The sequence below is a fragment of the Thalassospira sp. A40-3 genome, assembly GCF_015871485.1.
Classification (GTDB): Bacteria; Pseudomonadota; Alphaproteobacteria; order Rhodospirillales; family Thalassospiraceae; genus Thalassospira; species Thalassospira tepidiphila.
Genome location: NZ_CP065428.1, coordinates 701,544 through 759,214 on the forward strand (window position 1 = coordinate 701,544; position 57,671 = coordinate 759,214).

Below are 57,671 nucleotides of genomic sequence, written 5' to 3' on the forward strand. Positions count from 1 at the left end.
GTTCAACAGAAGTCGTCATGTTCATCACATTCCTGTGGTTTGAGGTGTCGGGAAAGCATACCCGGCAGTGTGGAGGTAATCGGGATGAAACATGGCAAATTCAAGGTCGTATCAATTGCTTTTTATGCATGGAGGCGCAGCGTTAATGCCACTGGTGGTCTGCCAATTTCCTTGACCGTGTTTTTGGTTTAATCTAACCGTGACGTGTCGGTATCCGAATATCGGATAAAGGGAATTCGAGATGGGCCGAATATGGGCTCATTAACCGAAGCTGCCCCCGCAACTGTAGGCGGCGAGCATTTTTCTGACCAATGCCACTGGGATCAACCCGGGAAGGCCAGGGAAAATGCGTTGACCCGTAAGCCAGGAGACCTGCCGACACGAAGACGACGGACCGGGCGGGGTGCCCCGGAGAATGTCGGTACGTGTCTTGGCCCAACAGTTTAGCCCAGGTTTTCTAAGCTTTAAGGCCGACATCTTCCGCCATCTCCTGACACTTTTGCCAGTCCATTGACAGCAGTAAAAGTGATGTTATGTTATAACATAACATTTGACGGTGCGTTGAAACTGGATCATCCAAAACGGTCCCGGATCAGCGCATCAGCAAGAGGGAACTAAAAGTGATCAATCACGATAAACGTGTACTGGCGGTCGGGGTGTTTGCCGCTGGTCTTATTTCATCTGTTTCACTTGCCTCGCCGACCGAATATCCGCTCAGTATCGAGAACTGCGGCACTGTGTTGCAATTTGACGCGGCCCCCGATCGCGTGGTGTCGCTGGGCCAAAGCACGACCGAAATTCTTTATTCGCTGGGCCTGGCCGATAAGGTCAAGGGTACGGGTGTCTGGTTCGGTCCGGTGATGGATGAATTCAAGGACGTCAACGCATCTGTGCCGCGTCTGGCCGACAATGATCCGGGTTTCGAGACCGTTGTCGCGCAAAAGCCGCAACTGGTTGCCACCCAGTATCAGTGGCATGTCGGGCCCAAGGGCACCGTTGGCACCACCGAACAGTTCAACGAACTGTCCATTCCGGTCTACACCGCACCCGCTGATTGTGTGGGCAAGGACAATGCCGGTGGCGGTGACGGGGTGCGTCACGAAGGCTTCACTATGGATCTGATTTATCGCGAGATTTCCGATCTTGCGCAAATCTTTGATGTCGAAGATCGCGGCGACGCACTGATTGCCAGCTTGAAGGAACGTCAGGAAAGCTCATTGGCGCGTGTGACGGCAAGCGGCCATGACAACGTATCCGCTGTCTTCTGGTTTTCCAGTCCCGAAATCAACAGTGATCCCTATGTGGCCGGCAAAAACGGTGCAGCGGGCTATATCGCCGGTAAACTTGGTGTTCGCAACATCATCGACAGCAATGAAGAATGGCCAACAGTTGGCTGGGAAACCATCGCGCGCGCCAATCCTGATATCATTGTGATTGGCAAAATGGGCCGTCGGCGTTTTCCGGCCGATGACTGGCAGGTCAAGATGGACTTCCTGAAAACCGATCCGGTCGCAAGTCAGATGAAGGCGGTGCGCAATGGCAATATCGTGGTGATGGACGCCCAGTCGATGGATCCGACCATCCGCCTGATCAATGGTATTGAAACACTTGCCGAAGCCGTCGAAAGACTGAGCGCTTCGAACTGACCTGCACTGCCAAAGGCGCATGATATGCCCGGAGAATTCAATGTTTGAAACAACGCCAGTGCAGCAGCCGGTTCAGCCACCTCGGCAATCGCTGGCGGGTCGGGCATATCTTGCGCGGGCTGGTGTCAGTCTTGGTGCTTTGGTTTTGCTTGTTGGCGTCATCGCAATGGCCGCGGCCAAGGGGGAAACACACATTCCCCTTGGTACCGTCTTTCAGACCATTGCCAATCATCTTTGGCAGGCGGGCTATGACGTTGATCCGATTGATGCCGGGATCATCTGGAATTACCGGATATCGCGCGCCATGGTGGCGGCGGCCTGCGGGGCGTCCCTTGCGCTGTCCGGCGCAGTGTTGCAGGCACTTTTGCGCAATAGCCTTGCTGATCCTTATTTGCTGGGGATTTCGGCCGGGGCATCGACCGGTGCAGTCAGCGTTGCCATTCTGGGGTTTGGCGCGGGCATGGTTTCCCTGTCACTTGGCGCCTTTGTCGGCGCGCTGGTGGCATTCGGGTTTGTTGCCCTTTTGGCCATTCCGGCCGGGCGCGGGGCCGGTGCGATCATTCTTGCCGGGGTAGCCGGATCACAACTGTTTAACGCGTTAACGTCCTTCATCGTGACCAAGGCCGCCACGGCGGACGAGGCACGCGGGGTAATGTTCTGGCTGCTTGGTAATCTAAGTGGCGTGCGATGGCCTGATGTCTATCTTGCGCTGCCGGTTGCCGTTATCGGCTTGCTGGTTTGCCTTTGGTATTCCCGTGCGCTTGATGCCTTTACCTTTGGTGTGGAGTCGGCAGCATCCCTTGGTGTGCCGGTGCGCCGGGTTTATGTGGTGTTGATTGCCATTGCTGCCTCGATGACCGCAGTGATGGTCAGTATCGTCGGGTCCATCGGCTTTGTCGGGTTGGTCATTCCCCATGCCGCGCGGTTCTTTGTTGGAACACGGCACGGATTTCTGTTGCCGGCATCGGCCCTGATCGGGGCGGTGTTTCTTGTGGCGGCCGATATTGTATCGCGCATCATCCTTGATGGTCAGGTCCTGCCCATCGGGGTTATCACGGCGCTGATCGGTGCACCGGCCTTTGCGATCATCCTGTGTCATGGGCGGGTGTTGCGATGAGCCTTGAATTACGCAATGTCGGCTGGAATGCCGGATTTAAAAAGATCATCAGCGACGTGTCGCTTCACGTGACACGGGGCGAGTTCCTGGGTGTGATTGGGCCAAACGGATCAGGCAAAACCAGCATGATGTCGGTTCTGGGCGGCATTCGTGCGCCGTCGACCGGGCAGGCATTGCTGGGGGACCAACCGATGAAGAAAATCGGTCGGCGCAACCTTGCCCGTCATATCGGCTTTGTCGAACAACAGGCCGATACCATCGACCGCATTACCGTGCGCGATGCCGTCGCCCTTGGCAGAACGCCTTATCTCAGTTTGCTGACACCATGGTCAGGGCACGACGACGCCATCGTGTGCGAAGCCCTTGCCAGTGTTGAAATGGGGCCGTTTGCGGACCGGATGTGGCATACGCTTTCGGGGGGTGAAAAGCAGCGCGTTCACATCGCCCGTGCCTTGGCGCAGCAGCCTGACTTCCTGTTGCTTGATGAACCGACCAACCATCTTGATATCCATCATCAACTGGGCCTGCTGGAACTGGTGCGTGCGCTGCCTGTCACCGTGGTGGCAGCACTCCATGACCTGAACCATGCGGCGATGTTTTGTGACCGGATTGCGATGATGGATGGCGGCAAGCTGATTGCGCTTGGCACGCCCGAACAGATTTTGACATCGCAAAACCTGCGTGATGTTTTCGGGGTTGCCGCCGATATCGAGATTGATGATCAGGGCCGCTGCCATATCCGTTATCACGTCGGAAACCAGAAATCTTCGGCCATTAAAAAAGACCGGGTTGCGTAACCCGGTCTTTTGATTTCGGTAGCTTGGTCTGCTTGCGGCTTAGCCCTGTTCGCGGGCAACCGCGCGCCAGCCGATATCGCGGCGGCAAAAACCACCATCCCAATCAATTGCATCAACCGCCTCATAGGCACGTTTCTGGGTTTCGGTCACCGTCGCACCGCGCGCGGTCACACCAAGGACGCGGCCACCGGTCGCAACCAGTTTGTCACCATCCATCTTGGTGCCGGCATGCAGGACCTTGACCTTGTCCATGGCGTCCGCCGCCGGAACGTTTTTGATCTCGGTCCCTTTTTCGTAGGATCCCGGATACCCCTTCGCCGCCATAACAACGACCATCGCGGTTTCATCGTGCCATTCCGGTTTGACGTTATCGAGCGTGCCGGTGGCTGCCCCGTCCAGGATATCAAGCACGTCTGATTTCAAACGTGTCATCAGGACCTGACATTCCGGATCACCAAACCGAATGTTGTATTCGATCAGTTTCGGATTGCCCGCATCATCAATCATCAAGCCAGCAAACAAAACACCCTTGAACGGGTGGCCTTCGTTGGCCATGCCCTTGACGGTCGGGATGATGATCTGATCCATGACCTTGGCTTCGACCGCATCGGTAAAGACCGGGGCCGGGGAATAAGCCCCCATGCCGCCCGTGTTCGGGCCGGTGTCGCCTTCGCCAACCGCCTTGTGATCCTGGGCTGCAACCAGCGGAATGACGTTTTCGCCATCACACACGGCAAAAAATGAGGCTTCCTCACCTTTGAGGAATTCCTCGATCACGATTTCCGCACCGGCATCGCCAAACTTGCCGCCGACCATGCATTCTTCAATCGCGGCAAAGGCTTCTTCATTTGTCATACAAATGGTCACACCCTTGCCCGCGGCCAGACCATCGGTCTTAACCACAATCGGTGCGCCCTGTTTTTCGACAAACGCCTTGGCGTCCTTGGGATCGGTAAAACGGCCATAGGCGGCGGTCGGGACACCGAACTTTGCCACCATGTCCTTCATGAAGCCCTTGGAACCTTCAAGCTGGGCGGCTGCCTTGGAACAGCCGAATGATTTGATGCCTTGGGCATCCAGCGCATCAACAAGGCCCGCCACCAGCGGGGCTTCGGGGCCGACAACGACCAGATCAACCGCGTTGTCCTTGGCAAATTTTACCAGACCATCAATGTCGCCATCGGAAATCGCAACGCATTCGGCCGAATCCGCGATACCGGCATTGCCCGGTGCACACCACAGTTTGGAAACGCGCGGGCTGCGCGCAATTGCCCAGCACAATGCGTGTTCACGTCCGCCGCCGCCAACGACCAGAACCTTCATGACTTTATCCTTCGACTTGTCCGATTGCTTGATGGTCCATGCGCGATGAACTAGGCTAGACCCAATTGCCACCCCGCAAAATTATTAGGCGGGCTTTTAGCATAAAGTACCCTTGATGACGCAAGATTTGTTCGACCCTTACGCCCCGGTTCCCGAAACGCCTGTAAAATCGGGGAATGCGCCCGAATTTTCGGTTTCCGACCTGTCAAACGCGCTGAAGCGGACCGTGGAGGATGCGTTTTCGTTCGTGCGGGTGCGCGGCGAAATTTCCGGGTTCAAGCGCGCCAGCAGCGGGCATATGTACCTTGCGCTGAAAGACGACAAGGCGGTGATTGATGGCGTGTGCTGGCGCGGGCAGGCGGCCAAGCTTGGCCTTGTCCCCGAAGACGGCATGGAAGTCATCGTTACGGGGCGTCTGACGACATTCCCGGGCCGATCAAAATACCAGATCGTGATCGAGACGATGGAGGTCGCGGGCGAAGGCGCCCTTTTAAAGCTTCTGGAAGAACGCAAAAAGAAACTCGCCGCCGAAGGGCTTTTTGATCCCGAACGCAAAAAGCCGATCCCGTTCCTGCCCGATGTCATTGGCATTGTCACATCACCCACGGGTGCCGTGATCCGCGATATCATGCATCGCCTGCGTGATCGTTTCCCGCGCCGGGTTTTGTTGTGGCCAGTACTCGTGCAGGGGCAGGGGGCGGCTGATCAGGTGGCCGAAGCCGTGCGCGGTTTTAACGATCTTTTGCCCTATGGCCAGATCCCGCGCCCGGATGTGCTGATTGTGGCGCGCGGTGGTGGATCGCTTGAAGATCTTTGGTCGTTTAACGAGGAAGTCGTCGCCCGCGCGGTGGCCGAGTCTGATATTCCGGTAATTTCGGCCGTCGGCCATGAAACCGATACCACCCTGATCGATTTTGTTTCGGACCTGCGTGCACCGACGCCCACCGGGGCGGCGGAAAAGGCTGTGCCGGTCCGCGTCGAACTGATTGGTCAGGTCGAGGAAGATGGCCTGCGTCTGGCGCAAGCCGTGCGGCGTTTGGGCGTTGAAAAGAAAACGGCGCTTGAAAGTCTGGCCCGTGGTTTGGGCGATCCCAAACGCATGCTTGAGGAACGCAGCCAGACCCTTGATAACTGGACTGATCGTTTGCCGCGCGCAGCCGTCAATGTCACGCAACAAGCCCGCGCACGATTGAACGAGGCCAGTGCCCGATTGGTCAGCCCGCGTGAACAGCTTTCGGAAAAGCGCGGGCGTCTGGAAAATGCGGCATTGCGTTTGGATGGCGCGATGAAATCCGCCCTTCAGATGCAGCAATCGCGCCTTGATCGTGCGGTGGCTGGCCTTCGGCCCAGTGACGCCAAACGCGACATTGCCCGTGCCGACAAACAGATCATTGATCTTGGCACGCGTTTGCAGGGGGCGGTTCGCAATACGCTGACCCGCGAGGCAGAGGGACTTGCCCGCTATGACAGGCTTTTGGAAAGTTATTCCTATCGCAATGTGCTGAAACGCGGGTTCGCGGTGGTGCGCGACGGGGACGGCAACCTTGTTGGTAAATCGTCCGATCTTGTCACAGGTCAGACCTATGATCTTGAGATGGGCGATGGCATTACCCCGGTGACGGCGGGCGAAGGGGTGGCGACCTCAAAGCCTGTGCCGGGCAGGGATGATAGCGCTACCATAGCAGATCAAAATGCAGCCGTATCTACGCCCGAAAAAACCGCCAAACCCAAACCGGCGAAGAAGAAAAATCCAAGTCCCAAAGACGATGACAGACAAGGGAGCCTACTGTAATGCGTATGACCATTTCTGGCATGCTGGCCGCAGCGGGCCTTTTGGCGGTTAGTCTTTCTGCACAGGCGGCCGAGCCGATCTATCAGGGGCGGTTTGTTCAGGGCGGGATTGTGTTCGGGCAAACCGATGCCGGATCGGAAGTGCTGCTGGATGACGAGGCGATTGATACCATTGCGCCCGATGGCCGGTTTGTTTTGGGGTTCCCGCGTGATTACGAAGGCCCGGCACGGGTCAGCATCCGGCATGCCGATGGCAGTGTCGAGGCGTTCAGTTACGAGATCGGTGATCGCGAATTTAATGTTCAGCGCATAGACGGACTGGCACCCAAAATGGTGACGCCCGATCCGGAAGTTATCAGCCGCATTCAGGATGATTCACGCCAGGCCCGCGAAGCACGCACCGAACGGTTTACCGAGAATTTCCTGGAAAACGGCTTTATCTGGCCAGCCGTTGGCCCGATAAGCGGTGTTTATGGATCGCAACGCATTCTGAATGGCGAACCGCGCGCACCGCATTGGGGTGTTGATATTGCCCTTCCGACCGGAAGCCCGGTTGTGGCGCCGGCGGATGGCATTGTGACGCTGGCCCATCCCGATATGTATTTTTCCGGTGCGACACTGTTTATCGATCATGGGCTTGGCGTGGTGTCGGCGTTTTTGCATCTGTCTGAAATTGATGTGCAAGTCGGCGACGTCGTCAAACAGGGCGATTTGATCGGCAAAATCGGTGAATCAGGTCGTGCGACCGGGCCGCATCTGGATTGGCGGGTCAATGTCGGTGCGGCACGGGTTGATGCACAGTTGCTGGTGCCACCAATGGAAGAAGCACAAAAGACCGCAAACGCCGGTCAGTAACGGGAAACATAAGCCATGAAAACCCACGGGGCCGTTGCCGCAGGACATGACGTTACCGCAGATGCGGCGGCCCGTGTGCTTGACGAGGGTGGCAATGCCTTTGACGCGGTGATTGCCGCGATGTGGGCGGCCTGTGTGGCAGAGCCGGTCCTAGCATCGCTTGGTGGCGGCGGGTTTGTCATGGCGCGCCCTTCCGGGCAAACGCCACGGCTGTATGATTTCTTCGTTGAAACCCCGCTTGAAAAACGATCGCGTGAAAACCTTGAGTTTGAAAGCCGCCTTGCGACCTTTGCCGGTGGCGTAACCCAGGAATTCCATGGTGGCTATGGTTCCGTGGCAACACCTGGTGTGGTGGCGGGGCTCTTTGCCGTCCATGACGATCTTGCCAAACTGCCGATGGCAAAACTGGCTGAACCGGCGATCCGTGCGGCGCGCGATGGCGTCGAACTTGATGCCTTTCAACGCTATGTCATGGGGATTGTCGAGCCGCTTTTGGGCTTTTGTGCCGAAAGCCGGAAGGTGTTTGGCAAGGTTGGCAAAACCGGTGCCGATGAGTTCGAACTGCTTGATGCCGGTGTGCTTCATCGGCAACCCGATATGGCAGACAGCATCCACTATCTGGTCGAGAACGGGGCAGAGGGATTTTATCAAGGTGACCTTGGTGCCGCCCTTGTGCGCGGATGTGCCGAACACGGTGGCTATCTGACGGCACAGGATCTGGCGGGCTATCGGGTGCTTCTGCGTGATCCGTTGCTGGTGTCCGGACGCAAGGGGCGGTTTGTCCTGAACCCGCCACCGGCATCGGGTGGGGTTCTGGTTGGTTTTGGTCTTAAGCTTGCGCGGGAAATGGCGTTGGGGGCCTTTGGCTCGGAACGTCATCTTGAGGCGGTGTCGCGGATTATTCATGCCACCGGTCTGGCGCGCGGGGAATATGGTGCACGCCCGGCAATCCTGGCGGATGAGCTTTGCGAACGTTATCGTCTGATGATTGGTGAACGCCCGCTTAGTCAGAATGGCACTACCCATATTTCGGTGGTTGATCAGCATGGTAATCTTGCCGCGGCGACGATTTCAAACGGCTCAACATCGGGGCGGGTTGTTCCCGGCACCGGGATCATGATGAACAACATGCTGGGGGAAGCCGATCTGTCGCCGGATGGTTTCCATAACTGGCCGTGTGGTGTTCGTATGACATCGATGATGACCCCGTCGCTTTATCTTGGGCAGGACGGGGCGTCGGTTGCGCTGGGCTCTGGCGGTTCAAACCGGATCCGTTCGACCATGCTTCAGGTGTTGCTTAATATCGATGCGTTTGACATGACCCTGCACGGCGCGATTTCAGCACCCCGCATGCATGTCGAAGATGAACTGTTATCGGTCGAGCCCGGATTTGATGACGCCTTGCTTGATGGGCTCAGCCTTGGCAATCAACAGCGCTGGGATTGCGAGGACATGTTCTTTGGCGGGGTGCATGCCGCCAAGGTCAATCAAGCGGGCGATATGCTTTCGGCGACCGGGGATGGGCGACGCAATGGTCATCAGATCATCGTTTGATTTATCTGAAACGCTGAATAACGGCGAAAATCAGTGAAAAGATCGCGATCAGAATGATGGCAACCGTTGCGATCAGAAGCGCCTGTTTGGTGCGCAGTTCATAGGCCTGCTTGCGTTCGACAAAGACAATCACATCACGGCGCAACTGGTCCATTTCCGGTGCAACATCAAGACTGTTGAGGTAAAGCCTTGCTCCTGCGCGTGCCAGAAGATCATTGGTTTTGTTCATCTCGCGGGTGAAAAGGGCAAACCGTTCTTCGGTGTCGGCCAGATCATCAAGAAGGTTTTTATCATCCTTCCCGGACGAGGCGATTGTGATGGTTGTTCGCGTCAGATCGCGCGCATCTTCTTCGATACATTGCGACAACGACTTTCGGGGTTGATCAGAGGTGCATTCGACTTGCCGACTGCCGAATTCCTCAAGGGCACGCTTCAGATGTTCCTTGAGCTGCTGATCAAGCTCGGAAATCCGCAAGCGGATATCGCGTGCTGTTTCACGAATGGTCGTGTCGTCCTGATCAAGCGCCATTGTCGGCCAGACGACAAAGATCGAGCCGGCCAGAATAAGACAGAAAATGATCAGCAAGCGGCGCAAAAAGGCGGGCTCCGAAGACGCGTTCGACAGCGGACGAAATGCCAGTCTGCGCCAACAGGGTTCCTATTCGGTTAATGCCTGATCAAAACGCCAGTCGGATTTACTTCGGCCAGCGGCGATGCAGCCAAAGCCATTGTTCGGGACGTTCGCGGATCCAGTGTTCCATGGTGGCATTCACATTGGTCATGATTGCCAGAGTATCGGCGCGGCGGTCACCGGTTTTGGTGACTTCAAGTGGCGGATAGAACGTGACGCGGAAATGCGCACCATTCAGGCGTTCTGAACGAACGGGAATGATTGGTGCATCGTATTTAAGGGCAAACTGTGCCAGTGCCGGGGCTGTCATCGCATCCCGGCCAAAAAACGGCACGGCGATACCATCGGTCATCTTTTGATCGACCAGCATGCAGGCATGACCGCCATCTTTTAGATAGCGCGTGAGCTTGCGTGCACCTTCCGGGCCTTTTTTGACCAGTTTCCCCTTAAAGGTTTTGCGGGCCCGCATGAACAGGCCTTCTACCCACGGATTATCCGGCGCGCGATAGACACTCATCATGTCCATATCAAGCACCTCGGCGATACACATGGTCGCTTCCCAGTTGCCGATGTGACCGGAAAAGAACAGGCCGGGCTTGTCGTCGGTCTTGGTGGCAAGGCCATTTTCAATGCCAACGATTTCAATGCGGGGTCCACCCGGGCGCATCTTATGCAGATGGGGAATTTCGGCAGCCGAACGACCAAGATTGTCCCACATGCCAACAATGATCTGCTCGATCTCTTCGGGGGATTTTTCCGGGAACGCCGCAACCAGATTGTTGCGTGCCTTTTTCGTCTGACCGACTTTGGGGCCCAAGGTGCGCATAAGCCAACCGCCAACCGCCGATGCCATGTCCACGGGCATCAGCGCAAACATCCAGTAGACCAGATACGCCCCGAAACCCTGAAGCGGGTGGGAGATGTATTTCTGGCGCATTTTGTAAAGTTGGCTGTTCTTATCCATCGGCAAGTACTGATGTCACAATCTTTGCGAGCTGATCTGGTGCCTCGAACACCAGACGAATGTCGAGACTGCTTATGCCGTCCCGGTCCGTTAATGGCAAGCGCATCAGATCCTTTTGGGTCGTGACAAGTCTGGCATCAAGCCGTGCCGCATCGGCACGCAGATCGCCAAGCTCTTGCGCCGTAAAGGGGTGGTGATCTGAAAAATCACGTGTCTGGATGATTTGCGCGCCAGCCTTTCGGAGGCTGTCATAAAATTTCGATGGTTGGCCAATGCCGGCAAAGGCGAGAACGCGGGATTTATTGAAATCACCCGCGTTGATCGCCTCGATCGATGCGCGCAAAACCGGAACGGAAGCCGGAAGGCGCGTGATGAAGTCGGGTGTCTTGTCGCCGATCAGAATGATGGCACGCACTTTTTCGAGCCCGCTGATCAGCGGTTCGCGCATGGGTCCTGCGGGCATGACGCGGCCATTGCCAATGCCATAGTTGCTGTCGATCACAGCGAAACTGCAATCCTTGATCAGGGTTGGATTTTGCAATCCGTCATCAAGAATGATCGCATTGGCACCGGCATCAACTGCCATTTCGGCGCCAAGGGCACGGTTGCGTGAAATCCACGCCGGGCCATGCTGGGCGAGCAAAAGTGGTTCGTCGCCGACTTTGTCGGCCGTATCAACGCCCGGATTGACGCGGTGCGGACCTTCAAGGGATCCGCCATAGCCGCGACTGACGAAATGCGGCGTGCGGCCAAGGTTCGTCAGAAGATTGTAAAGTGCGACCGCAGTCGGGGTTTTGCCCGCACCCCCGACGGTGAAGTTGCCGACGCAGAAAACCGGGCAGCCGGGATGGCGCGGTGTGGTTGTCAGTTTGCGAAAGCAGGTGCCCGCCCGCCAGGCTGCGGACAGCGGGCTTAAAAGTTTGGGAATGACCCCGTCATGCTGCCAGAATTCCGGATCACGCATCACGGGCCTCCTTGATGCCCTTTTGCGCTAACAAGGGGCGCAGGGCATCAAGTGTTCGATCCAGTACTTCGGCCTTGGAGTTTGCGTAATCAAGTGCGGCTTTGGCGATTTTCCCTGTGGAGTCAGGATCGCGAAGCAGGGCGGCAACCTGTCTTGCAAGATCATCGGCATCGGTCACCGGGCGGCAGGCACCGTTTGCCAGCATTTCGGCGCTGATGGCGGCAAAGTTGCTCATATCCGGGCCGTGCAAAATGGCGCAGTTCAACCGTGCCGGTTCCAGCGGGTTCTGACCGCCACCCGCAGACAGGGTTTTGCCCATAAAGACGATTGGCGCGATGCGGTAAAACAGGCCAAGTTCACCCATGGTATCGGCAAGATAGACATCCGTACCCGGTGTGATGTCGTGACCAAGGCTTCGGCGCGATACCTGCAGGCCCTGTGCGACCAGATCGGCCTCAATATCATCGGCGCGATCCGGATGACGCGGCACGATGACGGTCAGCACACCACTATGATCGCGGGCGAGTTTTTTGTGAACGTCACCGGCAATATGTTCCTCGCCCTTAAACGTGCTTGAGGCGAGCCAGACCGGACGATGACCAATCTGTTCCTGAAGCTTTGCCAGATCAGCCTCATCGGCGGGCAAAGCCGGGGCAGCAAATTTAAGGTTGCCAACAGCTCGCACCGATGTCGCGCCGAGGCTTTCAAAACGCGTGGTTTCGTCCGTGCTTTGGGTCAGGATCAGATCAAACGCGGAAATAACCGGCCGGATAAAGGACGGATAGCGTGAGTAACCCTTAAAGCTTTTTTCCGAAATGCGCCCATTGAGCAATGCAAGGCTTACACCGGCTTTCTTGGCCTTGGTCAGAAGGTTGGGCCAGAAGTCGCTTTCAAGCCAAAGCGCGACATCAGGTTTCCAGTGATGCAGGAAACGCGCGACACAAACCTGACGGTCGATCGGGACAAACTGGTGAATGACGCCCTTGGGCAGGCGGGCATGCATCATGGTCGCCGATGTGACCGTGCCGGTTGTCACCAAAATGGATGCCGATGGATAAAGCCGACGGATTTCATCAATCACCGGCAAGACTGAGAGGGATTCCCCCACACTGGCCCCGTGGATCCACACCAGATGTCCTTTGGGACGGGCCGCACCCGGATGGCCAAAGCGTTCACCGATCCGGCCTGCGTCTTCCTTGCCGCGGTTTTTGCGACGGTTCAGATAAAGGTTTAGCGCCGGACCAAGCAGGCGGGTTGCCGCGCGATAGGCGTAAAACAGGCTCATGACCCGGTTTCCCCCGCCGCGATGGCAGATCGCTTTTGCTTGGGCAGTTCATCGGGGGCCGCGGGCGGGATCACCGCAAGACCAAGTTCACGATCGGTTTCCTGGGTGAGCCTGGTCAGGGCGTTTTCAAGCTCAATCCGTTTGGCTTCCATGCCTTCGTCATCAAGCTTGCGGTCGACAAAAATCGGATCGCCCCAGTGAAAAACACCGCGTGAAAAGGGCAGTGGCAAAATGAAACGATCCCAGCTTTGAATGACCTTGCGGTTGGAGGCCGAATAGGTCAGCGGGAAAATCGGAACTCCGGCCATGCGGGCGGCCTGAATGATCCCGTCGGATGCCCGCATGCGTGGCCCGCGCGGCCCATCTGGCGTCATGCCGACAACTTCGCCGGCTTTCAGTGCCTTGAGAATCTGGCGCAGGGCCGCGGCACCGCCTTTGCCCTTGCCGGTCGATCCGGCGATGGTTTTGATATCAAAGCGCGCAATCGTCCGAGAAATGATTTCCCCGTCACGATGTGATGAAATCAGCATGTTGAACGGGCGGTCACCACCGACAGATCGCCAAGTATAGGGCATCATCAAAAGACGTTGATGCCAGAAGGCAACGATGAACGGTTTGCCTTCTGTCAGGTAGTGGGCCGGATGGTCACCACCTTTGGTGCGCCAGCGCCCTGTGGCACGCATCAGGCGCACATAAAACGCCGCCAGCCAGCACAGTGTGCTGCGCATTGTATCGCTTTTTATGATCCGTTTATGCCACTGCACGCCCGATATTCCCGAAGTTGTCCGGATCAGTTTCCGTTTTCTTCCGAGAATTGCAAGTTATAGAGGTGCGCATAAGCCCCTCCCAGTGCTAGCAATTCTTCGTGTTTGCCCTGTTCGGTCACGCGACCATTGCTAACCACGCAAATCTTGTCGGCATCGATGATGGTCGACAGACGGTGCGCAATTACAAGGGTCGTCCGGCCTTTCATCAGTTCGGCCAAAGCCCCCTGAATGTGGCGTTCGGATTCCGTATCAAGCGCAGAGGTTGCTTCGTCCAGCAACAGGATCGGCGCATTTTTCAGCATGGCGCGCGCAATCGCAATACGCTGGCGTTGGCCACCCGACAGCTTCACACCATGTTCGCCGACAATCGTGTCATAGCCATGTTGAAGCTGTCCGATAAAGTCGTGGGCGGCGGCCTGACGTGCGGCTTGTTCGATCTCGGCATCCGATGCGCCTGCGCGACCATAGGCGATGTTGGCCCGTACTGTGTCGTCAAACAGGGTGATTTCCTGACTGACAAGCGCGGTTGCCTTGCGCAGGCTTTCAAGCGTCACATTGCGGATATCCTGACCATCAATGGTAATCGCACCGTGATCAATGTCATAGAAACGCGGGATCAGGTTGAGGATGGTCGATTTACCCGCACCCGACGGGCCGACAAGGGCCACGGTTTCGCCCGCCTTGATATCAAGATCAATCTCGCGGAGTGCTGTGATTTCAGGGGTATAGGCAAAGGCAACGTTTTTGAAGTTGATGTTGCCACCCGAAACTGCGAGCTCCTTGGCATCCGGTGCGTCCTTGATTTCAGGTTCGATATCAAGAACCGTGAAGACGCGCTGGGATGCAGCAAGGCCTTGCTGCAAGGTGATGTTAATATTGGCCAGACGTTTGACCGGCTCATAGGCCAGAAGCAAGGCGGTGATAAAGGCAAAGAAGCTTCCGGGGTCACTTGCCCCGTCGATCACGCGGTTGCCGCCATAAATGATGATCGCGGTAATAGCCGCACCACCAAGTGTTTCCATGATGGGGGAGGAACGCGCACTAACCGTCGATGCCTTGAAGCTCAGTTTGAAGACGGTTTCGACCAGCTTGCCCATGCGTGAACATTCATAGGGCTCCATGCCATATGCCTTCACGTGGCGAATGCCCTGGAAGGTTTGTTCAAGCAAGGTGGCGAATTCGCCAATCTGTTGCTGGGTGTTGGCAGACACCTTGCGCATGCGCTTGCCCAGTCGCGCAATCGGATAGATCGCAGCGGGAAATACGGTAAAGGCGATGATTGCAAGCAACCAGTCCTTGTAGAACATCACGCCGACAAGGACGGTTGCGGTCAGAAGGTCTTTGCCAAAACCGGTCAGCGAGTTTGAAACTGCTGCGCGCATCGCGGTGATGTCGTTGGTAAAGCGCGTGATCAGCTTGCCGGTATTCGTGCTATGGAAAAAGCCGATATCAAGGCGAATGACGTGCTCATACAGGCTATTTTGCAGATCGGCCAGAATACGCCCGCCGACATAGCTCATCAAAACCGTCTGCCCATAGTTGGCAAAGCCTTTGAGGGCAAAGGATCCAAGAACTGCCGCCCCGACGGGCACCAGCATGTTTTCCTTCTTGTTGATGAACACATCATTGATGATCGGATCCATCAAAAGCGCATAAAGTCCGGTCGCCCCGGCCATCAGAGCCATGCAGAGAAGCGCAAGCAGTATTTTGCCAAGATAGGGGGCAACCGCATCTCGCACGATACGCTTGACCAGCGGCCAGGTACCCCAGTGTTCTGCAGTATGATCCAACGAATTCTTTGGCAATGATTTGATCCCGGCCTTCTTCGCCATTTCCAGATTGTATCGAATTGATACTATCGTTATGGATACGGCATCATAAAAGTAAAATACTCGCGCTGTTGCTAGCACGCTCGGACAAGGGCGGCAAGCTGCTGAGACGCTTTAACGGACACAAAAATGGTCTGCATAACAGCAGATTGCCAACTGCGACATATAAGACAAATAAATGAACGAGCAACTCCACGCACTTGTCGAACGCACCGTGGCCCAGGGTGTCGGGGCACGGGTTTTCCCGCTGCGCTGGGATAACCGGCGCATTTGGGTCAAACAGGCAGTTCCGGCCAAACACAAAGTCTGGCACAGCGTTCAGCGCTTTGCGGCCAACATTACCGGTATTCCATTACTGCGCCCGACCGTATCGCCCGGCGGGCAAAAGGGCCTTGAAAGCGAGGCCGCGACGTTGCGCAAGCTTGCCGCCCTTGGTGTGTTGGTGCCCGATCTGATTGATGTCGGTGAAAACTGGATTGCCATTGGCGATAATGGCCGCATCCTTAAAACCTGCATCGAAGATGATGTCGACAAGGGCAATGATGATGCCATCCGTCGTCATGTTGTCGACGCCGGTGCGGCCTTGGCAAGATTGCATGGCGAAGGGGTCGCGCATGGTGCGCCGTTGCTTCGTAACATGACACTGCGCGACGATCATCAGATCGGCTTTATCGATTTCGAAGAAGATCCGAACGCCCGCATGCCGGTGATTGATGCCCAGGCGCGCGACATCTTGCTGTTTGTTTTTTCCATCCAGCGTGAATTTAAAAAACGCCCGGAATTGCTGCGCGCCGGTTGGCAGGCTTATGTCGAGGCTGCTGGCGAAACCGCACCGCAATTGGTGCCGCTGCGTAAGGTGATCAGGCTATTGCGCCCGGTCTATCTGATGCTGCGCCCGTTCCGTCGCTGGCTGGGCACGGATGCGCTCAACGGTCTTTGGGCCTATCGCACCTTGCGCAAAAGCCTTTATCGTTGATCAGGCGTGCGACCTATTGGGCAGGTTGCCCAACAGGTGCCTTGCCTGAGGCGGTTTCAGGCGCGTGATCTGATTCCTTGACCTTTGATTTTGCTGCGCTGGTATTTGCCACGTCATCCAGTGAAATGCGGGTTGCCTCAACACCATCAAATCCACCGGAAAACGGTGCCAGATTGTGCAGGAACTGATCTGCCGAGTTGCGCCAGCTATATTGTTCGGCCAACGCGCGGGCATCTTCACTTTTAAGTTCCAACGCGGCCAAGGCGGCCTCACGCAGGTCGGCATCGATGGCGCCGGCTTTGGTGCCACGCACGATATCGGCAGGTCCCTGAACCGGAAAGACGGCAACCGGGGTGCCAGATGCCAAGGCTTCAAGGATCACAAGGCCAAAAGTATCGGTCTTGCTGGGGAAGACAAAAACGTCGGCCGCGGCAAAGGCCGTGGCGAGGTCCTCGCCGATTTTTTTACCAAGAAACTGTGCGTTGGGATATTTGCCCTTGAGCTCATTTAGCTGCGGGCCATCGCCGACAACGAATTTCGTGCCCGGCAGATCAAGATCCAGGAAATGGCCGATATTCTTTTCCACCGCAACCCGGCCAACAAACAGCCAGTGCGGTTTTGGAAAGTCGCCAAAACTGGCGTCTGGTCGGGGGCGGAACAGGTCCAGATCCACACCGCGTGACCAGATTTGCAGGTTGTTAAAGCCCCAGTCGGACAGTTCCTGACGCAGGGTTTCGGTTGCCACCATGACGGATTGCGATTTGCCGTGGAAATGCTTCATGCCGCGATAAAGGATCGAAAGCGGCAGGCGCCAGCGGGCATGAATATATTCCGGGAAGCGCGTGTGATAGGCGGTCGAAAACGGAATGCCACGCTTAAGGCAATAGGCCCGTGCGGCCTGACCCAACGGGCCTTCGGTGGAAATGTGGATGGCGACCGGATGAAGGGCCTCGATCATCTTGGCCATTTTGCGTTTGGCAAAAAGCGCCAGCCGGATTTCCGGGTAAGTCGGGCAGGGGATGGTTTTAAACTGATCGGGCGAGATGACATGAACGTCATGTCCCATCTCGCCCAACTCGCCCCGTACGGTTTCAAGGGTACGGACAACACCGTTGACCTGCGGATACCAGGCATCGGTTACGATCAGTATTTTCATGCAGTCTTTCCAATCGGTGCATCATTGCCCTTTTTCGAAGAGCCCGATGCAGAGTTGCCCGCTTCATGGGCGATACGAAACATGGAAATCAATTTGCCAAGACCAAGCGACGGGGCGCTTGCCGCATCGTGACCGGGACTTGAATGGCTCATCGCCATCTGGCGCATTTCGGCCCAGTGCAGCAGTTCAAGCTTGCCTTCCTTGTCTTCGACAAGGGCAGTACAGCTTTCAACCCAGTCACCATCATTGCAATACAGCACATCGCCGATCTTGCGTTTTTCGGCGTGATGGATATGGCCACAAACCACGCCATCCACCTTGCGTTTGGCGGCTTCGTGGGCGACGGCATTTTCAAAGTTGCAGATGAACTGAACAGCGTTCTTCACCCGGTTCTTAAGATAGGCCGAAAGCGACCAGTATCCGTAACCAAGGCGGCGGCGAACGCCGTTGAAATAGCGGTTGAGCGTAATGGCAAGGTTGTAGGCGGTGTCACCCAGATAGGCCAGCCACTTGGCGTATTTGACGACGCCGTCAAATTCGTCGCCATGGATGACCAAAAGGCGCTTGCCATCGGCGGTGACGTGGATATCGTTCATTTTAACGTCGACATGGCCAAAAGTCATATCGACAAACTCGCGGGCGAATTCATCATGGTTCCCGGGGACGAAGATGACTTTGGCGCCATTCTTTGCCTTTTCCATGATTGTCGTGATCACGGCATGATGACTTTCCGGCCAGTACCAGCTTTTCTTGAGGCGCCAGCCGTCAATAATGTCACCCACCAGATAATAGGTGTCTGCCGTCACTTCATTGAGGAAATCCAATAGAAGGTCTGCCTGACATCCACGTGTCCCCAGATGGACGTCTGAAATCCAGACCGTGCGGTAATGCGGTTGCAGCGTCATCGCTGTCATTGCCGCTCCTCCGTATCCTGCCAAAAGGATGGCTGGAATTCGACAGTTTGTCTTGCCGAATACTGTTCCAAGCCAGTATCGGTTTAAAACAAATCGTTCGATTATATAACCCGTTCACAGAAATTTCGCAGTTCTGTAAAGCAACTGTTACATGTTTTATTTCATATGGTAGGTGCTGTGAAAAATTTATTTCATTTTTATTTCGGAAGTGGGTCCAAATGACCGATGCGGATGTGACTGTCATCTTCAATCCACGTGCCGGTGGCAATAAACAGCGGTTTTTATCCCAGATATTGCAACATGCCGGCATCAAGGTGGAGTTGCTGCAAACCACCCATCCCGGTCATGCCCGCGAACTGGCCCGCAAGGTCCGCGCCCACCAACGGCTGTTTGTTGCCGGGGGCGACGGGTCGCTTAACGAGGCATTAAATGGATTGCTTGATGCCCAGATTGACGGGCACGAGATCCCGCCACTTGGCATCATCCCGCTTGGAACGGCCAATGTGCTCGCGGTCGAGGTCGGGCTTGAAATCCGGGCACGCGCAATTGCCGACTATATCAATAATCCCGGCATGGTCTGGGTCCGTCCCGGACTGGTCAACGGTCGGGCGTTCTTTTTGATGGTCGGCATGGGGGCCGATGCCGATACGGTCGCCAATGTTTCGTTGCGCCTCAAACGCCTGATTGGCAAGGGGGCCTATGTTCTGGAAGGCCTTCGCAACATCTTTTTCCCGCGTCATCGTGATTTTGAAGTCAGTATCGGTCGGGAAAATTATCGGGTGTCGGGCGTGGTTGTAACCCATGCGCAACACTATGGCGGGGCATTTGTCATTTCGCCCGATGCCAGCCTGACCGCCAACAGCCTTGATGTGGTGCTGATGCCGGGCAACGGTATCGGGGCCTTGTCACGTTATGGTCTGGCACTGACACTTAATCGGTTGCATGCCCAAAGCGACGTTTCGGTGGTCCGGGCAGAGCGCATCACGATCACCAGTCATTGCGGCCCGGCGCCGCTTCAGATTGACGGGGAAAGTGCCGGCAAGCTGCCGTGCGAGATCAGCTTGTCCCCCTATCCCGTGCGATTGATGGTGCCGCCGGCTTATGCCGCGTTGTCTTCGATGACCGATCACCCATCACCTGATCTGCTTCGGATCGCTGCAGATTAAAAGAAATCGCTTCCAAACTTCATTCCTCTGGCTGTCGGGTTGTCTCGGTCAAATGCGCGGATTTCTGCGCTTTATTACGCAACTGTGATGAAACGTCAGTGGGTCCTTGAAGTTGAACTTCTTTTTGCCAATTTAATTACAAGGGGATAAGTGCGTGCCCCCTCCCCATTTGAGGATATTCGGCGCGTGGAAAATTCCGCTAGATCGCATCGGTGAGCGTAGATGGATGTCTTCGCCTTGCAAGGAGTTTGACGATGGTTTTGGGGTCCTCTGCTTTGGTTCTCAACTCAGGTGTGTTGGCTAACATGCGAATAAAATCAAAAATTCTGGCTGGTTTTACCGTGGTGCTGGCAATTCTGATTGCCGCACTTGGTTTCGCTTATTTCACCTTCGTTGCGGTGTCACATGATGTGGATGAGTACGCCCATTATGTCGAAGAAGCCGCGCTGATCAGCGAGATTGAGACGCAGTTCCTGCGCTTTAACAATCATGCGCGTGAATTTGCCAATACGGCTCATCCGGAAGACGCCGACGCCGTGTTTACCTATGCCAAGCAGCTTGAACTGATGCTTCAAGACGCGCAGTCGCAATTCATGGTCGAAGAACATCGCAATCGCATCGAACATATTGCGCATGAGCTTGATGTTTACCTTGAAAGTTTCACCGCGGCCAAAAGCCTGAGCGACGAATACCATTCCCTGATCCTGGATCGCCTTGAGCCGGACGGGATCAAGATCGTTGCCGATCTCGACAAGCTTGTTGCCCATGCGCAGAACACCGGCGATCTTGAACTCCTCAAACGTTCAGTCGCGGCACGTGAACATGCGCTTCTGGCAAGGTTGTATGCCAATATCCTGATTGGCCGTCAGGATGACAGCTTTGGCGCGAAGTCCGCCGATGAATTTGCCAAGCTTGAGACCGCACTGGGCAGCATTGGTGATCAACCATTGCCTGGCGAACTTTCCAGTGTTCTGAAGGAAGCCAAGGAACTGTTTGCCGATTATCGTCAGGTCTTTGACAAGGTGCGTGCCGACGAACTGGAAATTGTCGCAACAGTCCACGGGACCATGCGCGAAGCATCCGAGGGCATTATTGCCGATGCCGAGGCCCTGAAACAGGAACTCGCGGTGGCAGAGCACAACATCTTTGAAAAGGTCGTCGCCGAAATCATTCTGGCAGAAAAGGAAATCCTGATCGCATCGATTGGCGGTGCCGTTCTTGGGATGGTTCTGGCCTGGGTCATGGGGGATCGCTTATCGCGTCCGATCACTGCGATTACGACCATCATGCGCAGGCTGGCCAATCATGATCTGGGTGTCGAAATTCCCGGACAGACCCGCAAGGACGAAATCGGCCAGATGGCACAGGCGGTTCAGGTGTTTAAAACCAATGCCATTCGCAATGACGAACTCGAAGCCGAAGCCCGCGCGCAGGAAGAACGATCCAAAGAAGAGCAGCGGCGGTTCATGAACCAGACGGCGGACAGCTTTACGACAAGTGTCGGGACCATTATCGAAGCGGTTGCTGCCGCGGCCGTCGAGTTGCAGGCAACGGCCACTGGCATGTCCCAGATCGCAAATTCGGCGTCAGAGCAAACGACGGCTGTTGCATCGGCCAGTGAAGAGGCAAGTGGCAATGTGGATTCCGTTGCTTCGGCCACTGAGGAGCTCAACAGTTCGATTGAGGAGATCAATCGTCAGGTTGTCTTTTCAAATGAAATCGCCAAGAAGGCGGTTGATCAGGCCCGCGAAACCATGCGCGGTATCAAGGAACTGGTCGAGGCATCCAACAATATCGATCATGTTCTTAAACTGATTACCGATATTTCCGACCAGACCAATATGCTTGCGCTCAATGCAACGATTGAAGCTTCGCGGGCAGGTGATGCGGGCAAGGGATTTGCGGTTGTCGCCAATGAAGTCAAAACCCTTTCGGCGCAAACGGCCAAGGCAACAGAAGAAATCCGCGCCCAGGTCGACAGTGTTCAAAGCCGCACCGGCTTTGCCGCCAACCAGATCGAACTGATAAGCCAAACGATCAGCGAAATGGAAGGCATTGTTGCGACCATTTCCTCGGCGGTGGAGGAACAATCTGCGGCAACCCGTGAAATCGCCTTTAACATAGAACAGGCCGCGACCGGGACAACGGTTGTCAGTTCCAACATTGTTACGGTTTCACAGGCTGTAAACGATGCAGGCACAGCATCAAGCGACGTTTTAACCGCGGTCAGCACTTTGTCCGAAAACTTTGCCACCCTGAAAGGTGCGACGGACAATTTCGTCAATGCCATCCGGTCGGCCTAGACGCACCGGATTTTCAGATACACAAACGCAAAACGCCCGGCCAAAATGGACCGGGCGTTCTTTTTTAATTGGGCAACAGCGAAGGTCGGTTACTGCCCGGCCAGCGTCATGCCGTCAATGCGAAGGGTCGGGGCATTGGTGCCGTATTTGAATGTCAGGTCATTGGCCGGGACAACGGTCTTGAACATGTCTTTGAGGTTGCCCGCCACCGTGATTTCGGACACCGGATAGGCCAGTTCGCCATTTTCAATCCAATACCCCGACGCCCCGCGCGAATAATCGCCCGTCACACCATTCACGCTGCTGCCGATCATCTCGGTGATGTAAAGGCCCGACTTGATGTCCTTGATCATGTCTTCGGGCGAAATGGTGCCCGGTTCCATATAAAGGTTGGTGGTCGACGGCCCAGGCAGGCTTCCGGCCCCGCGCGATGCGTTGCCGGTTGATTTCAGGCCAAGCTGACGGGCCGAACGCAGATCCATGATCCAGGTTTTCAGGACACCGTTTTCGATCAGATGGCGTTTCTGGTTTGCCACACCTTCTGCGTCAAACGGTTTGGACCGCAGGCCGCGTTTGCGATGCGGATCATCAATGATGTTGATATGCGGCGCGAAGATTTCGTTGCCCATGGCATCAAGCAGGAAGCTGGTGCCACGTGCAATGCCGGAACCATTAATCGCCGATGACAGGTGCCCAACGATAGAGGCGGAAACGCGCGGATCAAGGATGACCGGCACCTGCGCGCTTTTGACCTTGCGCGGGTTCAGACGACGCAGGGTTTTCTCGGCGGCCTTCTTGCCGATATCGACCGGATCGCGCAGATCGGTGGAAAACACTGCGCTGTCATAATCATAATCGCGTTCCATGCCTGTGCCGGTGCCCGCCAATACGGAAACCGAGATATGGCTGCCGGACCCGGCATAAGAATTGGCAAAGCCGTTGGTCGCGGCAAGCGTGATCTGATGGCGGCCCCAACCGGCTTCTGATCCTTCGGAATTGGTGATGCCGTCGACCGAACGCGCGGCCTCTTCGCAGGCACTGGCCCATTCGATCAGTTTGTCCTGATCAACTTCGCCCGGCTCGCACAGTTCAAGTGCTTCGACATTGAAGGTTTCGGCAAGTTCACTTGGGTCGGCAATGCCGCAATAGGGATCTTCCGGGGCATTTTTGGCCATCGCAACCGCACGTTCGACCAGCTCGGCAAGGGCCGCGTCGCTGGTATCAGATGACGATACAACTGCCTGTTGCTTGCCAATCAGAACCCGCAGGCCCAGATCAGCCCCCTCGGAACGTTCAAGCTTTTCCATCTTGCCCAGACGTTGGGCAACCGAAAGCGATGTGCCTTCGACATAAACGGCATCGGCATCGTCTGCACCGGCCTTTTTTGCCTGTGCCAAAAGGTCATTGATGCGATCAAGTGTCATGTCGGTCTTGGGCATGGAGGCTCCCTTGTATCGGAATGTGTTTCTTACGTTATAGGGGGCACGAACGTTTTCGCATAGACCCGAAACAAAAAGCTGGTTTTGGTCTAAAATTCCTGCCTTGTTTCAGAGGTGGCAGGACGAGGGCCGAATGGCAAGGCCCGGTCAATGACAGATTTCAAACGGCTTTCTGTTATAGTCAGACAAACAAGTGCTACTGGCGCCAGATAAACGGGAACGCGATGAACAAGCAGAAAATTCTTTCCGGGCTTAGTGTGGCTTGCCTGATCGGATTGGTCAGCCCTGCATTCGCAGATGACAGCAAGACTGTGATGAAAGGCTGGGATGAAAATGGTGTATGGGAGCTGAATGCGAATGGCGAAACCGATCCGGTTTCAAGCGCACAGTTTTATTACGAAATGCGCTGGCAGGGCGGGAAATATGCCCGAAATTATCGTCATCAGATGCTGACCGGTGATTTTACCTGTGACGGCGTGCTCGATCGCATCGCCGGTTGGGTTGACCTTGATAACCCTGACGGTCCGTTTTTCGCACTGTTGTTTGTGACCAACCATGGTGCCAAAAATCACAGTGAAATCCGTTATATTCCGTTCAAACAGTCCGAGCAGTTTGCGCTCTGTGTCTTTGATGAAACGGCACCACCGGTGCTGAGCTGGCAGGAAAACAGCACTGAATACATGGCCGAAGTTATGGGGGATGCGGATATGTGCAATTTCGCCATCCGCGTTGATGATTTCATGTGTGATGCGCCGCAGTTTTTCTATTCCGAGAAGCTGGATGAAAATGGCGATCACTGGATGTTCTTCAGAAATTGAGCTTCGCTTCGTTTGCTGATAAAGTATGCGCATAAATATGCACATGGAACTTGCGTAAATGACCGCAGATGTCAAAGCCAAGCAGCGCAAGCCGACAAATGTCAGTCTTGATGCTGAATTGTTGCAAGAGGCCAAAAAACTCGGGATCAACATTTCGCGCTCGGCTGAGTCGGGTTTGCGCGATGCGATTTCGATGAAACGGGCTGAACTCTGGAAAGAGCAAAACAAGGCAGCCCTTGAAGCCAGCAACAGCTATGTCGCGAAGAACGGCATACCATTGGCCAAACATCGGAAATTCTGATGGCCAAGGGGGATATTTGCCGTTTCGAGGATGGCTATGTCGTCGATGTGCAGTCGGATCTGCTTTCTGATTTGCAGACACGGGTCGTCGTGCCCCTGAAACCAATCGCCGAATATACCATGCCCGCCGACCGGCTTAATCCCGTCATCCAGATTAATGGCGACGAATGGGTTTTGTTGCCGCAGTTTATCGCGACAGTTGGGCTGGCGGAAATTGGTGAGAAAGTTGGTGAGTTCGAAGATAGTTTCGGCCTCACCAACGCTCTCGACATGGTCTTTCACGGCTTTTAGCGATCAGTCCCGCCAAATCTTCTTGCCCGTTCCGGGCAGGCCATAGCGTTCCCATTTCTGATCGACACGGTCGATTATGTCATCATCCATATAGATCTTTTCGCCCCATTCGCGGTTGGTTTCGCCGGGCAGCTTGTTGGTGGCATCAAGGCCAAGCTTGCCACCAAGACCCGAAACCGGGGACGCGAAATCAAGGTAATCAATCGGGGTGTCGGTGACGGTTGTGATATCACGCACCGGGTCCATCCGGGTCGAGATCGCCCACATGACATCTTTCCAGTCGCGGACATCAATATCGTCATCCACGACAATGACGAATTTGGTGTACATGAACTGCCGCAGGAACGACCAGACGCCCATCATCACGCGCTTGGCATGACCGGCATAGGCCTTCTTCATCGAGACAACCGCGATGCGATAGCTGCATCCCTCTGGCGGCAACCAGAAATCTACGATTTCCGGGAATTGCTGCTGCAAAAGCGGCACGAAGACGTCATTCAATGCTTCGCCCAGAACCGATGGTTCATCTGGCGGACGGCCGGTGAAGGTCGACAGATAAATCGGCTTTTTGCGCATGGTGATGGCGGTCACGGTAAAGACCGGGAAATCTTCGACCGAGTTATAATAACCGGTGTGATCGCCATACGGCCCCTCGGGCGCATATTCATCAAGCGATACGTAACCTTCAAGAATGATCTCGGCCGTGGCCGGGACCTTGAGCGGGACGGTTTTGCAATCGACCAGTTCAACCTTTTCACCGCGCAGAAGGCCAGCAAACTGATATTCCGACAGGGTATCGGGGACCGGGGTGACAGCCGCAAGGATCGTACCAGGATCTGCGCCCAGAACGATGGCGGCTGGCAGCGGTTCACGCTTTTCCTGTTTCCAGCGCGCATGATGCTGTGCGCCACCGCGATGTTTCAGCCAGCGCATGATGGTTTTGTTTTTACCCAACACCTGCATGCGATAGATGCCAAGGTTAAACACATCGCGCTTGTCACCGCCCTTGGCGCCAGCACTTGGCCCCTGGGTCACGACCAGCGGCCAGGTGATCAGCGGGCCGGGTTCGCCGGGCCAGCAGGATTGCACCGGAATTTTCGAAAGATCGATATCATCGCCCTGAAGGACCACTTCCTGACACGGGGCTTTCGAAACCGTTTTGGGTTTCATCGCCATCACGGTCTTGGCAAGCGGCAGCAGCGAAAAAGCTTCGCGGATGCTGGCCGGTGGTTCGGGCTGTTTCAGGAACGCCAGCGTTTCGCCGACTTCGCGCAGTTCTTCGGGTTTGCGGTTCATGCCCGCCGCCACACGGTCCACGGTGCCAAACAGGTTGACCAGAACCGGCATGTCGTATTTTTTGCCGTCATCACCGACAACATTTTCAAACAGAACAGCCGGGCCACCTTCGGCGAGAAGGCGGGTCTGGATTTCCGTCATTTCAAGATTGGGGGAGACCGGTTCAGTGACACGGACAAGACGGCCGGTTTTTTCCAGCGCATCCATGAAGTCACGAAGGGATTGATAGGGCATGGCACCTGTCATCTGCAAAGCTTTGAAACCTGATTGTCTTCATACGCCGCGGAGCGAAACGGGACAACCTTACTGTTGTCAAATACGTCATTTGTAACCGCATCGATCCATCCCTACATGATCTGACAATGCTGCGTTGCACGGCGATGCATAATTTTGCGGTTTTGGTCAGCGCATCATTTGGTTATACATTGGCAAGGAAAAGAGTCGCGTGACCCACAGCACGCGACCTGGCAACTCACCAAAAGCATGAAGGACGCACAGATGGCCAAGTACTGGGTTATCGGGGGCACCTATCAGGATACCGGTTTCGATAAGCCGATTGGCGAAGAAACCAAAGTTGGTCCGTTTGGCAGCTTCGAAGACGCCGAAAAGGAATGGTCGAAAATGGCCTGGCAGTCGGTTGATGACGCGAATTCGCGGTATCGTATCGAACGCCTTGAAGAATACTGGGTAGTCGGTGGCGAATATGAAAGCACCGATTTCGAAACCCCGGTTGGCGGTGAAGAAGAACGTCATGGCCCGTTTGCCACGTTTGGCGATGCCGAAAAAGCATGGTCGAAACTGGCATGGCAGCATGTTGACGACTGCAATTATCGCTATCGTGTCGTCGAAGGCTAAGCCGGACGGCCAATATGTTTTCGATATCTGATGCGCATATGATCACGGATCCCGTGTTGCGCGACCAGATCGAACAGCATCCGCGCGCGCAGGATCTCCTGCGCGCGTTTTTGTATCCCTATCCTGCGCCGGATCACGACTTTCTGTTTCGTGGTGGTGACGTAGTTGCGATGGGACCATCAGACGTCGCGACTGCGACAAGGGGCAGGACACCGGTTCTGGCCGTCGGGTCCAATCGTGCGCCGGTACAACTGACCCGAAAATTCACCCATCAGAACCTGTCTGATGAAATCCCGGTGACCCATGGCTGGTTGGCACATCATGATATTGTCTATTCAACGCACATAACCGGATACGGCGCAGTTCCGGCAACGCTGGCGTCCTCACCGGGCACGCGCGTGCGTGTTTCGATAACCTGGCTCACCCCGACACAACTTGCACATATGCATGTCACGGAATCGGTGCCAGCCCATTACAGCTATGTTCAATTTCCGGGTCGCGATCTTGATCTCGATTGCGGGGTCACTTCCGATCACATCGGCATGTACCAATCTGCACGCGGACATGTTTTTGATCAGGGATCGGTGTTTGCCTTGTCTGCGATTGAGGCCAGAGATCGCCGGTTCACATCCCTTGACCAATGGGAAATGATGGCACTTTTCGCCAAGCGTGCCGGCCAGGTCTTTAGCCCCGCATTCGTCCTGCGTGTCATTGATGATCCGGCATTTCGCCGTCTTGTTGTTGAACAGGATTAATCGCGGTCCGGCAAAAGCTGCCAGATACGGGTGAATTTGGTGTCGGTATCTTCGACCGCGACATCGACAGGTACGTCATAGGTTTCAAGTTCATCAATGTTATGCGTCGGCGCATAGGTTCGGCCCGGGTCGGCCAGGATGACCTTGGTGCCAAGGCGGGCCTCGGCCATCAGCCACTGCAAAACGGCATTGGCCATGTCTTGCTGATAGCAGACGTCGCCGGCAAAGATCACATCCCAGCGCTTTTGCAGGGCCGATGTGCCAACCAGATTTTCGGTCGTCGTCGGGATTTCAACACCATTGTGCTTGGCATTCAGCCTAGTGGCGGTGATCGCCACCGGGTCGATGTCATTGGCAAGGATTTCTGCGGCATCAGAACGGACGCAGGCAATCGCCTGCATGCCGCCACCACAGGCAAAATCAAGCACCCGCTTGCCGCGCACAAGTTCCGGATGATCAAGGATATAGCGCGTGATTGCCTGCCCGCCCGGCCAGGCAAAGGCCCAGTAGGGCGGCGGGATATCAAGCACACCCAGGATATCCTCGGTCGCCTGCCAAAGCGGGGTGATGTGGGTCGCCAGATACATCTCGATTTCCGGGGCCAAAGGCACGCGGGCAGGTACGGTGAATGTTTCGATCAGATCGGCAAATTGCGGATCGTCGACATCGGGCACCAGTGCGTCGGCGAAGACATTCTCGCTCATTGGCGGTTTACCTTGAAAAAGGGGTATCGGGTTATGCGTTCGCAATCAGGTGCGAAAGCACGATGGCAGCAAGTACCAGTAATCCGTAATCGCGGTTGGATTTAAACCGCTTCAGGCAATTGGCCGCATCATCAAGCTTGACGGTGGCAACCTGCCAGCCAAGGTGAATGCCCGCCAACCCCAGCAAGACAAAATAGGACCAGTGCAAACCAGCCAGCATGCCCGAAACGCCGAGCAACAAGGTGGTCATGGTATAGAACCCCTTGGCCCATTTCGGTGTTGCATCGCCCAAACGCAGTGCGAGGGATTTCAGGCCGATCTTGGCATCATCATCCTTGTCCTGATGGGCATAGATGGTGTCATAGCCCAGCGTCCAGAAAAAGCCCGCCGCATACATGGCAATGGCGGCCGGTTCCACCGTGCCGGTCACCGCCGCCCAACCGACCAGCGCGCCCCAGTTAAAGGCAAGTCCAAGGCAGGCCTGCGGCCAATAGGTGATCCGCTTCATGAACGGATAGGTGATGATGATCGGGATCGAACAGATGCCGACAATGATCGCCTCGATGCGGAATTGCACCAGAATACCAAGTCCCAGCAACATCATGAAGCCAAGGAACAGCAACGCCTGCCAGACCTTGACCTGACCACTGGGGAGTGGGCGGGTGGTGGTGCGTTCGACCTTGCCATCAAAATTGCGGTCGGCCAGATCATTGATCACGCAACCGGCCCCGCGCATGATCACAGCGCCCACCCCGAACAGCGCCATCATGATGACGATCTGTTTGGTGGTAACGGCATCGGTTAACCCGCCTGCCATGGCGGTGGACCACCAGCAGGGCAAAAGCAAAAGCCAGGTGCCAATCGGACGATCAAGGCGCAGCAGTTTCAGATAGGGCCGCACAGCTTCGGGCATGAAACGATCGATCCAGCCATCCTGTGGCATATCGTTCTTGCTGGTCTGTATTGGCTGGTTGACCTGTGTCATAATTGGCCTATCTGATAAAAAACCATTTCAAGATGCCGTAAAACGGCTTTGGGGACCTTTATGACTGCTGATGCCACGCGCGCCCGCCAACGCCTTTTCGTTCGGGATCCTATCACGGCTGATAGTGAAATCGAACTTGCTCCCGAACAGTCTCATTACCTCGAACATGTCATGCGCCTCAAGCCCGGAACACCGGTAAAGATTTTTAATGGCCTTGACGGGGAGTGGCTGGGCACGATCAGCGAGCTTCGCAAAAAGAAGGGCAGCGTCACCGCGGAACGCCAATTGCGCGCGCAGGGCAATGAAGTTGGTCCGACTCTTGTTTTTGCACCGATCAAAAAGCAACGGCTTGATTTCCTGATTGAAAAGGCGGTTGAGCTTGGGGCTCAAAGTTTGCAACCGGTCATCACCCAACATGGCATCACCGACAAGGTCCGCCTTGATCGTTTGCAGGCACAGGTTGTTGAGGCGGCCGAACAGTGTGAACGCCTGACTGTGCCTGAGGTTTGCGAACCTGTGCGTCTTTTGGACTGGGTCGCAAATCTGCCGGAAAATCACCATCTGCTATTTTGTGATGAAACAGGATCGGGGTCACCAATTGGTGAAGTACTAAGTCAGCTATTGGCAAAGGGCGCTGGCTCGTTTATCGACAATACCAATGTTGTTAACCATGCAATCGTGATTGGACCCGAGGGCGGCTTTAGCGCCGACGAACTTGAACGTATCCGCAAACAGCCTTTTGCAACGCCTGTAAGCCTCGGTCCGCGTATTCTGCGTGCCGAAACGGCCGCAATTGCAGCTTTGACCGTATTTCAGGATCGTATCGGCGATTGGTCGCACCGACCCGTTGCGAGAGATTAGGGGAAGCCCTTATGACTGTCAGCGCCTCCACTGGTGACAGCCCGGTAATTGAAAGCCGGCGCCAGCTTGTCGAATGGTTCGAGTCCGGCTGTACGCCGAAAAAAGACTGGGCCATCGGCACCGAACACGAAAAATTCGCCTTCACCCGCGATGATCTTCGCCCCATCCCCTACGAAGGGGAACGCGGGGTCAAAATGCTGCTCAATGCCCTGGCCGAACATTATGACTGGGAGCCGATCATTGAGAACGGCAATGTCATTGCACTGACCAAGGACAAATGTTCCGTCTCGCTCGAACCGGGTGGACAGATTGAACTTTCCGGTGCGCCGCTTAAAAACATTCACCAAACCTGTGGTGAAGTGCACACCCACCTGCACGAAGTCCGCGAGATTTGCGACGGGCTTGGCATTGATATGCTCGGTGTCGGCCATAATCCGAAATGGAAACGTGAAGACATTCCGTGGATGCCCAAGGGCCGCTACGAGATCATGAAAAATTACATGCCCAAGGTCGGAAACCTTGGTCTGGACATGATGCTGAGAACGTCGACCATTCAGGTCAATCTGGATTTCAGTTCCGAAGCCGACATGGTCAAGAAATTCAGGACGTCTCTGGCACTTCAGCCGGTGGCAACCGCCCTGTTTGCGGCGTCCCCGTTTGTTGATGGCAAGCCAAGCGGTTTCTTGTCCGCACGATCAAACGTCTGGACCGATACCGATCCGGATCGTTGTGGCATGTTGCCATTCGTGTTCGAGGACGGTTTTGGCTTTGAACGCTATGTCGACTACATGCTCGATGTGCCGATGTATTTCGTCTATCGCGACGGCAAATACATTGATGCGGCGGGCAAGTCGTTCCGTGATTTCATGGATGGCAAACTTGATGTTCTGCCGGGTGAACGCCCGACCATGAATGACTGGTCTGATCATATGACCACGGCCTTCCCGGAAGTGCGTCTTAAGAAGTTCCTTGAAATGCGCGGTGCTGATGGTGGCCCGTGGAAACGCATCTGTGCGCTGCCGGCCCTTTGGGTTGGTTTGCTGTATGATGACGCCGCCCTTGATGCCGCATGGGATCTGGTCAAGGGCCTGTCGGTTGCCGAACGTGAAGCCCTTCGCAACGATGTTCCGCGCACCGCCCTTGCCACCCCGTTCAAAAACGGCACGGTTCAGGATCTGTCAAAAGACGTTCTGGCGATTTCCCGTCAGGGCCTTAAAAACCGTGGCCGCATGGACAGCTACGGCGACGATGAAGGCCATTTCCTTGATAGCCTTGATGACGTCGCGCAAAGTGGCCGCACTCTGGCCGAGGAATTCCTTGATAAGTATGAAACCGAATGGAACGGCTCGGTCGATCCGTTGTTCAAGGAATACGCCTACTAAGGCCAACGAATACGCAATAAAAAAAGGGCAGTGATTTCACTGCCCTTTTTTGATGTTTGCAGGTTGCTCTTTTTGAGGGTTACTGCGCAGCCTGATCAAGCCGGGTTTGGGCGGCAAACCATTTTTCGATGGCATCGACCTGATCAGGCTGCATCCCGAGGCCAAGTTTGGTCCGGCGCCACAGAACATCTTCTGCGCGACACGCCCATTCATTGGCCATCAGGTAGTGGAGTTCTGCTTCGTAAAGGTTTGGCGCGACCTCTGTGCCCAGATCACCAAGCGATGTCGCCGTGCCAATGATCTTGCTGATCTCGGTGCCATAGCTTCGCACCAGCCGATACAGCAATGCGCTTGGCAACCAGTCATAGGTTGCCTTGGCCTTGGCAAGGAACGCGTCGAAATCACCGTCGGGCATGTCGCCACCGGGAAGGATGGCGTTTGCCGTCCAGTCCTTGGCATCGTTGCCCAGAACCGGGGCCAGTTTCTGCATCGCATGTTCGGCAAGCTTGCGATAAGTCGTGATCTTGCCGCCATAGATCGACAGGATCGGTGCCGAACGTCCGCTATCGCCGGTATCAAGATCAAACACGTAGTCGCGGGTTACCGCCGACGCATTGTCGTTCTTGTCATCATAAAGCGGCCGCACACCGGAATAGTCCCAAACCACGTCCTTGCGGTTGAGTGGTTTGTCCAGATAGCCATTCACCAGATCCAGCAGATAGTCGGTTTCCTGATCGCTGATTTTGACCTGTGCCGGATCGCCGTTATAGGCGACATCGGTGGTGCCGATCAGGGTGTAGTCCTGCTGATAGGGGATGGCAAAGGCAATGCGCCCGTCGCCATTCTGGAAGATATAGCAATGATCATGGTCATGAATGCGCGCAACCACAATGTGGCTGCCCTTGACCAGTCGAAGACCGGCGGCCTTTTTGCCAAGTCCGGCATTTTCGACCATCTCGGTGACCCACGGCCCCGCGGCATTGACCACGGATTTTGCACTGACCGATTGCGGGGCACCATCAGGCCCGATCAGTTCGGCATTCCAGTGATCGTGATGACGGACCAGTGAGGCACATCTGGTGCGGGTTCGGATGTCAGCCCCACGTGCCTGCGCATCCTGTGCATTGAGGACCACAAGCCTGGCATCATCGACCCAGCAATCGGAATAGGAAAAACCGCCCGCGTAATCGGATTTCAACGGCTGGCCTTCTGGCGTGCCGTTAAACGAAACGGCACGTGATCCGGGCAGGCGTTTGCGTTTTGCCAGATGGTCATAAAGAAACAGTCCGGCACGCAGCATCCATTTCGGACGCAAACCCCGGTGATGGGGCAAAACGAATGTCAAAGGCCAGATGATATGTGGGGCAGCAGCCAACAGAACTTCGCGTTCCTGAAGTGCTTCGCGCACCAGACGGAACTCGTAATGTTCAAGATATCGAAGACCGCCATGGATGAGTTTGGTCGAGGAAGAAGAGGTGGCCGAGGCAAGGTCGCGCTGTTCGACCAAAAGAACAGAAAGCCCGCGACCGGCGGCATCACGGGCAATACCAGCCCCGTTGATGCCGCCGCCAACGACCAGAAGGTCGTAAGTTCCGGTCACGTTAGATCACCTTTTTACGCAGGTAAGCTGAAATGGCTTCGCCAATTATGACCAGACCAATGATTGCCAGAAGGATCGTGGCAACCGTTTGCCATGCAAAGGTATCAATCGCCCCCTGAAGGATGATGCCGATACCACCAGCCCCAACCAGACCCAGAACCGTACTTTCACGCAGGTTGATGTCCCAGCGCAGAATGGACACGGCAAAGAAGGTCGGCATGACTTGCGGAATGACGCCATAGACGAGAATCTTGAAGCGCGATGCGCCCACAGATTCCAGTGCCTCGATCGGGGCACGGTCGATTTCCTCGATTGCTTCGCCCAGCAATTTGCCAAGGAAGCCAAGCGACCGGAAAATGATCGCCAGAATACCGGCCAGAACACCCGGTCCGAACACAGCCACAAACAGCAGCGCCCAGATGATGGTGTTGACCGAACGCGATGACACCAGAATGAACCGGCCAAGCCAAAGCGTGAAACGGTTCGGCGTGGTGTTCTGGGCTGCGATCAGTGCAATTGGCAGGGACAGGAACACGGCAAAGAAGGTCGCAATGGTTGCGATATTGACGGTTTCCAAAAGTGTCCAGCCGATTTCCTGCCAGCCTTCAAGAGACGGCGGGAACATGCGGGCAAACAGATCGCCCATCTGTTCCGGGGCATCCCAAAGCCACGGCCAGATGATGTTGATCGTCGACAAGGACCAGACAACGGCCAGCGCGACCAGTGCGGTCAGGCCATAGCGCCGCCAGCGTTCCTTGGTGGTGTAGCGGGACCATTCGCGGTTGGCGATTGCTTCCGGTCCGGTAGGTTGGGTGGTGGCTACCATAGGTTCCTCCTGATCCGGCCGCTGATGGCCTCGCTGACAAGGATCACACCGATGATGCAAAGGGTAATCGCCAGCGCAAAGTCATAGTCATAACGCCCAAAGGCATTAAGAAGGGTCGATCCGATACCGCCCGCACCAACGATGCCAACAATGGCAGACGCGCGCAGGTTGCTATCAAGCTGATAGATCGAAAGACCGATCTGACGGGGCATGATTTGCGGGATCACGGCATACAGAAGGGTGACGAATGTCGCCCCGCCAGCAGCACGGATCGCCTCGACCTGACCCCAATCGATTTCTTCGATCCGTTCGGCCAGCATTTTTGCAACGAAACCGATGGAATAGACCGTCAGGGTCAGAATGCCTGCCAGCGGGCCAAAGCCGACCGCTTTGACAAACAGGATCGCAACAATGACCGGGTGGAAGGAACGGGCAACGATGATCACGCCACGCCCGATGGTATAAAGCCATTTCGGTGCGATGTTTGACGCCGATGCAAAGGCAATCGGAACGCTCAGTGCCAGACCAAGCAGGGTCGAGACAATGGCGATCTTGATGCTTTCCATAAAGCCGTCAAACAGCAACTCGCCACGGATGAAGCTTGGCGGGAAGGCGCCCTTAAAGATGCGGATCGCACGCGGGACACCGTCCTGGATGCGCTCCCAGTCGAATGGCAGGGTTGTGATGGCCCACCAGACATAGGCAACAACAGCAATCAGAAGTCCCCAGCGCAACATCGGGTTGGCGATAAAGGGGGGCTTCTTCCATGTGCGGCCCGTTTTTTGAACGGTGCTGCTCATCGTGCGGCGACCTCGCGCAGGTGGGTGCTGCTTTCGGCGTCGCCGCGTTCTTCGGCGGGCACACCGGCATAAATATCGTCCATGGCGTCATTGGTCAGATCGACCGGTTCACCATCGAAAATGATGCGGCCAAAGCGCATGCCAACGATCCGCTGGGTATATTCCTTGGCTTCGTTGACGTTATGGATGTTGATCAGAACCGGCAGGTGCAGCTCGGATGCGAGCGCGCGCAGCAGTTCCATGATCTGACGCGATGTTTTCGGATCAAGCGATGCGGTCGGTTCATCGGCCAGCAGGATTTCAGGTTCCTGCATCAGGGCGCGGACCACACCGACACGCTGGCGTTCGCCGCCGGAAAGTTCATCGGCACGTTTGTCGGCATAATGGGCGATCCCGACGCGTTCCATCAAATGAAAGGCGCGATCAATGTCTTCCTGCGGATATTTGCGCGTGACTGCGCGCCACGCCGGAAGATAGCCAAGGCGACCGGACTGGACGTTTTCCATCACCGTCAAACGGTCAATTAGGTTGAAGCCCTGAAACACCATGCCGATGCGACGGCGTGCCAGACGCAGCGCCTTGCCTTCAAGCTTGGTCAGTTCCGTGCCATTGAGTTCAATGGAGCCCGAAGACGGTTCGACAAGGCGGTTGATACAACGCAGAAGGGTACTTTTGCCCGCACCTGATGCGCCGATGATGGAAACAACACTTTCGCCCGGCACTTCAAGGTTCAGGTTCTTCAACACTGCCTTTTCTTCGCCATAGCGTTTTACAAGTTCTTTGATACGCAGCATTGCGTTACCCCGAATGAAATGGGTGGCACAGGGCCTGCCAAGGCAGGCCCTGCAAAGTTCGGATCGATTGGAAAATCAGGAATTACTTCAGGTTGTCCGGGGTGTATTTCACACCGTTGGCGGCCTGAATTTCGCGGATAACCGCCCAGTCTTCCTGATAGGTGATCGGCAGGAACTTCGACACACCCTTGAATTCTTCACCAAGGGCGGTGCCCTTCATGTCAAAGGTAAAGAAGGCTTCCTTGATCTTTTCGACCAGTTCCGGCTTCAGGTTGTAGGCATAGTTGAACGAAGTGGTTGGGAAAGGCTTGCTTTCATAGATGATTTTGACTTCGTTCGGATCATAGAGATCGCGCTGGGCCATACGTTCGACAACTTCGGACGCGACCGGGGCGGCGTCATAGTCACCGGCGACAACGCCCAGGATCGACTGATCGTGCGAACCGGAATAGACAACTTCGTAATCCTGTTCAGGAACGATGCCCTGACCCGGAAGCAGTGCACGCGGTGCAAGGTTGCCCGAGTTCGAAGTCGGCGAGGTATGAGCAACGCGTTTGCCCTTAAGGTCAGCCGGGGTATCAATGCCGCTGTCTACACGGGTGTAGAGCTGAAGCGTGTAACCAAAACGACCATCATCCGCACCCATCAGGGCGAACGGAACCGCGCCGGCAAGGTTGACGGCAAACGGGGTCGGGCCGGTCGAGAAGCCGGCAACGTGCAGGCGGCCTGAACGCATGGCTTCGACTTCTGCCGAGTTCGACTGAACGGCAAAGAAGTGAACGTCCTTGCCAGTTACTTCTTCAAGATGCTGCAGGAATGGGTCCCAGATATCAGCATAAACCGCCGGGTCTTCGACCGGGGTATATGCAAAGACAAGGGTGTCCGGATCAACCTGCTGGTCTGCGGGCGGGGCATCGGCAACAAGGTCGCCGTCCATGTCGCAATACATCGGGTCAAGATCGCCGCGTGCGATGCAGTCATCTGCCGCCGCGGCCGGGGTGGATGCCATGCCGACCATGCCGATTGCGGCAAGGAGGGTGGTGAGCTTTAAACTGTCGGTTTTTTTCGGAATTGAAAACACTGTTTTCGAACCTTTCTTCCCTGTGAATGACGGCTTTCCGCCGTTTTTGAATGTGGTTTTGTTGTTTTTAATGTGGTTTTGTTGTTTTTATTGTTACTTTAATCAACATTATGAATTTGAAAAAGTTGGAAAATCAACACAAAACTGTAACAAAAGGTTTCGCTCAGGGTTGCTAAGATGCGCGCTATTGGCACAAAACCGGCCATAATTGAGGGGGATGTGGCTTTGCGTTTGGGAAAAAAAGAGCGGCAGCGTCGTATTCTGCAAGAGTTACAGGTTCACCCTCATGTGAGAGTTGCCACACTTGCAGAGCGATTCGATGTTGCAACCGAAACCATCCGCCGTGATCTTGACGCGCTGAGTCGTGATGGATTGATCAAACGCGAGTTCGGTGGTGCATCGGCGCGGCCCATGGGCCATCAGCCCGATCTGGCGGAACGCCAGTTATCGGCTGTGGCCGGGTTTGAACGGATTGGCATGCTGGCGGCTGACATGGTGCGGTCCGGCGATGTGGCAATGATTGATGCCGGATCAACCGTGGCCCAGATTGCGCCGTTTCTGGCGGCCCGCACGACAAAACTGCCGCGTACGTTTCTGACCAATTGCTATGCGGTGGTGCATGGCATGGCCGAACTTGCCGATCACGATGATGTTTTGATGTGCCCGGGCCAGTTTGACCGTCGCGAAAACGCGGTCTATGGCAACGATACCGTCGAATATCTGCGCCGTTTTCACGCCAATATTGCCTTTATCGGGGCATCGGGAATTTCGCGGCAGGGCTTTAGTGACGTTAACCGCCGGGCGGTGGCCGTCAAACGCGCGATGATGGAACGGTCGGATGAAACCTGGCTGATGGTTGATCATACGAAGTTTGATCAACGCTATCTGGAAAATGTCGCTCCGCTTGAAGCGCTTACCGGCATCATCACGGATCGCCGACCCGAACCGGAATTCGCATCCCAGCTTGAACGGGCGGGAATACGGCTTTTGGCGTGGTGTGATGAAAAACATGGTCCGGCCTGAACCGACTGGCCTGAACCGATAAATAGATCCGTCAAACCGCAATTTGGTCGCGGTTGAGTTTGCGTTCGTCCTGATTCCAAACCATATTTCCCGGCACAGCGCGTTATTGTGTTGAATGCCGGGTTCCCGCCCCGGTCAGTTTGTTTCTGACACGGAGGATTATGATCGTGACCAATCCAGTGACCACCCGTACCGAACAGGACACCATGGGCGAAATTGATGTGCCTTCTGATCGGTATTGGGGGGCGCAAACCCAGCGATCCAGACAGAATTTCCGCATTGGCGGTGAACGTATGCCAGATGCCCTGATCAAGGCGTTCGGGATCCAAAAACTGGCCGCGGCACGCGCCAATGCCGCCCTTGATAATCTTGATCCGGAACTGGCCAAGGCGATTGAGGCCGCCGCATCCGAAGTGGCCGAAGGCAAGCTTTTGGATCACTTCCCGCTTGTTGTCTGGCAAACCGGATCGGGTACCCAGACCAATATGAACACCAACGAAGTCATCGCCAACCGGGCGTGCGAAATTTTGGGCAAGCCGATGGGCAAGCGCGAACCGGTCCATCCCAATGACCACGTCAATCGTGGCCAGTCATCGAATGACAGTTTCCCGGCCGCCATGCATATCGCCGCCGTGGTCGAGATCGAGGAAAAGCTGAAACCCGCCCTTAAACACCTGCGCTCGACCCTTGACGCCAAGGTCGAAGCATTTGGCGATATCGTCAAAATCGGCCGCACCCACATGCAGGATGCGGTGCCCCTGACCCTGGGGCAGGAATTTTCCGGCTATGCTGCGCAAATCGCACTCGGCCTGGACCGGATCGACGATGCGCTTAAACGCCTGCGCAAACTGGCACAGGGGGGCACCGCCCTTGGTACCGGGCTGAACGCGCCGGATGGCTTTGATGTCGAATTTGCCAAACAGGTTTCAAAGATCACCGGTCTTGAGTTTAAAACGGCGGAAAACAAGTTCGAAGCACTGGCCGCCCATGATGCCTGTGTTGAGATGTCAGGTGTCATGAATGTACTGGCGACGTCCTTGATGAAAATCGGCAATGATATCCGTCTGCTTGGTTCCGGGCCGCGTTGTGGTTTGGGTGAGCTTGTCCTGCCCGCCAATGAACCGGGATCCTCGATCATGCCGGGCAAGGTCAACCCGACCCAGGCCGAGGCATTGACCATGGTGTGCGCGCAGGTGATGGGCAATCATGTTGCGGTCACGGTGGGTGGTTCGAACGGTCATCTGGACCTTAACGTGTTCAAGCCGGTGATCATTTATAACCTTCTGCAATCGATCCGCCTGATTGCCGATGCATCGGTCAGCTTTGCCGATAACTGTATTGCCGGGCTTGAGGCCGATCAGGAAAAGATTGCGCACTATGTCGAACAAAGCCTGATGCTGGTGACCGCCTTGGCACCGCATATTGGCTATGACAATGCGGCGGCCGTGGCCAAGAAGGCGCACAAGGAACGCAGCAGCCTGAAGGAAGCCTGCATCGCGCTTGGTTTCCTTGATGGCGATCGCTTTGATGAGCTGGTTCAGGCCCGCGACATGATCTGATGTGATGTTTTAAAGCATCGAAAAGCAAGGCCGGGCATCGCACCCGGCCTTATGTTTCCGCATGATGAAAAGTATGAAGACGACTGGACAAAACAGACCCCCTGCAATGATCAATGTCATTGCAGGTGTGGTTTAAATCGGGCATATCCAACCCATGATAACGTGCAAACGCCATAACCGCCGTTCGGGCGGAATTTCCCTGCGCCGTGTCGTTCAGACATGGCTGGTGGCGTTTGTTGTCTTGTTTGCGGGTGTCACCCAGTCCGGGCTGGTCCCAGCATTTCTCAGCGGGCAGGCCACCGGCATTGCGACTGCATCCGCGGCGGAAATCGCACCGGGTGGTGATTACGTTCTGATTTGCACCCCGGCTGGCATCAAGCTTGTATCTGCTGATACGCTTGAAGGTGTCGTGGCATCAAATGCGTCCGGTCAAACCGACGAAATGCCGGCCCATGCGTTTTGCCCGCTTTGTGCAAACCATCACGGGGCGATGGCGGCAATTGATTTGCCCTATGTCGCGCCGGTGCCGGTCATTCATGATGTCAGCTATGCCAAGGCGATTGCCTTTGTCGCGGTCAATGACATCCCGCGCGGTCGCCATTCCCGGGCACCCCCGGTTTCCATCTGATTTCAAAGACTGATCAAAACACGATTACTGAAATCGCAGACCTGCGGATGCAGGCTGCTAATTGGATGGAATATCATGAAAAAGCTTTTTGCAATTGTTGCGACCGTGGCGTCGCTGTTTATCGTTACCAACGCCTTTGCCGCCGATATCGAAGTCAAGGATGCCTGGGCCAAGGCATCCAAGGGCATGGTGCGCAATGGTGCGGCCTTCTTTGATGTTGTGAATACCGGGGCTGCCGACCGCATTGTTAGCGTGCGCAGTGATCTTGCGGAACGCACCGAACTTCACACCCACATCATGGAAAACAATGTCATGAAGATGCGCCAAGTTCAGGGTGGTGTTGAGGTGCCAATGCATGGCTCTGTGCAGTTCAAACCGGGCAGCTATCACGTCATGTTCATTGGCCTGAACAAGCCGCTTGAAGAAGGCGAGAAAATCGACATCACACTGGAATTCGAGAAGGCCGGTGATGTGCCTGTGACTATTGATGTTCTCAACACCATGGCGATGGGGCCGAACGGTGGTGCCGGCATGGGGCATGGTCATGGCAAGATGAAAATGAACAGCAACTAAGGTTGCACGGCAGCCGAATATTCAAAGGGGGAAGGTTTGCGCCGACCCCCTTTTTTCGTCATGATGGGGCAACCAAAACGGTCGGTTACAGGGAGCCCACCATGTCTGACGACATCACTATTGACGATCTGATCGCCAAGCTTGGCCTGCAACCCCATCCGGAGGGTGGCTATTACGCCGAGACCTTCAGGGCGTTTGAAACCTGTAATCCCGGCAATCGGTATCTGGGGGTGCGCAGCACGGGAACGGCGATCTATTACCTTCTGACGCGTGATACTTTTTCAGGCATGCATATCCTGACCAGTGACGAGATTTTCCATCACTATATCGGGGATGCCGTCGAACAGCTTCAGCTGTTTGAGGACGGCACGCACAAGCGGGTCGAGATCGGCAAGGATTTGCTGGCCGGGCAGAAACCGCAAATGGTGGTGCCGAAAAATGTCTGGCAGGGGGCGCGGCTTAAGCCCGGCGGCAAGTTTGCGCTTTTGGGCTGCACCGTTGCGCCGGGCTTTGATTTTGCCGATTTCTCTATGGGCAAACGCGCGGCACTGACAGCGAAATGGCCTGCCGCGTCCGAGCTGATTGCGGCATTGACGCGCGACTGATTTTCAGGCGAAAGTACGACGTCACCAACTTGGGGTTGTTTGGCGTGGCCGCCAGCCCCGAAATACAGGAATAGCCCCATGCAGCTCGACACCTGGCTTCTTTTTGCCGGGGCGGCAATCGCGTTGGCGATGGCGCCCGGTCCTAATAATCTTCTCGCGATGTTTAATGGCGCGCGGTATGGCGTATCGTCTGCTGCAGTGGGCGGAATTGGCCGTATTGTTGCCTTTGCCCTGATGATTGTGGTGACTGCGGCCGGGCTTGGTGTGGTGCTTGCTGCGAGTGAAACAGCCTTCCTTGTGATCAAATGGGGTGGCGCGGTTTATCTGGTCTGGCTTGGTCTTAAAAGCTGGTTTGCCAAGGTCAATGACAGTGATGAAACGACTGGCCCGGCCGAGCTTATGGTCAATCCGGGGCCGTTTAATCTGGCAAAGACCGAGTTCCTGACCGCGATTGGCAATCCCAAGGCGATCCTGATCTTTACGGCCTTCTTCCCGCAATTCCTTGATCCGGCTGTGGCATACGGGCCGCAATTCACGGTCATGGGCGTGACATTCATTGCCATGGAAACCAGCGTTTTGCTGGCCTATGGATTGTTGGGCGGGCAGGTCAAGGGCCTGATCAAGTCAGCCCGACATATGCGGATGCTCAACCGTGTTTCGGGCACGCTTCTGGTCGGGGCGGGTGTTTTGCTGGCACTCACCGACCGGTCACGCACGACGGCCTAATTCAGGCAAGATATCCTCAGAAATGCGCAGGGGCGCAGCTTTGTTAAAAGCGCGCCCCCTTGCTCCCTTGTCTACCTGGATAGCTGTTAGGCTTTCCGGGCGATCGCCTGTTGTCAGGCGATTTCTTCGACCCGATGACACGCCACTTCGCGGCCCTCGAAATTGCGCAGTTCCGGGCGAACTTTTGCGCATTCCTCGGTCGCAAACGGGCAGCGTTTATGAAACGCACAGCCCGATGGCGGGTTGATCGGTGATGGCAACTCGCCAGTCAGCGGTTCTGCCTTCACACGTTGTGTCGGATCGATCTTTGGTGCCGACGCCAGAAGCGCCCGTGTATAGGGGTGCAGCGGCTTGGCAAAGATCTCGTCAGTTGGTCCCTTTTCAGCGACGCGACCGAGATACATCACCATGACGTCATCTGCAATATGTCTGACGACAGAAAGATCATGCGAGATGAAAACATAGGCGACATTCATCTCTTCCTGCAGGTCCATCATCAGGTTCAGAACCTGTGCCTGTACCGATACATCAAGGGCCGATACCGGCTCGTCCGCGACGATGACTTTCGGCTCAAGGATCAGGGCACGGGCAATCGCGATACGCTGACGCTGACCACCGGAAAACATATGCGGATAACGCTGATAGAATTCCGGACGCAGGCCAACCTTTGCCATGGTGGCATGAACGCGTTCTTCACGTTCCTTGCGGCCAAGATTATCCATGTTCAAAAGAACCGGCTCGGCCAGGATCTGGCCAACCTTTTTGCGCGGGTTCAGCGATCCATAGGGGTTCTGGAAGATCATCTGAACGGTGCGGCGGAACTGCTTGGCTTCCTTGTCAGACAGATTGCCAACAGCATTACCGTTCAGTTTCAGCGCGCCCGAGGTCGGCTTTTCGATCAGGGTTAACTGACGGCCAAGGGTCGATTTGCCACAACCGGATTCACCGACCACCGCAAGGGTCTTTTGCGATTCAAGCGTAAAGGAAACACCATCAAGCGCCTTGACCATGGCACTGGGTTTGCCAAAGCCACGATTGACCTCGTAGTGACGGACAAGATCATCGGATTCCAGAAGCGGAACACCGGGTTTGGTATCCAGAAAACTCATTACACAGTCTCCCCGGTGGTCGTATCAGCGGTCAGGCCGGTCGGCTGGCCCTGATCGTTTAGCGGATAGAAGCAGCGCACATCGCGGCCATTGAAGTCGGTGACCTCCGGGCGCGATTTCACGCAGTGTTCATTGGCATAACGGCAACGCGGTGCCAGTAGGCATCCCTGCGGGCGGTCGTACTGACCGGGGACCACGCCGGGGATGGTACGAAGACGGTCATGGCCTTCGGAACGTTCCGGCAGCGCTTCGAGCAGTGCCTGCGTATAGGGATGGCGCGGGGCAGCAAAGATGCTGTCAGCCGGGCCACTTTCAAACAGCTGACCGGCATACATCACCTGAATGCGGTTGGCGGCCTCCGACACCAGTGCCAGATCGTGGGTGATCAGGATCAGGCCCATGTCGCTGTCTTCTTGCAGTTTCAGCAACAGATCGATGATCTGGGCCTGAATGGTCACATCAAGGGCCGTGGTCGGCTCGTCGGCAATCAAAAGGCGCGGGTTGCATGCAATCGCCATGGCAATGACGATACGCTGGCTCATGCCGCCTGACAGCTGATGCGGGTAAGCGGTCATGCGCGACTTCGGATCGGGAATGCCGACCTGGTTTAAAAGATCAAGCGTGCGTTCACGGCGTTGCTTCTTGTTGCCGCCTTCATGGACCTTAAGGGCCTCCATGATCTGGGCTTCGACCGTGAAGCACGGGTTCAGTGCCGACATCGGATCCTGAAAGATCATGGCGATGTCTTTGCCGGTGATCTCGCGGCGGCGTTTTGCCGGCATGGTGATCAGGTCCTGACCATCAAAGGTAAGGGCATCCGCCGAAACGCGGCCAGGAAAATCAATCAGACCCATCACGGCAAGCGATGAAACCGATTTACCAGAACCGGATTCCCCGACGATGCCAAGGACTTCGCCGCGATCAACAGAATAGCTTACGGAATCAACAGCACGAAACGGCTTGTCTTCGGAGCCGAACTCGACTGTCAGGTTTTTTACTTCGAGAAGAGCCATGACTTACCGTTTCATCTTGGGATCAAGGGCATCGCGCAGGCCATCACCCATCAGGTTGAAGGCAAGCACGGTGACAAGGATGCAAAGGCCGGGGAAGGTGATTACCCACCAAGCGGAGCCCACAAATTCACGGGCCTCGGACAGCATGGTGCCCCATTCCGGCAGCGGCGGCTGCGCGCCAAGGCCAAGGAAGCCAAGGGCAGCAGCATCAAGGATCGCACTTGAAATACCAAGCGTGCCCTGCACGATCAGCGGTGCCATACAGTTCGGCAGGATGTTGACGAACATCTGGCGGACATGACCGGCACCGGCAATCTGCGATGCGATGACATATTCCTTGTTAAGTTCCGATACGACCGAGGCACGTGTCAGGCGCACATAGTGCGGCAACTGGACGATGGCGATCGCCAGCATCGCGTTTTCAAGCCCCGGGCCGAGGATGGCAACAATCGCAAGTGCCATGATCAGGCTGGGCAGGGCCAGCATGATGTCCATCAGGCGCATGACGCCGACTTCGATCCAGCCGCGGAAGTAACCGGCAACCATGCCAAGCACGATACCGGCAATCATCGACAGGATCACGACGACGACACCGATCGAAACCGACAACTGAGCGCCGTGGATCAGGCGGGAAAGGATGTCACGGCCAACCGCATCGGTGCCAAGGATGTAACGGGGATCGGCACCTTCCATCCAGATCGGCGGTTTCAGAAACGCGGTACGGTCCTGTGCGACCGGATCGAACGGTGCGATCCATTGTGCGGTCACGGCCAGAAACAGAATGATCGCAATGACGATCAGACCGGCAAAGGCACCGCGGTTCTTTTTGAAATAGTCCCAAGTTTCGCGCATCGGGCTCGGCGGTGCGCCGACGGGCTCAACGGCTGCTTCGGCAACGTTTGAGGCCTGTGCTGCGGACGGGGTGGTGTTCTCGCTCATCTCACAGCTCTCCTTAGCGCTTGTAACGGATACGGGGGTTAATAATCCCGTACAGAACGTCAACGATCAGGTTCACGGCCATCACAAGGAAGGCAATCATCAGAATGCCGCCCTGAATGGTCGGATAGTCGCGACGGTTCATGGCTTCGATGATCCATTTGCCGATACCCGGCCAAGAGAAAATCGTCTCCGTCAGGATTGCACCAGCCAGCAGCACGCCGACCTGAAGGCCGATCACCGTGATCACCGGGATCAGGGCATTACGCAGCGCATGAACCATGATTACCCGCATCGGTGCCAAACCTTTGGCGCGTGCAACGCGGATATATTCCTCGCCCAGCACTTCCAGCATCGAGGAGCGCGTCATACGCGCAATCACCGCCATCGGGATTGTGCCGAGCGCAACGGTAGGCAGGATCATATGGCTGAGTGCACTGGTGAAAGCGCCTTTCTCACCGCTCAGGAGGCTGTCGATCAGCATGAAACCGGTCACCGGCTCAAAGAAATACATGACCGATATTCGACCCGAGACCGGCGTCCAGCCCAAGGTGGTTGAGAAGAACATGATCAGAAGCAGCGCCCACCAGAAAATCGGCATCGAATAGCCTGTAAGGGATACAGACATTGTCAGGTGGTCGAGCCACTTCCCGCGATTAATGGCGGCAAGCACCCCCAGCGGAATGCCAAGGATCACAGCAAACAGGATACCCATGACTGCAAGTTCGACCGTCGCCGGGAACAGGGTCAGGAATTCGTCCAGAACAGGTTTCTTGGTGACAAAGGATTTGCCAAGATCCCCTTGGAATACGCCCATCAGATAATCGAAATACTGAACGATCAGTGGCTGGTCGAAACCATACTGAGCCTGAAGCTCTGCATATCGCTCAGCATCGACACCACGTTCACCAGCCATCATCAGGATGGGATCACTGGGAATGAGGCGGATCAGGAAGAATACCAAAAGGGTGACACCGAAGAAGGTCGGGATGATGTCCCCCAAACGGCGAAACAGGAATCCTAGCATGCCATCGGGCCTTTATTGTGTCCGCACACATAAGGATGCAGGCGGACGTCTCTCTCTTTTGCGAAATTGCAAAGAGGCCCGGAAAACCGGGCCTCTTTGATCAGGTTTTGATACGCTTATTCAGCGAGATCTACACCATAGAAGATGTGACCACCGAACGGATCGATTTTGTAGTCAACAACTTCGCTGCGGATCGGTTCGAACACGATCGAGTGTGCGATGGTTGCCCACGGTGCTTCGCGTTTGAAGACCAGCTGAGCTTCTTCGTACAGACGGGTACGCTCGAGAACGTCCGAGGTGGTTTTTGCCTGCTGAATCAGGTTGTCGAACTCTTCGTTGCACCACTGTGCACGGTTCGCACTGCCAACTGCGTCACAGCCAAGAAGAACTGCGAGGAAGTTGTCGGGGTCACCGTTATCACCGGTCCAACCGAGCATGAAGGTACCCTGTTCACCTTTTTTGGTGCGATCAAGGTATTCACCCCATTCGTAGGATACGATCTCGGCGTTCACACCAATTGCAGCCCAGTCAGCCTGAACGAGTTCAGCCATACGGCGTGCGTTCGGGTTGTAAGGACGCTGAACCGGCATCGCCCAGATGTCGGTGGTGAAGCCGTCCGGATAACCAGCTTCTGCCAGCATCGCTTTGGCTGCTTCCGGATCATACGGGTCATCAACGGTGTCGTTGTTGTAAGACCAGATGGTCGGCGGCAGCGGGTTTTTCGCAGCCGAACCGGCACCCTGATAAACACCTTCGATGATGGCGTCTTTGTTGATCGCCATGTTCAGTGCTTTACGGACTTTCGGGTCGGTGAACGGTTCTTTCTGGGTGTTGTAGCCCAGATAGCCAACGTTCAGACCTTCCTGGCTCATCAGGTTGATGTCGGCATCTGCTTCCATCTCTTCCAGATCGGCCGGGTTCGGGAACGGCATGACATGGCATTCGCCGGCTTTCAGCTTCTGGTAGCGAACGGTGCTGTCCGGGGTGATTGCGAAGATCAGGTTATCGATTGCTGCTTTGCCTTCCCAGTATTCCGGGAATGCTTTGTAACGGATAACTGCATCTTTCTGATAGGCAACGAGCTGGAACGGACCGGTGCCGACCGGGTTCAGGTCAACATTTTCCGGGGTGCCTGCTTCCATCATCTTGTCAGCATATTCAGCCGACAGAACAGATGCGAAGTCCATGGCCATGTTGGCGATGAACGGTGCTTCCGGACGGTTCAGCACGAATTTGACGGTTTGATCGTCAACCTTGACGATGTCCTTGACCAGGTCGCCCATCGACATCGAGTTGAAGTACTCGTAACCGCCGCCCGAAACACCATGATACGGGTGCTCGGTGTCAAACTGACGCATGAAGGTGAAGATCACGTCATCAGCATTGAAATCACGGGTCGGGGTGAAGTCTTCGGTGGTGTGGAATTTCACGCCTTCACGCAGGTTGAAGGTATATTCCAGACCATCAGCCGAAACGTCCCAGCTGGTCGCAAGACCCGGAACGATGGTGGTGGTACCGCGCTTGAACTGTACGAGGCGGTTGAAGACCTGACGCGAAGACGCATCGAAGGTCGTACCTGCAGTGTAAAGCTGCGGGTTGAAGCCTTCCGGGCTACCTTCCGAGCAATATACCAGGGTTTTTGCCGAAGCGGCAGTCGGAGCAGCAAGTGCGGTGGCTGCAAGCAGGCCTGCACCAAGTGCCACTTTGACGAAATTCGCTTTCATTAAATGCCTCCCTCAAGGCTGGTCCGAGCAAATCAATGCTGTCCGCGTGACATTTGATCCGGTCACGTTTGACAGCATATTTTGCAACGGACGAGGTTTACCCGATCCAACAGGTATGAATGTTGGCAATCGACGAGGGAAAGTAATCAGGGTTTCTGCGTATCGTCAACGGTTCCTGCGGGATTTTACGTAGTGCGGCCACAGGTTCGAATGATGAATTTAAGTCAAGTATTTGTTATTTTTATGAAATTCACTGTCCGGTTTCATCATTGCAGCAGTGCATTTTTTTCAAGGCTCAGCCGGTGAAATCGCTAAATCACGTGTTTAAAATGTGCTTTTAAACGATTCATATCTTATTGAATCATAATGATTCGTTTGATTTCACCCGGCCTTTTAGCCTCAATTTCTACCCTAGAGTGGTATTGAGTTTGGTGATTTGCACGATATCCGCGTTCCACGCCGCAACAAATCGATAAACATCGGCACCAAGCGATGGCCAGCCGTGGAACATCAGACCGGCATCACGCAGTATTCCGGCAAGATCCGGGGACATTTTGACAAACAGCTCATTGCCCTCTGCCGCATGCGTAAGTGACGCGCCCTGTTTGATCAGGACGTCGGCAAGGGCCTGCGCTGCTGCGTTGGCATGGGCGGCATTTTTCTGCCAGACATCATCCTTGATATAGGCCAGAAGCTGGGTCGCCAGATAGCGGTGCTTGGAATGCAGGTGGCCACTGCGTTTGCGCGCCTGCTCGATCCGGGGTTTCAGGCTGGTGTCAAAAAGAACAATCGCATCAACCGCCATCGCACCATTTTTGGTCGCGCCAAAGCTGAGGGCATCGACGCCGGCCTTCCAGGTGACGTCGGCCGGATGGCATTTGAGATGTGCCATCGCGTTGGCAAAACGCGCCCCGTCCATAAACAGGCGCAGATCATGCTTGCGGCAGACCTCGCCAATCGCCTTGACCTCATCAACCGTGTACACCGCACCAAGTTCAGTCGCCTGTGTGATCGCCACACATTCAGGCGACACCGAATGCACACCGCGATCAACCAGACCGCTGACAAAGCCATCAAGGTCATCTGCTTCAAGCTTTGCCGCAGGGCCATCCATCGGCAAAAGTTTTGCGCCGCCCGTGAAGAAGGCAACGCCCGTGCTTTCATCCTCGTTGATGTGGGCTTCATGGTGGCAAACCACCCCGCCATAAGGCGAAACAAGCGCAGATAAGCTGATACAGTTTGCCGCAGTGCCGGTTGCAACCGGGATGACGGCAACTTCCTTGTCAAACAGCTCGGAAAAGGCAGCATCGAGTTGCTGGCTGAGATCGTCACCGCCATAGGCCGGCGCATTGACAGACGCGTCCTTTGTCAGGGCTTCCAGAATTTCCGGGCAAAAGGGCGATACATTGTCCGAGGCAAAATTCATCTTAAATCTCGTCGTTTTTTGGTGGCATTGGGGCGGTGATATCACATGCAACCGGGCGGCATGGCAAGGCTGTGCTATTGACCAACGGTTTCCGGCAAGGCTTCGATCATCTCGATCGGACTATTCCAGGCACAGACAAACCGATAGGCATCCGGACCAAGTGACGGCCAGGGGCGGAATACAATACCTGCATCGCGGAGCTTTTCGGCCAACACATTGGTCATGAGAATAAACAGCTCGTTCCCCTGGGGAACAAAGGCCGGCTTTGCCCCCATGCTTGAAAGGGATTTGGCGAGTGCCTGTGCGGCTGCGTTGGCGTGACGGGCATTGCGCAGCCACAAATCATCTTCAAGATAAGCCAGAAGCTGTGTGGCAAGATAGCGGTGCTTGGAAAACAGATGGCCTCCGCGCTTGCGGTTCTGTTCCGTTTTGCGCCGGAGTTTCGGATCAAACAGTACGATCGCATCAACAGCCAACGCACCGTTCTTGGTCGCGCCAAAGCTCAGGACGTCAACACCGGCTTTCCAAGTGATTTCAGATGGGGGGCAATCAAGGGCGGCAACCGCATTGGCAAAACGCGCCCCATCCATGAAAAGCCGCATATTGTGTTTTTGGCAAACCGATCCAATCGCCTGAATTTCATCAACGCCATAGACGGTACCGAATTCCGTGCTTTGCGTGATCGCAACACATTCCGGATCAACCGAATGCATGCCGTTTGAAACATGGTTGGTCAAATAGGCATCCAGTGCGTCTGCTTCGATCTTTGCCGAAGGCCCGTCAATCCCCAGCAGCTTCGCCCCGCCGCCGTAAAAGGCGACACCTGTGGATTCCGTGACATTGATATGGGCGTGGTGATGACAGACCACGCCGCCAAACGGCGAAACCAGCCCAGAAAGCCCAATGACGTTGGCCGCCGTTCCGGTTGCAACCGGCACGACGGATACATCACGCCCGAACAATTCTGAAAAAGCAGCATCAAGCTTTTGGCTTTTGTCATCCGCGCCATAGGGCAGGGCGCTGGCATCACTTTCGGCGGCGATAGCCGCAAGGATTTCCGGACAGATCGGGGTGACATTGTCAGATGAAAAGTTCATTGGGGCCTCAAAGGGATGACGTAAAAAGGCGCGCAGTTTGGCAAGGCAATGCTGTTTGGTGGTTGGCCAAGATTGTTTGGATTTTGCGTGCTTGGCAAGTAAGCTATTTGCTGGTGGCGATGAATACGCCATCCCAATCGGCTGGTGGGGGCGTTTCTTTGAACAAAGCGATGCGGCTGGCGTAAAGATCATAAAGGTCGCCAAGCTTCGCAAAATCGCTTGATGCCTGCTGGCATTCTGCGATCAAATTTTCGGCCTCATCCCAGTTTCGGGCGCGATAGGCCGAAAGCATGGCCGCGTGCAAATCGGCGAAGTTTTTGAACTGCGCTGATGCCGCCATGTCCTTATCGCCCAGCAGGGCAAAGACATGCAGTGCTTCGCTTTTGCCCTTAACGGTGATCAAATCGAGTTCGATCAGTGCGAAATCATTACCAATCCGTTTGGCAACATCCTCGCCCAGAACGACATCGACGCCATAGTTCTTTGATTGTCCCTCAAGCCGGGATGCAAGGTTAACCGCATCGCCCAGCACCGAATAATCAAAGCGCTGATCCGATCCCATATTGCCGACAAGACAATCGCCGCAATTGATCCCGATGCCGACATTGAGCGGCAGGAAGGGCTCATTGGCCTGTTCTGCTTCCTGTTTGCGCTCGTCATTAAGCTTTTCAAGCGCATGTCGCATCGCAAGCGCGCTGTCACAGGCATTATGGGCATGGTTTTCAACATCCAGTGGCGCGTTCCAGAACGCCATGATGCAGTCGCCCATATATTTATCAATCGTGCCCTCACGGTTCAGGATGCAGTCGCTCAGCGGTGTCAGAAGCCTGTTGATCAGGCGTGTCAGGCCTTGTGGATTGGATTTGAAACCTTCCGAGATGGCGGTAAATCCGCGGACATCACAGAACATCAGGGTCATGTCACGGGTTTCCCCGCCCAGTTTCAGACGCTCGGGATGTTCGGCCAGTTGCGCCACCAATGCCGGTGACAGATAGTTGGCAAAGGCGGCGCGCACCTGACGGCGTTCACCTTCGGTGCGCATGAAACCAAGCGAACTGGTCGCAAGATAGACGGCTGCCAAACCGACAATCGGATAGAGCGGATCGATGAGTACGAGTTTATCTGAGTAGGCCCACCAGGAAATGCCGATCGCGCTGGTGGCAATCGCCAGACCAATCACCGCCGGCCAGACCGCACCAAGCCGTGGGACTGCCAGAATAAAAAACATGCCGACGATCAGAAGGACCAGCATTTCGACCTCCGCCGCCCAATAGGGACGGGTAAGGAAATGCTCAAGCAGCATCTGTTCAAGCATCTCGGCATGTACTTCGACCCCGGGGATCACGCGATCAAGCGGGGTGGAGCGCAAATCAAGCAACCCGGCCGCACTCGTCCCCAGCAGGACCATTTTATTTTGAAGGATGTCGGTTCCGACTGATCCGTTAAGGATATCTGTCGCCGACAGGTACCGGTCCTTCTGATGGCCGGTAAAATGCACCCACATATACCCGGCACGATCCGTCGGGATGGTCAGGGCACCAACGCGAACGGACGCGATGCCTTCCGAGTTGGTCCAGCGTGTGCTGCCGCTCGCCCCGGACATCCGCACCAGCATGGTCTTGGGGGCATTTTGTAAAACGCGCAGCATCTCAAGGCTGAGTGTCGGATAGACCGGCTTGCCAATCCCTGGCTGTTCATGATCGATGGCAGCCATCAACGGTACACGGCGTACAATCCCGTCCTGACCTGGCGAGACGTTCACCAGCGCATTGCCAGTTGCAGCCGCCTCGATAACATCAAGGTTTTTGGCTGCACTTGGCAAGACCGGAACGAAATCCGAAAGCGTGCGACCTGCTTCGCCGGCTGCACTGAAATTCCCGACCTGGCGGGGAAGGGCATCAAACTCACCATTGCGGAGCTGAACCGCGGTGACCACGTTGCCAGTACCCTTGATGAATTGGGCAAATAGCTGGTCGTGGTCGGGCAAGGCCTTTGCCATTTCCGCAATACGGTCACGTTCGGTGCTTTGCGGCCAATCGTCGATCACGCGTGATGGTGATGTACGATCAGGCTCGGCAAAAACCATATCAAAGCCAACAACAATCGCCCCATTGGCGCGCAGGCGATAAAGCAATTCCGAAAGCTTGGTACGCGGCCAAGGCCATTGGCCCTCACTTGCCAAGCTGCGCTCATCAATATCGACAATCCGCACGCCGACATCTTCATAAGCGCGCGGTGCAATTTGTTGATAAAGATCGAAAACCGTTAAACGCAGCTGATCAATCACCGGCACATTCTGCCAGCGCAAAATGATGCAGGTGAAGAGTATGGCCAGCGGAACGATATATTGCAGTCCGGTCATAAGACCGAATTTTCTCAGACCCATGATTGTGCCTTTGATCGAAGGATCAAGAGGATCAATTCAATGTCCCGGATGATGCATTTCCGTTCGGAACGTTCGTGGTCTTCACATTGAAATCGACATGTGTCGCATCCGTAAATGTCGCAGACGGATTACAGTTCATCGTATTGCAGGCGGCGTTATAGCTAAAAGCGCTGTTGTCGAAGGCGACATTTCCGGAACTTGCTGAGTAGTCGAAACCGGAAAAGGATGCCGATCCTCCTGTCCCTACGCCATCATTGATGCTGGTAAATGAAACATCGATCTTTCTGTTTGCGTAATCGACCGTTGTCGAGAAACTGTAAGAAATTCCGCCGCCACTGACATTCAAGGTGCCTGTTGTGGCGCTACCACTCATTACCTGACGAAGTCCGTCATAGTTAAATGGGTCAGATGAGCCGCCTGAACTGCTTGTATTGTTGACCAGATTATTATTCAGGATCGACGTGGTTTCAGCGACATTTTGGGCGCTGTTGACTGTTCCAATTTGCGCCATGGCGACGTCAACGGCCTGCGCGCTGGTTGCGCCGGTCTGGTTTTGCGCCTGTCCGGTTTGCTGGCTCGTGACAACAGGCTGCTGCGTGGTGGATGAGGTCGAGTTTGCACCTGCACCGGAATCCGAGCCACCACCAAGTGATGCGGTGCGGACAACATTTGCTGAAAAATCAAACGTTGCGGCACTGGTCGGGAAACGTGTGGGCGTGGTGACATTGTTGTCTGAAACAAAGACGCCAAAATTTTCGCCAGTCACGCGTTGTGAGCCGCCATTCTGGTTAAAGGCGGCAAAGGCGCCGGGCCGTGATGTCGTGTCATTACGCGAAAGACCGGGTCCTTGGTTCACCGCCATGAAAACCAGCTGGTTTGCGGTGTTTGCGTCGGTGGTATCAAAACTGCCCGGCACGATTTCGTTTGCTTGTTCGGCGGTCATGGAGCGGATCAGGCCAATGGTGCCGCGAATACCGATGGAGCCGACCGGCAGGTTCACATCCATGCTCGATGGATTGTTGAGCGGGATTTTGCCGGTGACAAAGCGCATCACACCTTTGGCCATATCGGCGACAATGCGTCCGTCGCCGGTGGCCGGGTCATAGACGAACTCGTCAATCGCAACGTCGCTGTTCGGGCCGATGGTAAAGACCGTTTCGTCAAGCAACAGGACCTGCATGCCCGAGTTGGCCGATGTAACGATCCGATCCCCCAGATAGACCGGCATGCCACTTTCAACCAGAATGCCGACTTCGCCGGTGACTTTGGAAAGTGTGATTTCGCCGGTTACAGCGGCCGAGACGCCCGCCATTTCGGCTTCAAGTTCTGCACTGGCGGGTTTTGGCGCCATCAAGATTGTTGCGGCAATCAAAGGTGCGCAAAGCAGCGTTTTGCCGGCAAATCGACGGATTGTCGCATTCGATTTCAGGGGCGAATATTTGGCCTTATGCATCACTAGAACTCCCAGCGGCGTGTCAGAAATACCTGTGCACGTGCGTTATGGTATTCGTAGTTGGGAATGTTTGATTTTGTGTTCAGATACTCACCGGTGACCGACCAGTTGATCGGTGCCAGAAAGCCAAGTATCTGATTTGCCGTTTCGCTATCCCCAAACAAGTCGGTCGGCAATATCGTCGCAAGCGGTGCACCGTATGTCAGGCGGATCCGAGTGCTGCGATCCGTGCGATGTTGCGGCGAATTGCCGGTCGTCAGAAAATCCGGATCCCGGTACTGGTCCATGCCATAGCGAATACTTCCGCTGATGTAACTTCCCCCGCCAAACAGATAAGCATGGATCAGCTCGCCGCTCAAGCTATTGTAACTATAATAGTTTCTGGCGGCATCCTTCATCCCGGCCGCAAAATTCAGCGTCGTACGATGATTTGGCGACCAATTGTAGTTGCCCCCGATCCGTGCGCCATAGCGCTGACCGGAATGCAAGCGAAGCGCACTGGATTCAGATGTGTTCTGATATCGCTCGTCAGAATAGCTGATATCGCCGTTGAGGTTAAAGAACGGGCGCACGTTCCAGTCCAGCCGCAGGCGGCCGGTTCTGGCGGTCAGGTACTTCTCGCGCGAAAGCGACTGCGCGGTCTGGCTGAGTGTCGGGGTCAGCATCCAGTATCCGCCGCGAATACGTGTGCCGATTTCTGCCGAAAAGGATCCAAGGTCCAGCGCGTCGAGCTGAACCTGGTCACTGCCATAGCCGGTTAAACTTGCAAAAACCTCGTGACCTTCCTGATAGCCAAGATCATAGCTGACGTCATAGCGAAGCGCCCCGATATAGGCGATGTCGTTGTTGGGTTTGTCTTCGCTTGCGGTGATGGTCGTCGGTGTGCCGGTCAGAAGCTGGACCTTGTCGTTCGGGGCCGCGTTGCGGTTGCTGTCAATCTGGCTTCCCAGTGTCAGGGTCAGGCTTTGGGACAAGCGCTTGCGGCGGCGCTCGATGGCGCTGACATACTGACGGATATTGGCTTCGACATCTGGCGAGATATCCATTTGCAACAGGCGATCAAACTGGCTGCGGGCCTCGTCCAGGCTATCAAGGCGATAAAGAACAATCGCGTAATAAAGGCGTACCGGTGCCAGATCCGGGTCCAGAACAAGAATGCGTTCAAGGGTTGCCGATGCCCCGCGGACGTCGCCACGCGCCAGCTGGGCCTTGGCCCAGCGGAAGTTGAGGACGATGTCATCGGGATTTGCAAGGATGTCGGCATAGGTGATGTCGCCGCCATCATCGGTACTCAGCAGAAAGTTAGCCCGTGCGGTTACGTCGGTGAGTCGCTCGAAATCTTCGGAAAACTGGCGTGCTTCGTCTGTGCGCACATCAATGCTTTGCTGTGCGCTTACCCCGGTTGTTCCGATTGCAAGCGACGTTAGACCCGCTGCAATCAGCGCGGTAACGTACTGCCATCTGCCTGTCGTCAAACTGCTTTCCTACCATTGGCAGGTCAGGACCGTCATCGGGTACACGTAATGTCAGCAGAAAGTTTGGCGACGAAACCCGAATGGCGACCATAACCTGTTTGGAAACGATCAAATCAGATTATGGTCTTTGAAAAGACAGGGATAGCCATTCGGCAGGTTGGTGTTGCCATGTGTGGGTGGATAGTATTTCGCACCTTGCGTATAGTGAATTTATCGAAAGGTGGTTTTGCTCCTATCCATAGGTCACCCAGGGTTATACTGCGGTCCCGCCGACGGTCAGACCATCAATGCGGAGCGTCGGTTGCCCGACACCAACAGGAACACCTTGCCCGTCCTTGCCACAGGTACCGATACCATCATCAAGCGCCATGTCATTGCCGATCATGGAAACCTTGGTCAGGCTGTCTGGCCCGTTGCCGATCAGGGTCGCGCCCTTGACCGGTGCGCCAAGCTTGCCATCCTCGATCAGATAGGCTTCGGAGGCCGAGAACACGAATTTGCCAGATGTAATATCGACCTGACCACCGCCAAAGTTGACGGCATAGATGCCCTTTTTGACCGAGGCCAGAATTTCTTCCGGCTCCTTGTCGCCACCGAGCATATAAGTGTTGGTCATGCGTGGCATCGGGGCGTGGGCGTATGATTGGCGACGTCCGTTACCGGTGGATTTGACACCGGTCAGGCGCGCGTTCAGGCGATCCTGCATAAAGCCCTTGAGGATGCCATCCTCGATCAGGACGGTTTTCTGGGTTGGCGTGCCTTCATCATCAATGGACAGCGACCCGCGACGGTCATGGATGGTGCCATCATCAACCACCGTCACACCCGGCGATGCTATCCGCTGGCCCAGAAGCCCGGCAAAGGCAGAGGTGCCCTTGCGATTGAAATCACCTTCAAGGCCGTGACCGATGGCTTCGTGCAGCAAAATGCCCGGCCAACCCGGGCCAAGCACCACGGTCATTTCACCCGCCGGTGCGGCGACTGAATCAAGGTTCACAACCGCCTGACGGAGCGACTCATCAACCGCCTTTTTCCAGGTTTTCTCATCAAAGAACCCGTCATAACCAATCCGGCCACCTTCGCCGTGTGATCCGGTTTCCATGCGATCGCCCTGTTTGACAACGACCGAGACGTTAAAACGCACAAGCGGGCGAATATCGCCAATACGCTGTCCGCCGGAACGCCAGATTTGCACGGCCTGCCAGTTGCCTGAGATTGAGGCGGAAACCTGTACCACACGCGGGTCACGCGAACGCGCATAGGCATCAATCTGGGCCAAAAGGTCGACCTTGGCCTCAAATGTGGCCTCACCCAGCGGGTTCACGTCGGAATAAAGCGATACGTTCGTACCGATTGATCCCAGATCAACCTTGCCCGAGCGGCCCGAGCCAACCGCCTTGACGGTTTCGGCGGCACGCGCAACCGCGTCATTGGAGAGTTCGTTGGAATGCGAAAAGGCGGTCGCCTCGTCGGCAACAGCGCGCAGGCCAAAGCCCTGTGCGGTATCAAAGTTCGCACTGCGCAGGCGGCCATCATCCCAGACAAGGCTTTCGGATTGGCGATATTCAAGGAACAGTTCCCCGTCTTCGGCAGCGCTGAGTGCATCATTGACCTGTGTTTCAAGCCGGTCGCGATCAAGATCACCCTTGGCGAAAAACAGATTGTCGGTGGTGCGAAGATCGGTCATGGAACCTCCTTGGGGCCGCGATAACACGGCCAGAGAAAATGTCTTTCCCTGTACGATAATTCAGTTGAGGCAGTATTATCCCTTACTCAATTTAGGGTTTCTGATGCCTTCGACTTTCATCTATACAGGTACTTGTTCGGGCAGAGGACAAAGCAATGGCCCGAGTGGTTTATATAGACTGCAATAACCAATTATGAAAGCCCGTGGCAATGTTTGTCGAACATCCCCAGCGCGTCGCCCTTCATAATGAAATCCATGCCCGACCGTTTGGTGGTGTGACTAGCCCGGCGCGGTGTTCCTGCCTTGCCTTTCAAACGGGCGAAGACCTTGATGACGCGGTGCGCGACCACTTCACCGCCTTTTGCCACCGCTACAGCCTGACGCCACCAGCTGCAGATC

The 57,671-nt window shown here is 55.5% G+C and carries 53 protein-coding genes and 1 riboswitch (2 of these 54 cut by a window edge); of the genes, 23 read left to right on the forward strand and 30 right to left on the reverse strand.

Annotation, left to right across the window (positions count from 1 at the left end):
- On the reverse strand, positions 1 to 19 hold the beginning of the coding sequence (locus IT893_RS03130; protein ID WP_252724066.1) for a glucan biosynthesis protein. Its footprint begins 1,583 nt before the window's first position; only the first 19 of its 1,602 coding nucleotides appear in the window; it begins with the start codon at positions 17 to 19; its stop codon lies off the left edge, out of view.
- 172 nt (positions 20 to 191) lie between these two features.
- Positions 192 to 395: riboswitch (cobalamin riboswitch) on the forward strand.
- A 225-nt stretch (positions 396 to 620) separates the two neighbouring features.
- Here IT893_RS03130 and IT893_RS03135 point away from each other — a divergent pair.
- From IT893_RS03135 to IT893_RS03145, 3 genes are read left to right on the forward strand one after another with little or no spacing between them, the layout of a single operon-like run.
- Positions 621 to 1,646 (forward strand): ABC transporter substrate-binding protein, encoded by a 1,026-nt coding sequence (locus IT893_RS03135; RefSeq protein ID WP_197146792.1) that lies wholly within the window; start codon positions 621 to 623, stop codon positions 1,644 to 1,646.
- A gap of 40 nt (positions 1,647 to 1,686) precedes the next feature.
- The gene (locus IT893_RS03140) at positions 1,687 to 2,763 is read left to right on the forward strand and encodes an iron ABC transporter permease (RefSeq protein ID WP_083997174.1); all 1,077 of its coding nucleotides are present in this window, start codon (positions 1,687 to 1,689) and stop codon (positions 2,761 to 2,763) included.
- Entirely contained in the window at positions 2,760 to 3,560 is an 801-nt protein-coding gene (locus IT893_RS03145; RefSeq protein ID WP_197146793.1) for an ABC transporter ATP-binding protein, read from the forward strand. The genes IT893_RS03140 and IT893_RS03145 overlap by 4 nt, the downstream gene beginning before the upstream one ends.
- 39 nt (positions 3,561 to 3,599) lie before the next feature.
- On the opposite strand, the gene purD is transcribed toward IT893_RS03145, so the two are convergent.
- A complete protein-coding gene (gene purD / locus IT893_RS03150) occupies positions 3,600 to 4,883 on the reverse strand; it encodes a phosphoribosylamine--glycine ligase (protein ID WP_197146794.1) in 1,284 nt (427 codons plus the stop codon).
- A gap of 115 nt (positions 4,884 to 4,998) precedes the next feature.
- Between purD and xseA the strand changes: the two genes are divergently transcribed.
- Genes xseA through IT893_RS03165 form a run of 3 tightly spaced genes read left to right on the forward strand, consistent with a single transcriptional unit; the run spans position 4,999 to position 9,083 of the window.
- On the forward strand, positions 4,999 to 6,675 hold the full coding sequence (xseA, locus tag IT893_RS03155) for an exodeoxyribonuclease VII large subunit (RefSeq protein ID WP_197146795.1): 1,677 nt from the start codon (positions 4,999 to 5,001) through the stop codon (positions 6,673 to 6,675).
- Positions 6,675 to 7,529 (forward strand): M23 family metallopeptidase, encoded by an 855-nt coding sequence (locus tag IT893_RS03160; RefSeq protein ID WP_197146796.1) that lies wholly within the window; start codon positions 6,675 to 6,677, stop codon positions 7,527 to 7,529. The genes xseA and IT893_RS03160 overlap by 1 nt, the downstream gene beginning before the upstream one ends.
- A gap of 15 nt (positions 7,530 to 7,544) precedes the next feature.
- On the forward strand, positions 7,545 to 9,083 hold the full coding sequence (locus IT893_RS03165; protein ID WP_197146797.1) for a gamma-glutamyltransferase family protein: 1,539 nt from the start codon (positions 7,545 to 7,547) through the stop codon (positions 9,081 to 9,083).
- 1 nt (position 9,084) lies between these two features.
- Here the strand turns inward: IT893_RS03165 and IT893_RS03170 are convergent, their stop codons facing one another.
- The 6 genes from IT893_RS03170 to IT893_RS03195 all read right to left on the reverse strand — a co-directional run bounded on the left by IT893_RS03170 (position 9,085) and on the right by IT893_RS03195 (position 15,526).
- A complete protein-coding gene (locus tag IT893_RS03170) occupies positions 9,085 to 9,678 on the reverse strand; it encodes a hypothetical protein (protein WP_197146798.1) in 594 nt (197 codons plus the stop codon).
- Between the two features lie 100 nt (positions 9,679 to 9,778).
- On the reverse strand, positions 9,779 to 10,678 hold the full coding sequence (locus IT893_RS03175; protein WP_197146799.1) for a lauroyl acyltransferase: 900 nt from the start codon (positions 10,676 to 10,678) through the stop codon (positions 9,779 to 9,781).
- Entirely contained in the window at positions 10,671 to 11,642 is a 972-nt protein-coding gene (gene lpxK / locus IT893_RS03180) for a tetraacyldisaccharide 4'-kinase (RefSeq protein WP_197146800.1), read from the reverse strand. Before lpxK ends, IT893_RS03175 begins: the two co-directional genes overlap by 8 nt.
- Positions 11,635 to 12,927: a 3-deoxy-D-manno-octulosonic acid transferase gene (locus tag IT893_RS03185; RefSeq protein WP_197146801.1), complete on the reverse strand. Its 1,293-nt coding sequence runs from the start codon at positions 12,925 to 12,927 to the stop codon at positions 11,635 to 11,637. The genes lpxK and IT893_RS03185 overlap by 8 nt, the downstream gene beginning before the upstream one ends.
- Entirely contained in the window at positions 12,924 to 13,655 is a 732-nt protein-coding gene (locus IT893_RS03190; RefSeq protein ID WP_064782158.1) for a lysophospholipid acyltransferase family protein, read from the reverse strand. The genes IT893_RS03185 and IT893_RS03190 overlap by 4 nt, the downstream gene beginning before the upstream one ends.
- Before the next feature lie 62 nt (positions 13,656 to 13,717).
- Positions 13,718 to 15,526 (reverse strand): ABC transporter ATP-binding protein, encoded by a 1,809-nt coding sequence (locus IT893_RS03195; RefSeq protein ID WP_197146802.1) that lies wholly within the window; start codon positions 15,524 to 15,526, stop codon positions 13,718 to 13,720.
- A gap of 175 nt (positions 15,527 to 15,701) precedes the next feature.
- Between IT893_RS03195 and IT893_RS03200 the strand changes: the two genes are divergently transcribed.
- Positions 15,702 to 16,499, forward strand: a complete 798-nt coding sequence (locus IT893_RS03200; protein WP_197146803.1) for a hypothetical protein — start codon at positions 15,702 to 15,704, stop codon at positions 16,497 to 16,499.
- Positions 16,500 to 16,512: 13 nt separating this feature from the next.
- On the opposite strand, the gene IT893_RS03205 is transcribed toward IT893_RS03200, so the two are convergent.
- On the reverse strand, positions 16,513 to 17,655 hold the full coding sequence (locus IT893_RS03205) for a glycosyltransferase family 1 protein (protein WP_197146804.1): 1,143 nt from the start codon (positions 17,653 to 17,655) through the stop codon (positions 16,513 to 16,515).
- Positions 17,652 to 18,569 (reverse strand): UDP-2,3-diacylglucosamine diphosphatase, encoded by a 918-nt coding sequence (locus tag IT893_RS03210; RefSeq protein WP_008891533.1) that lies wholly within the window; start codon positions 18,567 to 18,569, stop codon positions 17,652 to 17,654. Before IT893_RS03210 ends, IT893_RS03205 begins: the two co-directional genes overlap by 4 nt.
- Before the next feature lie 218 nt (positions 18,570 to 18,787).
- On the opposite strand from IT893_RS03210, the gene IT893_RS03215 reads away from it, so the two are divergent.
- A complete protein-coding gene (locus tag IT893_RS03215; protein ID WP_197146805.1) occupies positions 18,788 to 19,735 on the forward strand; it encodes a diacylglycerol kinase family protein in 948 nt (315 codons plus the stop codon).
- A gap of 305 nt (positions 19,736 to 20,040) precedes the next feature.
- Positions 20,041 to 22,038, forward strand: a complete 1,998-nt coding sequence (locus IT893_RS03220; RefSeq protein WP_197146806.1) for a methyl-accepting chemotaxis protein — start codon at positions 20,041 to 20,043, stop codon at positions 22,036 to 22,038.
- A gap of 89 nt (positions 22,039 to 22,127) precedes the next feature.
- On the opposite strand, the gene IT893_RS03225 is transcribed toward IT893_RS03220, so the two are convergent.
- The gene (locus IT893_RS03225) at positions 22,128 to 23,477 is read right to left on the reverse strand and encodes a TldD/PmbA family protein (RefSeq protein ID WP_197146807.1); all 1,350 of its coding nucleotides are present in this window, start codon (positions 23,475 to 23,477) and stop codon (positions 22,128 to 22,130) included.
- Between the two features lie 224 nt (positions 23,478 to 23,701).
- Here IT893_RS03225 and IT893_RS03230 point away from each other — a divergent pair, with 224 nt between their 5' ends.
- The 3 genes from IT893_RS03230 to IT893_RS03240 are packed head-to-tail and all read left to right on the forward strand — an operon-like array spanning position 23,702 to position 24,886.
- Positions 23,702 to 24,295: a hypothetical protein gene (locus tag IT893_RS03230; protein WP_197146808.1), complete on the forward strand. Its 594-nt coding sequence runs from the start codon at positions 23,702 to 23,704 to the stop codon at positions 24,293 to 24,295.
- 58 nt (positions 24,296 to 24,353) lie between these two features.
- The gene (locus tag IT893_RS03235; protein WP_064782149.1) at positions 24,354 to 24,596 is read left to right on the forward strand and encodes a type II toxin-antitoxin system CcdA family antitoxin; all 243 of its coding nucleotides are present in this window, start codon (positions 24,354 to 24,356) and stop codon (positions 24,594 to 24,596) included.
- Positions 24,596 to 24,886: a CcdB family protein gene (locus IT893_RS03240; RefSeq protein WP_197146809.1), complete on the forward strand. Its 291-nt coding sequence runs from the start codon at positions 24,596 to 24,598 to the stop codon at positions 24,884 to 24,886. Before IT893_RS03235 ends, IT893_RS03240 begins: the two co-directional genes overlap by 1 nt.
- A gap of 3 nt (positions 24,887 to 24,889) precedes the next feature.
- On the opposite strand, the gene IT893_RS03245 is transcribed toward IT893_RS03240, so the two are convergent.
- Positions 24,890 to 26,416 (reverse strand): UbiD family decarboxylase, encoded by a 1,527-nt coding sequence (locus IT893_RS03245; protein ID WP_197146810.1) that lies wholly within the window; start codon positions 26,414 to 26,416, stop codon positions 24,890 to 24,892.
- A 264-nt stretch (positions 26,417 to 26,680) separates the two neighbouring features.
- Between IT893_RS03245 and IT893_RS03250 the strand changes: the two genes are divergently transcribed.
- Positions 26,681 to 27,037 (forward strand): DUF4170 domain-containing protein, encoded by a 357-nt coding sequence (locus IT893_RS03250; protein ID WP_064782192.1) that lies wholly within the window; start codon positions 26,681 to 26,683, stop codon positions 27,035 to 27,037.
- 14 nt (positions 27,038 to 27,051) lie between these two features.
- Complete coding sequence (locus tag IT893_RS03255; RefSeq protein ID WP_197146811.1) at positions 27,052 to 27,792, forward strand: hypothetical protein; 741 nt, start codon at positions 27,052 to 27,054, stop codon at positions 27,790 to 27,792.
- Here IT893_RS03255 and IT893_RS03260 read toward each other — a convergent pair.
- Positions 27,789 to 28,496: a methyltransferase gene (locus IT893_RS03260; RefSeq protein WP_197146812.1), complete on the reverse strand. Its 708-nt coding sequence runs from the start codon at positions 28,494 to 28,496 to the stop codon at positions 27,789 to 27,791. The two genes, IT893_RS03255 and IT893_RS03260, sit on opposite strands and share 4 nt — an antisense overlap.
- 31 nt (positions 28,497 to 28,527) lie before the next feature.
- Positions 28,528 to 29,481, reverse strand: a complete 954-nt coding sequence (gene ubiA, locus IT893_RS03265; protein WP_197146813.1) for a 4-hydroxybenzoate octaprenyltransferase — start codon at positions 29,479 to 29,481, stop codon at positions 28,528 to 28,530.
- Positions 29,482 to 29,541: 60 nt separating this feature from the next.
- On the opposite strand from ubiA, the gene IT893_RS03270 reads away from it, so the two are divergent.
- Both IT893_RS03270 and IT893_RS03275 read left to right on the forward strand, forming a co-directional pair.
- On the forward strand, positions 29,542 to 30,342 hold the full coding sequence (locus IT893_RS03270; protein WP_197146814.1) for a 16S rRNA (uracil(1498)-N(3))-methyltransferase: 801 nt from the start codon (positions 29,542 to 29,544) through the stop codon (positions 30,340 to 30,342).
- A gap of 11 nt (positions 30,343 to 30,353) precedes the next feature.
- Positions 30,354 to 31,724, forward strand: a complete 1,371-nt coding sequence (locus tag IT893_RS03275; RefSeq protein ID WP_197146815.1) for a glutamate--cysteine ligase — start codon at positions 30,354 to 30,356, stop codon at positions 31,722 to 31,724.
- Between the two features lie 79 nt (positions 31,725 to 31,803).
- Here IT893_RS03275 and glpD read toward each other — a convergent pair whose 3' ends face one another.
- From glpD to phnD, 5 genes are all read right to left on the reverse strand, one after another.
- Entirely contained in the window at positions 31,804 to 33,324 is a 1,521-nt protein-coding gene (glpD, locus tag IT893_RS03280; protein WP_197146816.1) for a glycerol-3-phosphate dehydrogenase, read from the reverse strand.
- A gap of 1 nt (position 33,325) precedes the next feature.
- Positions 33,326 to 34,150 (reverse strand): phosphonate ABC transporter, permease protein PhnE, encoded by an 825-nt coding sequence (gene phnE / locus IT893_RS03285; RefSeq protein ID WP_008891549.1) that lies wholly within the window; start codon positions 34,148 to 34,150, stop codon positions 33,326 to 33,328.
- Entirely contained in the window at positions 34,144 to 34,950 is an 807-nt protein-coding gene (phnE, locus tag IT893_RS03290) for a phosphonate ABC transporter, permease protein PhnE (protein WP_008891550.1), read from the reverse strand. The genes phnE (IT893_RS03285) and phnE (IT893_RS03290) overlap by 7 nt, the downstream gene beginning before the upstream one ends.
- A complete protein-coding gene (phnC, locus tag IT893_RS03295) occupies positions 34,947 to 35,744 on the reverse strand; it encodes a phosphonate ABC transporter ATP-binding protein (protein ID WP_008891551.1) in 798 nt (265 codons plus the stop codon). Before phnC ends, phnE (IT893_RS03290) begins: the two co-directional genes overlap by 4 nt.
- Before the next feature lie 82 nt (positions 35,745 to 35,826).
- Positions 35,827 to 36,825, reverse strand: coding sequence for a phosphate/phosphite/phosphonate ABC transporter substrate-binding protein (gene phnD / locus IT893_RS03300; protein WP_082923482.1), 999 nt, complete (start codon positions 36,823 to 36,825; stop codon positions 35,827 to 35,829).
- 177 nt (positions 36,826 to 37,002) lie between these two features.
- On the opposite strand from phnD, the gene IT893_RS03305 reads away from it, so the two are divergent.
- The 6 genes from IT893_RS03305 (at position 37,003) to IT893_RS03330 (ending at position 41,939) form a co-directional block, all read left to right on the forward strand.
- A complete protein-coding gene (locus IT893_RS03305; protein WP_256430719.1) occupies positions 37,003 to 37,848 on the forward strand; it encodes a DeoR/GlpR family DNA-binding transcription regulator in 846 nt (281 codons plus the stop codon).
- A gap of 161 nt (positions 37,849 to 38,009) precedes the next feature.
- Positions 38,010 to 39,407, forward strand: coding sequence for a class II fumarate hydratase (fumC, locus tag IT893_RS03310; protein WP_197146818.1), 1,398 nt, complete (start codon positions 38,010 to 38,012; stop codon positions 39,405 to 39,407).
- Between the two features lie 154 nt (positions 39,408 to 39,561).
- Positions 39,562 to 40,035, forward strand: coding sequence for a DUF2946 family protein (locus IT893_RS03315; protein WP_197146819.1), 474 nt, complete (start codon positions 39,562 to 39,564; stop codon positions 40,033 to 40,035).
- A gap of 75 nt (positions 40,036 to 40,110) precedes the next feature.
- A complete protein-coding gene (locus IT893_RS03320; protein ID WP_197146820.1) occupies positions 40,111 to 40,608 on the forward strand; it encodes a copper chaperone PCu(A)C in 498 nt (165 codons plus the stop codon).
- 101 nt (positions 40,609 to 40,709) lie between these two features.
- A complete protein-coding gene (locus tag IT893_RS03325) occupies positions 40,710 to 41,213 on the forward strand; it encodes a cupin domain-containing protein (RefSeq protein WP_197146821.1) in 504 nt (167 codons plus the stop codon).
- Positions 41,214 to 41,291: 78 nt separating this feature from the next.
- Positions 41,292 to 41,939, forward strand: a complete 648-nt coding sequence (locus IT893_RS03330; RefSeq protein ID WP_064782136.1) for a LysE family translocator — start codon at positions 41,292 to 41,294, stop codon at positions 41,937 to 41,939.
- 113 nt (positions 41,940 to 42,052) lie between these two features.
- Here IT893_RS03330 and IT893_RS03335 read toward each other — a convergent pair whose 3' ends face one another.
- From IT893_RS03335 to tldD, 11 genes are all read right to left on the reverse strand, one after another.
- Entirely contained in the window at positions 42,053 to 43,048 is a 996-nt protein-coding gene (locus tag IT893_RS03335) for a peptide ABC transporter ATP-binding protein (RefSeq protein WP_008891559.1), read from the reverse strand.
- A complete protein-coding gene (dppD, locus tag IT893_RS03340; protein ID WP_064782135.1) occupies positions 43,048 to 44,061 on the reverse strand; it encodes a dipeptide ABC transporter ATP-binding protein in 1,014 nt (337 codons plus the stop codon). The genes IT893_RS03335 and dppD overlap by 1 nt, the downstream gene beginning before the upstream one ends.
- Positions 44,062 to 44,064: 3 nt before the next feature.
- On the reverse strand, positions 44,065 to 45,000 hold the full coding sequence (locus IT893_RS03345; protein ID WP_064782134.1) for an ABC transporter permease subunit: 936 nt from the start codon (positions 44,998 to 45,000) through the stop codon (positions 44,065 to 44,067).
- Between the two features lie 13 nt (positions 45,001 to 45,013).
- Entirely contained in the window at positions 45,014 to 46,024 is a 1,011-nt protein-coding gene (locus IT893_RS03350) for an ABC transporter permease subunit (RefSeq protein WP_063087349.1), read from the reverse strand.
- 116 nt (positions 46,025 to 46,140) lie between these two features.
- Positions 46,141 to 47,748: an ABC transporter substrate-binding protein gene (locus IT893_RS03355; protein ID WP_063087351.1), complete on the reverse strand. Its 1,608-nt coding sequence runs from the start codon at positions 47,746 to 47,748 to the stop codon at positions 46,141 to 46,143.
- 406 nt (positions 47,749 to 48,154) lie between these two features.
- Complete coding sequence (locus IT893_RS03360) at positions 48,155 to 49,174, reverse strand: low specificity L-threonine aldolase (RefSeq protein WP_197146822.1); 1,020 nt, start codon at positions 49,172 to 49,174, stop codon at positions 48,155 to 48,157.
- 74 nt (positions 49,175 to 49,248) lie between these two features.
- A complete protein-coding gene (locus tag IT893_RS03365; protein ID WP_197146823.1) occupies positions 49,249 to 50,271 on the reverse strand; it encodes a low specificity L-threonine aldolase in 1,023 nt (340 codons plus the stop codon).
- 103 nt (positions 50,272 to 50,374) lie between these two features.
- Positions 50,375 to 52,633: a CHASE2 domain-containing protein gene (locus tag IT893_RS20270; RefSeq protein ID WP_197146824.1), complete on the reverse strand. Its 2,259-nt coding sequence runs from the start codon at positions 52,631 to 52,633 to the stop codon at positions 50,375 to 50,377.
- 55 nt (positions 52,634 to 52,688) lie between these two features.
- Complete coding sequence (locus IT893_RS03375) at positions 52,689 to 54,110, reverse strand: FecR domain-containing protein (protein ID WP_197146825.1); 1,422 nt, start codon at positions 54,108 to 54,110, stop codon at positions 52,689 to 52,691.
- Positions 54,111 to 54,112: 2 nt separating this feature from the next.
- Positions 54,113 to 55,585 (reverse strand): hypothetical protein, encoded by a 1,473-nt coding sequence (locus IT893_RS03380; protein WP_197146826.1) that lies wholly within the window; start codon positions 55,583 to 55,585, stop codon positions 54,113 to 54,115.
- Between the two features lie 253 nt (positions 55,586 to 55,838).
- The gene (gene tldD / locus IT893_RS03385) at positions 55,839 to 57,272 is read right to left on the reverse strand and encodes a metalloprotease TldD (RefSeq protein WP_008891569.1); all 1,434 of its coding nucleotides are present in this window, start codon (positions 57,270 to 57,272) and stop codon (positions 55,839 to 55,841) included.
- Positions 57,273 to 57,481: 209 nt separating this feature from the next.
- Here tldD and IT893_RS03390 point away from each other — a divergent pair, with 209 nt between their 5' ends.
- On the forward strand, positions 57,482 to 57,671 hold the start of the coding sequence (locus IT893_RS03390) for a DUF3422 family protein (RefSeq protein WP_063087365.1). The gene runs 1,079 nt beyond the window's last position; the window shows 190 of its 1,269 coding nt (coding positions 1-190); its start codon is at positions 57,482 to 57,484; its stop codon lies off the right edge, out of view.

What these genes read in the sequence shown, in the direction of transcription:
- IT893_RS03140 (WP_083997174.1), top strand. Translation starts at nt 1,687, where the DNA reads ATGTTTGAAACAACGCCAGTGCAGCAGCCGGTTCAGCCACCTCGGCAA.
- IT893_RS03145 (WP_197146793.1), top strand. Translation starts at nt 2,760, where the DNA reads ATGAGCCTTGAATTACGCAATGTCGGCTGGAATGCCGGATTTAAAAAG.
- purD (WP_197146794.1), bottom strand. Translation starts at nt 4,883, where the DNA reads ATGAAGGTTCTGGTCGTTGGCGGCGGCGGACGTGAACACGCATTGTGC.
- xseA (WP_197146795.1), top strand. Translation starts at nt 4,999, where the DNA reads ATGACGCAAGATTTGTTCGACCCTTACGCCCCGGTTCCCGAAACGCCT.
- IT893_RS03160 (WP_197146796.1), top strand. Translation starts at nt 6,675, where the DNA reads ATGCGTATGACCATTTCTGGCATGCTGGCCGCAGCGGGCCTTTTGGCG.
- IT893_RS03165 (WP_197146797.1), top strand. Translation starts at nt 7,545, where the DNA reads ATGAAAACCCACGGGGCCGTTGCCGCAGGACATGACGTTACCGCAGAT.
- IT893_RS03175 (WP_197146799.1), bottom strand. Translation starts at nt 10,678, where the DNA reads ATGGATAAGAACAGCCAACTTTACAAAATGCGCCAGAAATACATCTCC.
- lpxK (WP_197146800.1), bottom strand. Translation starts at nt 11,642, where the DNA reads ATGCGTGATCCGGAATTCTGGCAGCATGACGGGGTCATTCCCAAACTT.
- IT893_RS03185 (WP_197146801.1), bottom strand. Translation starts at nt 12,927, where the DNA reads ATGAGCCTGTTTTACGCCTATCGCGCGGCAACCCGCCTGCTTGGTCCG.
- IT893_RS03190 (WP_064782158.1), bottom strand. Translation starts at nt 13,655, where the DNA reads ATGCGCAGCACACTGTGCTGGCTGGCGGCGTTTTATGTGCGCCTGATG.
- IT893_RS03195 (WP_197146802.1), bottom strand. Translation starts at nt 15,526, where the DNA reads ATGGCGAAGAAGGCCGGGATCAAATCATTGCCAAAGAATTCGTTGGAT.
- IT893_RS03200 (WP_197146803.1), top strand. Translation starts at nt 15,702, where the DNA reads ATGAACGAGCAACTCCACGCACTTGTCGAACGCACCGTGGCCCAGGGT.
- IT893_RS03205 (WP_197146804.1), bottom strand. Translation starts at nt 17,655, where the DNA reads ATGAAAATACTGATCGTAACCGATGCCTGGTATCCGCAGGTCAACGGT.
- IT893_RS03210 (WP_008891533.1), bottom strand. Translation starts at nt 18,569, where the DNA reads ATGACAGCGATGACGCTGCAACCGCATTACCGCACGGTCTGGATTTCA.
- IT893_RS03215 (WP_197146805.1), top strand. Translation starts at nt 18,788, where the DNA reads ATGACCGATGCGGATGTGACTGTCATCTTCAATCCACGTGCCGGTGGC.
- IT893_RS03220 (WP_197146806.1), top strand. Translation starts at nt 20,041, where the DNA reads ATGCGAATAAAATCAAAAATTCTGGCTGGTTTTACCGTGGTGCTGGCA.
- IT893_RS03225 (WP_197146807.1), bottom strand. Translation starts at nt 23,477, where the DNA reads ATGCCCAAGACCGACATGACACTTGATCGCATCAATGACCTTTTGGCA.
- IT893_RS03230 (WP_197146808.1), top strand. Translation starts at nt 23,702, where the DNA reads ATGAACAAGCAGAAAATTCTTTCCGGGCTTAGTGTGGCTTGCCTGATC.
- IT893_RS03235 (WP_064782149.1), top strand. Translation starts at nt 24,354, where the DNA reads ATGACCGCAGATGTCAAAGCCAAGCAGCGCAAGCCGACAAATGTCAGT.
- IT893_RS03240 (WP_197146809.1), top strand. Translation starts at nt 24,596, where the DNA reads ATGGCCAAGGGGGATATTTGCCGTTTCGAGGATGGCTATGTCGTCGAT.
- IT893_RS03245 (WP_197146810.1), bottom strand. Translation starts at nt 26,416, where the DNA reads ATGCCCTATCAATCCCTTCGTGACTTCATGGATGCGCTGGAAAAAACC.
- IT893_RS03250 (WP_064782192.1), top strand. Translation starts at nt 26,681, where the DNA reads ATGGCCAAGTACTGGGTTATCGGGGGCACCTATCAGGATACCGGTTTC.
- IT893_RS03255 (WP_197146811.1), top strand. Translation starts at nt 27,052, where the DNA reads ATGTTTTCGATATCTGATGCGCATATGATCACGGATCCCGTGTTGCGC.
- IT893_RS03260 (WP_197146812.1), bottom strand. Translation starts at nt 28,496, where the DNA reads ATGAGCGAGAATGTCTTCGCCGACGCACTGGTGCCCGATGTCGACGAT.
- ubiA (WP_197146813.1), bottom strand. Translation starts at nt 29,481, where the DNA reads ATGACACAGGTCAACCAGCCAATACAGACCAGCAAGAACGATATGCCA.
- IT893_RS03270 (WP_197146814.1), top strand. Translation starts at nt 29,542, where the DNA reads ATGACTGCTGATGCCACGCGCGCCCGCCAACGCCTTTTCGTTCGGGAT.
- IT893_RS03275 (WP_197146815.1), top strand. Translation starts at nt 30,354, where the DNA reads ATGACTGTCAGCGCCTCCACTGGTGACAGCCCGGTAATTGAAAGCCGG.
- phnE (WP_008891549.1), bottom strand. Translation starts at nt 34,150, where the DNA reads ATGGTAGCCACCACCCAACCTACCGGACCGGAAGCAATCGCCAACCGC.
- phnE (WP_008891550.1), bottom strand. Translation starts at nt 34,950, where the DNA reads ATGAGCAGCACCGTTCAAAAAACGGGCCGCACATGGAAGAAGCCCCCC.
- phnC (WP_008891551.1), bottom strand. Translation starts at nt 35,744, where the DNA reads ATGCTGCGTATCAAAGAACTTGTAAAACGCTATGGCGAAGAAAAGGCA.
- IT893_RS03305 (WP_256430719.1), top strand. Translation starts at nt 37,003, where the DNA reads ATGCGCGCTATTGGCACAAAACCGGCCATAATTGAGGGGGATGTGGCT.
- fumC (WP_197146818.1), top strand. Translation starts at nt 38,010, where the DNA reads ATGATCGTGACCAATCCAGTGACCACCCGTACCGAACAGGACACCATG.
- IT893_RS03315 (WP_197146819.1), top strand. Translation starts at nt 39,562, where the DNA reads ATGATAACGTGCAAACGCCATAACCGCCGTTCGGGCGGAATTTCCCTG.
- IT893_RS03320 (WP_197146820.1), top strand. Translation starts at nt 40,111, where the DNA reads ATGAAAAAGCTTTTTGCAATTGTTGCGACCGTGGCGTCGCTGTTTATC.
- IT893_RS03325 (WP_197146821.1), top strand. Translation starts at nt 40,710, where the DNA reads ATGTCTGACGACATCACTATTGACGATCTGATCGCCAAGCTTGGCCTG.
- IT893_RS03330 (WP_064782136.1), top strand. Translation starts at nt 41,292, where the DNA reads ATGCAGCTCGACACCTGGCTTCTTTTTGCCGGGGCGGCAATCGCGTTG.
- IT893_RS03335 (WP_008891559.1), bottom strand. Translation starts at nt 43,048, where the DNA reads ATGAGTTTTCTGGATACCAAACCCGGTGTTCCGCTTCTGGAATCCGAT.
- dppD (WP_064782135.1), bottom strand. Translation starts at nt 44,061, where the DNA reads ATGGCTCTTCTCGAAGTAAAAAACCTGACAGTCGAGTTCGGCTCCGAA.
- IT893_RS03345 (WP_064782134.1), bottom strand. Translation starts at nt 45,000, where the DNA reads ATGAGCGAGAACACCACCCCGTCCGCAGCACAGGCCTCAAACGTTGCC.
- IT893_RS03350 (WP_063087349.1), bottom strand. Translation starts at nt 46,024, where the DNA reads ATGCTAGGATTCCTGTTTCGCCGTTTGGGGGACATCATCCCGACCTTC.
- IT893_RS03355 (WP_063087351.1), bottom strand. Translation starts at nt 47,748, where the DNA reads ATGAAAGCGAATTTCGTCAAAGTGGCACTTGGTGCAGGCCTGCTTGCA.
- IT893_RS03360 (WP_197146822.1), bottom strand. Translation starts at nt 49,174, where the DNA reads ATGAATTTTGCCTCGGACAATGTATCGCCCTTTTGCCCGGAAATTCTG.
- IT893_RS03365 (WP_197146823.1), bottom strand. Translation starts at nt 50,271, where the DNA reads ATGAACTTTTCATCTGACAATGTCACCCCGATCTGTCCGGAAATCCTT.
- IT893_RS20270 (WP_197146824.1), bottom strand. Translation starts at nt 52,633, where the DNA reads ATGACCGGACTGCAATATATCGTTCCGCTGGCCATACTCTTCACCTGC.
- IT893_RS03375 (WP_197146825.1), bottom strand. Translation starts at nt 54,110, where the DNA reads ATGCATAAGGCCAAATATTCGCCCCTGAAATCGAATGCGACAATCCGT.
- tldD (WP_008891569.1), bottom strand. Translation starts at nt 57,272, where the DNA reads ATGACCGATCTTCGCACCACCGACAATCTGTTTTTCGCCAAGGGTGAT.